Genomic DNA, 57,671 nt, shown 5'->3' on the forward strand with positions numbered 1-57,671 from the left:
TAGGTTTATTTGGTATGCCCATTTTTAAAGATACCAAATATTTCGAGAGTTTTTTGGTTATATGAACGAAAGTTCATTGTGTTTCCATTCTTAAGTGGATAGGCATGGGGTGACTCCATTCTTTGAAGTAAAATTTCTTCAGCTTGTTTTATTTTATTTAAATCCTTTTTGGATAATTGGCTCCTTTTATTTGCATCACGATCATTCAGTAATACTTTCCCAAAGTATATAGAAAGCAATTCGAGCGCTTTACTTTCTATTTCGAGTTGATTAATACGATCCTTTTGGGGATTCTCTAACATTCTCTTAATAATATTAGATGTTAGGGCATCAATGGGGGTTTGAAACTTTTTAAAAGATTGATTTCCTATTATAGTATGAAAATCATGACTTTTTTCAATAGCACAATTTAGCATGAAATGATTAAACAACTGTACAGGAATTCCAATTGCTAATGAATATAGTGGAGTTTCTTTTTCATATTCAAATAGAACTTCAAAGTCATTCATAAAATATAAATAGCTATTCCCAGCCATTAATTTATTTGTAGAGTAACCAACTTGTACTTCCCCGGATCCTTGTAAACAAAAATTAAGTTCCACCATTGCTGCATCCGATGCAAATTGAATGCGATGGTTTTTATGAAACTGGTAATTTGATAGCACTATTTCCATTCCAGAAAACGAGCTCCACCTTCGCACTTCACCCATACCTATTGTTTTTGGCACATACATATATCTTTCTTCTACAACTTGTAACCCATGAAAATATTTACTAAAAATATCATGAAAACTGTTAGTCTTCATGAAATCCACACTCCTTTTATATACAAATTACAATCAATTGATAATTATTTTCAATTATAACAAATATCTTTATACAATAAATAGCTTTTACCTTTATATCTCGTTATGATAAAAGAAAAAGAAAGCGAGCCGACAATGAATAAAAAAATTGCAATTATTACTGGGGCTTCAAGTGGATTCGGCCTATTAGCAACGCTTGAACTTGCGAAAAAAGACTATTTAGTCATTGCTACAATGCGAAACCTAGAAAAACAAGGAACCTTACTATCTCAAGTTACTGAACTCAACTTACAGCAAAATATAAAAGTTCAACAATTAGATGTAACCGATCAAAATTCTATACATAACTTCCAATTATTTTTAAAAGAAATACAAAAAGTAGACCTTCTTGTTAATAACGCAGGATATGCAAATGGGGGCTTTGTAGAAGAAATTCCAGTAGAGGAATACCGCAAACAATTTGAAACGAACCTATTTGGGGCTATATCAATTACCCAGCTTGTCTTACCGTATATGAGAAAACAAAGAAGTGGAAAAATCATTAATATTAGCAGCATTAGCGGCCAAGTTGGATTCCCTGGTTTATCTCCTTATGTATCTTCAAAATATGCATTAGAAGGCTGGAGTGAATCACTTCGCTTAGAAGTAAAACCTTTCGGAATAGATGTTGCTTTAATTGAACCAGGTTCTTATAACACAAACATATGGGAGGTTGGGAAACAACTCGCTGAAAACCAATCTGATACAACATCTCCTTACAAAGAGTATATGGATAAAATACAAAAACATATTAATAGCGGCAGTGATACATTTGGTAATCCGATAGATGTTGCTAATAAAATTGTAGAAATTGCTGAATCTAAGCGTACAAATTTACGATATCCAATCGGTAAAGGTGTGAAATTTATGATCTTTGCGAAGAAGATTCTTCCTTGGAGATTGTGGGAATATCTTGTTTTGAGGAGTTTTAGGAAGTTGTAAATAAAAAGAGTAACTATCAAGATAAATAATGGTAGCTACTCTTTTTAAATATTCATCATAAAAAAACAAAACGATATTAATATGTAGAAAGAGGATCAAAATAAAGTAACATTGAAACCATAAAAACAAATGCAAAGAATCCAATTATAGAAAGAATATATTCCTTTGTTTCTCTGTTATACTTCCATTCCATCCATACGCGTAATAAGGAAATTGCTCCAAAATAAGTAAGTACAGCAATTCCTATATTAGCATTTTCTACTTTGAACAGATAAATAAAACTTACTATAAGATATATGATAAAAAGACCTATTTCTAATTTTACATGTAAACCATTTATATGTTTATATATCCAAACATTCCCCTTTGGCATATTTAATTTTTTCCTTAAAAACTTTTCTAAAAAATATCCTCCAATTATCATACTAATAACTATAATCCAAATAATAGAGTTGCCCATTGCATTCCCTCCTATTAAATTAATTATGTTTTCGTAACAAAGTGGACTATATAATTTTTTAATGTTTCGATAATATCTTCATTTTCTTTATGCTTACTTCTTTAGTAGTAGTTTTATCAAGACATGTTTTATGTATTGTACAACAACAATCTATTTCCCATCCTTTTCTTCGGGATGTATAACTTTTTTCTTGCTATTTTTTCAAAATGAATGCAGATAGTACTCATAAAATTAATAGAGTTATTTTTCTAATTGACAAAAAAACTATCCTTTTATTTTCTTACTTTCATTTTCTCCGGCTGATCACTCGGATACGTAGCATTCTCTTTATTTTCAACGTCCCAACTAATTATAGTCGCACTATCACGTCCCAACTGATGATGCACGTGTTCTAAAACATTGTGAATATTTTCTTTAAGTGTTTTATCATTTCTGTTCATAGCATTATACAAATTTACAGGTATTTCATATCGGCGTTCCCCGCATTCTAATACTCCATCTGTCACCATTACAATTCGGTTCTTTCCAGTACGTAATTCACGAATACCTGATGAATAGCAAGGAACAGGTAAATCAAATGTGTTTACATTTCCAATCCATTCGTAAAAATGACGTTGATTTAATGCATATTGTCCTAACTTATGTAACTCTTCATGAAATACATACACTAAACAATCACCGATAGAAAGCCACCATATATAATTTTCTTTCCTTACACATAGTAAGCAAGCTGTTTCACCTTTAATTTTTTTGCACTTTTCCTTAAATGAAGATGCCTGAAAAATTGTCAGTATATGATTTTCAACAGATTGAAACACTGTATTAATTGGTTCATTCAAAATTACTTTTATATTTTCATATTCTTTTTCGATTGTATTTACTACTAAATCAACACTTTCTGCACTATTATGTCCATCTAATATAGCTGCAAATTCCCATTCACCATTTGACCAAACTAATGCACCATCTTCATTCTTTTTCGCTCCAGCACTTTTATTCCCGCCATATTTACCAAGTACAATATCACCATATTGTTTAACTGAAATTTCTCCTAAACACATTTCTATATTTCCAACCCATGAATATTGTGTATTATTTGTTGTATGCATACTCATTTACCATATACTTTCGTATTCTTTCACATAGTTTTTTTATTTTCTCTTCGTCACCATATGGTGCGCCAGTCCATTTCGCTATCTCGGTTGGTGACCAAAACTCTTTTGGTGTATTCGGATAACGCGGAATAATGTGCATATGCAAATGTGGTACACCATTTCCTGAAACAAAAGTGTAAATATGCTCTGCACCTTCGCTTTCTTTTAGCGCTTTACTTACTCTACTTGTTATAAGTCCGAACGCTTTCGCTTCTTCATCTGTTAGTTCAGCAAGGCCAGGTACATGTCTTTTTATATCTATCATTACATAACCCAGGTATGTTTCTTCACTATCCCAGTGGACATGTCCAACGTAAACGAGTTCATCTTCGTAAATAGCTCCACCTGGAACTATAATATTTCCTATATGTTTTTTGCAAATGAAACAGTTTTGTTCTATTTGATTGTTTGTTGACATATCCATCACCTTCCTTTTCATATATAATATCACAAAAAAAGGAAAAACAGGTTTCGTATTCCGAATTTTCATTCTTTTGATACAACAATTTTTGAAATGAATTTACATCTCATTATTTCTTCAAAAACGCAATCCCAATTATAATCCCAATCACAATTCCGATTACTAAATTATTTGTAAAGTGCCCTTGAAATACACCAATTACAACTCCTATACCGACACCTATTGCCAAAGCATCATTTCTTTTTTTATTTTTAGCCAAAATTACATCTCCTCCCATCATTTCTCCCTAAATAACATACATTTACTTGAATGTATTAATATAAGGACTATCTCGCTTAAATATTTCCAAAAAATGTACTGTAACTTTACATATAATATTTTCCATTTTCTGTACATACTCCTTTTATATTGGAAAATTTTCAAGTAACTATTAATTATACATAGGCATTTACTATAAGAAAGCTTCGTAATTTATTGAAGGAGGAACGATTCAAATGTATCCTCATTGGAATCCAAATATAAATCAACAGTATGTTTATTCCCCTCATCCCGCAAGGAATACATTGCATCATGATTCACAATATATGATGCAGCGTATTGCAAGTCTTGAAAATCAATTAACTAAATTAATCTCATTAATCGAGGAAAATAATCAATTAATTAAATCAATGGAACAACAAAAAAACCAAGTTTGTGCGCCAGCTGGAGGTTCTGTTATCGTTCGTATGTGATCTGGATGCAATAAAAAACACACTTTGTATTATAAAAGTGTGTTTTTTATTCATTATTTTCTTTTCGTATGGAACCCTTGTGTAATTCGATCTAATATAATTGCGATTACTACGATAGCTAATCCAGCTTCAAATCCCATTCCGATATTAACTTGTGTTACAGAGCGATATACATCAACTCCAAGTCCTGGAGCTCCTACAAGTGATGCTGTTACAACCATCGATAACGAAAGCATAATGCTTTGGTTCACACCAGCCATAATCGTTCCGGTTGCAAGTGGTAATTGTACTTTAAATAGTTTTTGTGATGCTGTGGATCCAAATGCATTCGCTGCTTCAATTAAATCTTCTGGAACTTGTCTAATTCCTAAGTCAGTAAAACGAATTGTCGGTGGCATTGCAAAGATTACTGATGCAATAATTCCAGGTACTACACCTACTCCGAAAAATGTAATCGCTGGAATAAGGTATACGAATGCAGGCATTGTTTGCATAAAATCTAATGTTGGTTTTAAAAATTTTGAGAAACGTTCATTTTGAGATGCTAATATACCAATTGGAATTCCGACAATAATTGAAATAATAACAGACGTAAGTACGAGTGCTAATGTTTGCATTGTTTGTGCCCAGTAGTTAATATTCAAAATAAATAATAATCCAATAAGCGTAAAAATGACTAAAGATAATTTCCTCGTTGTGTACCAAATGAGGAAACATAAGATAATAATCATCAATATGGCGGGTATTATTGTTAAAAAATTAGTGAGTAAATCAACAAATCCGCCAATAATATAAGAGAATCCTCGGAATAAGCCTTCAAAGTGCTCATATAAACTTGCAACAAATGAGTCGACCCATTCCCCTAATGGAATCCGCGGTATACTATTCATCGTCTTTCACCTCTTCCTCAATGTTTCCTGCAAGAGCTTGAATGACACTTTCACGTTTAATAATTCCTCTTAGCCTTTTCTTCTCATCGATTACTGGTAACGGATATTTCATCTCTGCCATTTTTGCATATGTCTCTTCCAGTAAAGTATCCAAATACACATGCGGAATATCATTAAGTAATAAATCAGCAATCGGCCACTGTTTTTGTACTGCTTTACTCGCATCATCCGCAGTTAATATACCTAAAAACTCATACTTTTTGTTTACAACATATACAGTTGAAACACCTGCATTCCTCATAATTTGAAGGGCTACACGAGGTCCACGATCAATTAATAAAGTTTCTGGTCGTTTTAAAATAGACTCCGCCGTAATTACTTTTCCTAAATTCACATCCGCAACAAACTTTTCTACAAATTCATTAGCGGGGCTCATCATAATTTCTTCTGGTGTTCCAATTTGGACGATTTCTCCATCTTTCATTAATGCGATACGATCTCCAATTCGAAGCGCTTCATCTAAATCATGCGTAATAAATATAATCGTTTTTTCCATTTTATCTTGTAACTCTAACAATTCATCTTGCATTTCTTTTCGAATAAGTGGATCTAATGCACTGAATGACTCGTCCATTAGTAATACATCTGGATTATTCGTTAGTGCCCTTGCGATTCCAACGCGCTGTTGCATACCACCACTAAGTTGACTTGGGTAATTATCTTTATGATGATCGAGTCCTACTAACTGTAGCGATTCTAACGCTTTTTTCTCTCGCTCTTCAACCGGAACTCCTTGTATTTCTAAACCATATGCAACATTTTGTATAACTGTACGATGCGGAAATAGAGCGAATTTCTGAAATACCATACTCATTTTCGTTCTTCTTACTCTCCGTAACTCTTCTTTTCCCATCGTTGCGATGTCTTCACCATCTATGTATATATGACCTGCAGTTGGTTTAATCAATTGATTTAACATACGAACTAGCGTAGATTTCCCGCTACCAGACAAACCCATAATAACGAAAATCTCTCCAGAGTAAACTTCAAACGTTGCTTTTTTCACCCCAACGTTCATTCCTGTCTCTTTTAAAATTTCCGATTTACTTTTTCCTTCTTTTAATAAGGAAAGGGCCCTTTGCGGATGTTTCCCGAATACTTTTGTTACGTTTTCAACACGCACCTTTGTATTATCCATGTCACTACTCCTTTTCTACCCATCTATTCACATAGTGTTGCGATTTTACAAAGAAATATTACATAAAAATGACATTCATAAGATTTCTTTAAAATTCTCGTTTCCGTTCATAATAAGAATGCTTACTTATACATTTATTTTATAAGGCAAACGTTACTTAGGAGGTTTTCGATGCGAAAGAAAATTTGGTTTATATGCCTTGCATTATTTATTACTATGATTTTCACTTCATGTAATGCAACAAATGCAAATTCGAAAGGAAAAATTAAACTTGGTGTAACAAGTTGGAAAGAAAATATTGCAACCGCAAACATGTGGAAAGTTTTATTAGAAGAAAAAGGCTACAAAGTTGAGCTCATGTATTTAGAAAAAGCCGCAATTTGGACTGGTGTCGCTCGTGGTGATGTTGATGCGAATTTAGAAGTATGGCTACCAGTTACAGATAAACCGCTAAACGATCGTTATAAAGATGATATTGTCTTAAAATCAAAATGGTACGAAGGTACTGGACTAGGTTTAGTCGTCCCTTCTTATATGAAAAACATAAACAGTATCGAAGATTTAAATGCTCATAAAGATGAACTAGAGAATAAAATTGTCGGTATCGAACCCGGTAGTAGTCTTATGAATTTAACGAATAAAGCAATGAAAGAATATGATATAAAACTAAAACTTGTCCAATCCTCTGAAGCTGCGATGATGAGTGAACTAAAGAAAGCATATACGAAAAAGAAACCAATCGCTGTTACGCTTTGGAATCCGCATTGGGGCTTTTCAGAATTTGACTTAAAATATTTAAAAGACCCTAAGAAAGTATATGGTGAAAAAGATGACATTTATTACTCTGTTCGTAAAGGTTTCGAAAAAGACCATCCGGATATCATAAAATACTTTGACAAATGGAAGATGAACGATGAACAGCTTGGTACATTAATGGTCGAGTTAAATAAAACGAAAGATCCCGAAGAAGCGGCGCGAAAATGGATTAAGAAGAATCAAGCGCTAGTTGATGAATGGATAAAAGATTAATAAAAATAGGCTAGAGGGTTAGCATATCCTCTAGCCTGTTTTTAACTTATTTTTTCGTAACAACGTTATCTACAATCCCATATGCCTTCGCTTCTTCTGCAGTCATAAAATAATCTCTTTCTGTATCATGTGCTACTCTTTCAATCGGTTGCCCCGTTTTTTCTGCAATCATTTTATTAATATCATGCTTTAACTTTAATATTCTTTTCGCAGTTATTTCAATTTCTGTTGCTTGCCCTTGTGCACCACCAAGCGGCTGATGAATCATAATTTCACTGTTAGGGAGAGCAAACCGTTTTCCTTTTGCTCCTGATAATAATAACAATGCACCGAATGATGCCGCAAAGCCCATGCATAGCGTTTGCACATCTGGTTTAATTAAATTCATCGTATCTAATATTGCAAAACCTGCTGTCGTTGAACCGCCAGGGCTATTGATGTATAAGAATATATCTTTTTCTGCATCTTCTGCTTCTAAAAATAATAATTGCGCTACGACACTACTCGCTACTTGATCATTAATTTCTGAGCCGATAATAATAATGCGGTCTTTTAATAACCTTGAATATATATCATAGGAACGTTCTCCTAATTTTGTTTGTTCTACTACATATGGAATTGCATTCATTTTAAATCCCTCCAATACTTGTTATGCTGCGTAAAGCATATAACTGTAGGAAGAAGGGTTTTTCACATTAAATAATAAGACTGGCTGTTTAGATGGTAATTTAGTAAAATCTATTGTCGGAAGAAGCTTCGTTAATAATTCTGGTCTTTCCTCACGAATAGATGTTACAACAACTTCAATATCCTCTGTGAATTCGACTATCTCAATCCCTTCTTCACTTACAGTTTTCAGCCTATTTCTACTCCGAAATAAAGAAGCTTTCACTGCACCTTCTGATACAGAACACACTTTAGCAATATCAGCGATACTATATTGAAAAACATCTTTTAATAATAAAATTGCGGATTGCTGTACATTTAATGAAGACAATACTTTCCCTACCATTTCATGCAAATCTGCAATGTTCTCATGTGGTTCTTCAAAAGTGATTTGTCCTCTTATTTTTTCATGAATAGACTTAGACTTCATCTGATCTAACCAACGATTTCTTGCTATTTTATAGACGAGTGTCATACAAATATCTTTATTTCTATATTTTCGAAGCACTTTACACACTGTTTCTTGGGCGAGATCTTCCCCATCCCATTTGTTTTTCGTTAAAAAAGTACAGTATCTTTTTAACTCTCCATATTGTTCAATTAAAAAGTTTATATTTGAATGATTCATATCGATATGATTCTTTAAAACATGAGTTACTTTTGTGCACAAAATAACCACTCCTTTTCAGCGCTTACTTAATAAACGATTCAACATTAAAAAAAGTTACGGGGATATAAAAAAATAATGTTTATGTTCAATAATTCGCGGTCATAAATATGTTATGTACAATTTTACGTGAGGAGGAACAAATTTGCCAAAATTAACAATTGAAGGTGCGGGAACTTTTGATGTGAAAGAAGGAACAAAGTTAGTATTAGCAATTGAAGATAGCGGTGTCAACATTCTTCATCGTTGCGGCGGGAATGCACGTTGTACAACTTGTAGAGTAGAAATACTAGCAGGTGATTTCTGTGAAGCGAGTGCGAATGAGAAACATGCAATGACGGAAAAAGGAATTGAAGATCATTTACGATTATCTTGTCAAATGCGTGTACATAAAGATATAGTCGTTCGTCCGGTACTTACAGTTGAAAATTCAGGTCTTGATGCTGGGCCACGCCCGGCGGAGTAAAGTGATGAATTTAAAACAGCTCGCTGGCGAATATGCTGCTAACTTTGTAAATGATGGCATGAAAATTGGGCTTGGTACAGGTTCTACTGTATATTGGACAATACAAAAATTAGGTGAACGTGTAAAAGAAGGATTATCATTTCAAGCTGTACCAACATCAAAGGAAACTGAAGCATTAGCACAGCAACTAAATATCCCCCTAATTTCGTTAAACGACGTACAAAGCCTTGATCTTACAATTGATGGAGCGGATGAAATTGATTCAAATTTACAACTTATAAAAGGCGGTGGTGGTGCATTACTTCGTGAAAAAATCGTTGCCTCTTCCTCTAAAGAACTAATTATCATTGCTGATGAATCGAAATTTGTAACACATTTAGGTAATTTTCCATTACCTGTTGAAATCATCCCTTTTTCATGGAAACAAACCGAAAATAAAATTCAGTCTTTAGGGTGTCAAACAACGTTACGTTTGAAAAATGATGAAACTTATATAACCGATAACAATAACCTGATTATCGATTGTATATTCCCTAATCATATTTCTAATCCTGCCCATTTACACACCCAATTAAAAATGATTACTGGTGTAGTTGAAACAGGGTTGTTTATAAGTATGACGAGTACAGCAATTATTGGTACTAAAAATGGGATAAAGAAATTGTAATAAAAGCTAACTTTTTAAAGTTGGCTTTTTAGTATGTTCTTCTTCTCTTAATAGTGCTTTATTATGATATACTAGGAAAACGCAAACTGATTACACTAGAAAGGACTGAACATTTTGCAATCCAAACTTATAACAGAACTTGCTGATTTAGAAACTGCCTTTCATATTCGAAAAGAAGTATTTGTAAAAGAACAAGGTGTCCCTCTTGCAGATGAATTCGATACATTCGATGAAATCGGAGAGCAATGTAAACATATTTTAGTTTATTATCATGAACTTCCTGTAGGCACAGGTCGTATACGATTTGTTGATGGTGTCGGAAAATTAGAACGTATTTGTATTTTAAAAGATTATCGTACATACGGATTAGGTAAAGTCATCATTCAAACGTTAGAAGAACTTGCTCGTAACGAACAAGTTACGAAAGTGAAACTACACGGTCAAACACAAGCTGAAGGATTTTATAAAAAATTAGACTATGAAACTTCTTCTGATATATTTATGGAAGATGGCATTCCGCACATACTTATGACGAAAATGTTATCATAATAAAAAGGGTAGTATATGAATCTTATGTATTCATACACTACCCTTTTTTATTAATAGAAAAGTGAATTCTCAAGATTACCTTTTGCATCAAAGCCCATCATCTCTTAGTTCATACCTAAGTAAAGCTTACACTGTTTTCCATAATGATAATGCATAAATCCAGTTTGGATCACCATTTCCTTGATAACTCTGGACTGCTTCATATACTTTTCCTTCGTGTAGAACTCTATCTCCCTTTTTATATGCTTTTTTTGCATCCCACGCTTCATATGAAGCGCTTTCGGTTTTTGTAGTAATTGTGAATATATCACTCTGTACGGATTCATTTCCAGCTACATCAACAGCTTTCACTACATATTTATAAGTAGTATTAGCGAGCAGATTTTTATCCAAATAAGAAGTTGTATTGGATGTTGCAATCTTTTTCATTGATCCTTCTGTTTCTCTATAAATATCATAATGGTCTACACCAATATTATCGTCAGATGGACTCCACATTAAATCCACACTTGACGCTGTCGTTCCCATACTATGTAATCCTTTTGGTTGTGTTGGTGCTTCTGTATCAGGAGTCTCAACTGTCGTTTTTACTGTAAGCGCTGTACTTTCTGTCGATACATTGCCAGCTGCGTCAATTGCTTTTACAGTATAAGAGTATTCTGTACTTGGTTGTAACTTCTTATCAATAAAATGAGTCCCTGGTACTGTATCAATCATCTCTCCGTTACGGAAGATTTGATATCCTTTTACCCCTACATTATCCGTAGAAGCGTTCCATGTTAGTTCTACACTATTCGCTGTTACTTTTTGCGTCTGAAGTCCATTTGGAATACTTGGTGCTTCTATGTCTGGTTTCACATCATTAATAAGATTAACATCAATTACATTATAGAATGCATTTGCTGTATCAGCTACATCCCATACTGCTAAAATCACATGATATCCACTACGATCAGTAGGTACATTGATTTTATGAGTTAAATTATTTGAAGCTGCAGAACCATCATGTTGTACAGTTCCAATTGGTTCGAAATCTGCTCTTGTTAGCGCTTTATTTGGATTCCATCCTTTTTTAGTAATATAGTAATGCCACTTACTCGTTAAGTGAGGCGCAGTATACTTCCAAGTAAATGTATTTTCCCCACCAGTGATTGTATTTTTAAACCAACGATTTTCTGTTTGTTGATCTAAAATACCACCAAATTTTCCGCCTGCTGAAGCAATTTGTCCATCTACTGGACCACCTTGTGGGAACCCTTTTGGAGCTTCTAAACTTTGTGGTTCATACATAACACTTCCACAGTTTACATTTAGCGCACCATAAGTTGGACTACATAAAGCGGATCGGCTACCGGGCTTTTCAACAAAACCGTGCGCATAAGCATTTTGAGGAATAAGTGTCGTACTAATAATTCCAGCTGTTAATGCTACAACTCCTAAACTTTTTTTGTTCATTTTCATATTTTGTAGTTGTTTTAAAAATCGATTATTCATGTTCATGTCCCCTTCTTGTTATACTTTGTAGTGGAATGTGGGCTTTGATGTAAAAGAATAACAAGAGACAAACTTGTACCGATGTATGTGTTAATTATGCATACACCGCAGTGAAAATATATTTTTTCCTTGTGAAATATTTCACTTTATGAATATATCATGACATAGAACTCGCCTAAGCATGTGCAGAAGTTGTGCAGAAACAGTGAAATTATTACTAACATATAAAACCACATCCTGAAATCATAAAGTAAAACTTTAATTAGTTGGGGTTTTACGGTCGGTTAATACGGGATAAAATAAAAGTGTGCAGCAGAAATTGTAGACTTAGTTCTCAAAATTCACATTTAGTATTTTCATTTTTTCCATTTAAACAATTCTTCTCTTCTTACAACAGAAAAGTGTCTATATCATTTAATATAGACACTTTTTTCATGTATAACTTTATATTTATTACTGACCTACAAATGTAAAGATTTCATCAACAGCTTCTTTATATCCACCCGATGTTCGGAATGATTCCTTCAAATTCAAAGCAGCCTCTTTATATGAAGGGTTATTTAAAATTAACTCCACACTTTCACGCAATTTCTCCACGGTTAATTCATTCATATGTAATTGAACTCCTGCTCCAAGACTCTCCACTTGCTTTGCAATTGCTGGCTGATCTGCACTTTGCGGTATTACAACGAGCGGAACCCCGTTATATAATCCTTCATGCGTACTGTTCATCCCGCCGTGTGTAATAAATAGTTTCGTATAAGTAAGCAGTTCGGTTTGAGGCACATAGTTTTTCACAATGAAGTTTTTAGGGATTTCGCCTAGATCACTTATTTTTGTTTTATTACCAATAGACATAACAATTGTATGCTCACTATTCTCAAAGGCCTTCATACACAGTTTATAAAAGTCAATCGCTTCATTAAAAACAGTACCTAATGAAATATAAATCGGACTTTTTTCTTCAATTGAAGTAAAATCAACGTCTCTGTTTTTCATTTGTGCAGAGATAGATGGTCCTACAAATTTATATGTTTCATCAAACGTATCACCAAAAGGCTGAAACTCCTTAATTGTATACACAATAGTAAGAGGTGCAGGATTACAGAAAACTTCATACGATGATTTTATTTCAACACCATATTTTTCAGCAATTCCCTTCGTTAAGTTTTGAAAATCATTCTGTATTTTATCATGAATTTCTACTGGGATATTTTTTGACAGATGACCTAACATTTGCTCAAAGGATTTTTCATCCTGCGCAAAAGATGTGCATGAATTTATGGCTGGAAGTTTAAGAATTTGAGCAATTAAATGGCCACAACCAAACATAGAATCATGAATCATGTAATCAAAATGTTCACCTTCAATTTGTTCTAGAACGCTAGATATTACAATATCCGCTGTATGTAGAAGGCCGTTTATTCTTTCCTGTAAATAATTTCTGCCTCCAGATAGAAACGCTTTTATAAATTTTTGATCATCAATCGTTCGTACAGTAGCACCTGTCTTCTCAATCCGATCCCTGAAAGCTTCTATTGAAAAATAAACGACCTCTTCACCACGAGAAATCAATTCTTCTACAACTTGTAAAGTTGGATTTATATGTCCTTCTGATCCAGCGTTAATAAATAAAACACGCGCCATAATAAACACTCCTTACGTTAAATCGTTTCTATGTTGGCAAGAGTACGGATTTTCTCCATACTCTTTTCTTAGTTGTTCGTAGCATGTTCCTACTAAATTGACCTAGCGAGTCTAAAACCGAGATCATCTATATGAAATGTAGGATGGCTTCGACGACGACAAGTAGCGCCGCACCCTCTCGCTGTTTCAGCCCAACTACCACCACGAAAAATGCGATATGATCCGTACACTGTTTCATCATACAAATCATAACACCATTCCCAAACGTTCCCTAGCATATCATAAAGTCCCCATGCATTCGGTTCTTTTTGGCCAACGTCATGAATCTCTCCATTTGAATTTTCATTATACCACGCTATATCATGAAGTTTCCCGTATGTATATCCGGTTGTACTTGCTTTACATGCATATTGCCACTCTGCCTCACATGGTAATCGGTAGCCATTTGAATCTAAATTACATTTCACAATTTGACCACCATCACTAATAGAATAATATTCTTTTAATCCCGCTTTTTTTGAAAGTACATTACAAAACGCAATGGCATCGTTCCATGAAATATTGACAACTGGTTTATGATTTTTATCAAAATTATTTAATGGACTATTTGTAATAGCATCATATAGTTCCATTGTTACAGCATACTTCGCAAGAAGAAATGGTTGAATTTGCACTAGCCATTCTTTTTTTATTCGATCATCTCTTAATACTACCTCTCCAGCTGGAATATTTACCATTAATGAATCGATTGTTTGAATTAAATCATTAGTCATTTTCTATTCCTCCAAACGTTCATTTTATATGAATTTATAGTCATATACTCATTACAAAATACAATTTTCAAAAAGCGTTAAATTTTTCATAATAAAAAACGATTAGTTTAATTAAACTAATCGGTAAGATCCAAAAAGAATTGTTGTGTCACATTGTATTATTATATGTGCTCTAAAAATTTCCGAACCTCATTTGGAGATTTTAAAACAATAACCTTTTTCTCTTCGGACAATTGCTCTAACCCTTTTAAAATTGTAGGTCGTTTAGCATTAAGATATTTCCATATCCATTTAAAAAATTGCAAATCAAATCTTTCTTCACATCCCGCGCCCATATCTGGTCTTGTTTTATTCCGGTATTTTACAATTCTTTTAAACGCACGATAAATACAAATTGTTCTATGAATATCAAGGAAGATAATTGTATCAGCTGCATTCAGTCTGATATCCATCGTCCCGCCATAATTCCCATCAATAATCCACTTCTCATCTTTAATTAAGTTATTTTGAACTGCTATTTGTTCTTCTCTCGGAACACCTTCCCAATTCGGTTTCCAAAATAATGCATCAAGATGATGCACCTTAATATTTAATTTATTTCCTAACTGCCTTGCTAATGTAGATTTTCCTGAACCACCAGAACCAATTAATATTATTTTTTTCATACCTTTACGATACATTCTATAACTTCTTCAATAGCTTCCTTATTAGCAAAAATCCAGAAGAACATTTCTTCATTTAACTTTAATAAATCTGGTAACTGGACAAAATAAGCAATAAAGATAATTTGAATTGAAAGCATAACATACCAAATAGCTTTTAGTTCTTCTTTCGTTAAATCATTTTGTTTATAATAACCTTCAAAGACTTTGCTAACGATATGTAACCATTTCCCTCTTAATCTTTCATTACTAAATAGCTCGCTTAATACACTTGTACAGCAATAACATAGATCGAATATTTTACATTATTTTCTAAAATCTCAAAATCTATAAACCCTTCCAGTTTATCATCTTTAAAGATTACATTTGATAGATGCATATCACGATGAATAATTTGTCTCGGTAATGAATGGACCGTTTCCTTGAAAGCTGCGTGCATTCGCTCCATCTTTTGAATTACCTCTCGATGAACATACTCATTCTTTTCTAAAATCGGTATAGCCCATTCAAATACCATCTTATATAAATCTCTTTTTATTAACTCATGGTCACTATTCACCGCATGTAATGCTTTGTGCAGATTAGCTATTTCTTCTCCAATTGTACTTGCTAGCCTTTCCAGCTTATTCGTATCTTTTATTTCTAAAACACTTCCGGCAACATACTCATATAAGCAATAATATTTTTCTTTATATAATACATATTGTTCATCATTTTCTGTCTTTACTACTCTCTGTACTTTAATTCCCTTTTCATACAGTTGCTTCAAAACATCGAATTCAACTAGAAGTTGCTTTATCGATCCCGTTCTCTTTAAAATGTACTCTTTATTCTTGCATAAAACCTTCGCTACTTTTGGTTGCATTACAGTAGCTGTGACATGTTCATTTCGAAACCAAAGCTTTGCAATTTCCAGTGCTTGTTCCATTTACAAATACCCCTTTTACAATTCTTATTTCTTCCGAAAAATAACCTCACACAGTATTCCCACTCCAACACCAATTGTATAAGCCACTACATCACTCCACAAAAAACCGTATCCCAACACGAGTCCCCCCAAAGTCGTTGCACGAATGCTATCTATCCATTCCGCATGATACAATTGGCTCGCTTCAATCCCGTAGCAAAACATTAAACTAATAAAAGCCAACTTCTTCGTCTCTGTTTTAGGAAACAAAAATCCAAAGCCAGTGAAAATCATTAATGCCCATAATGCATCACCTAAATAATCATTTAATAGATGTGGTAGTGCAAAAGCAAACTTTCTTGAGCTAAGACCTAAAATAATAACAACTATAGTAAATAGTGCATATACTACTCTATTTCGTTTCATATTCATTTTAAAGTCTCCTAATATGTAATGTAAAACTGTAAATAGCTAGTAAAACAAAGTTATTTTACTAGCTATTTATTGATTGCTTTTATGATAAGAAAATGTGGATTCATATTTAAATAATGATATGATTTTTCGCTTACTTCTTTCATTTTTTCAATTGCCTTCGGTTCCACTATCTCTTCTAATACAAAATAATTTGTAGATTCATTTAGTATGTCTTGTAATGATCTTCTAAAAAACTTGACTTCAATAGTAATATTCGGTTTAACCCAAGTATCTATTAATAACTGTTTTTCAAAATAATTTTCACATGGAAACTTTGTGAAATCCATAAAAGGATGATGAATAGAATAAATAAGTTCTCCACCTGGCTTCAATACACGACGAAATTCTTGAAATACTTGATTCCAATTTTCTATATAATGAAGAGTTAATGAACTTACAATCACATCATACGTATTATCTTCAAATGGCAATGTTTCTTGCAGATCATGACAAAGGAACGTCGCTTCTTCTCCTATATTTTCTTTTGCTGCTTTTACCATTTCAGGACTTACATCAATTGCTGTAACATTTGCTCCTCTTCCTATGAATTGAGAAGTATACCATCCAGCTGCACATCCAGCATCTAATATCTTTTTTCCTTCTAGTTCCTTTGGAATAAGCTCCATCATCGCCGGTCTTTCATAATAACTGTTATATGGATTTGCGAAATCTAGATTTTCTTTATATGTACTCGCTAATTTATCATACGTATCTTTAATCGAATCTTTCATTACACACACTCCTAATACATATTAACCCATTAACTCCTGCTGCTTTTTCTTTGAAAATGATTGTAGTACTAAATCATACGACCAATCAATCATTTTATTAATTTGCTCCTGCTCTATACCCTTATGAATATAAACGGTATTCCAATGTTTTTTATTCATATGATACCCTGGAATAATTGTTTCTGGATAATCTTCTCTTATTCTTAATGCGACTTCTGGATCACACTTCAATGTAATCGCAGCCTTTTCACCTTCTTCATGATTTACTATCGCAAATATTTTATTATTAAGCCTCATACATGTTGCACTCCAGCCATCTGGAGAATCTTCTGTCGCTTTTCTTTTTGATAAACAGTACGCTCTTGTTGCATTCATTTTAATTGGCACCTCTTATTCTTTCCCTGTTTGATTACGATGCATCACAATTTGCTTCGTTGCTTGAAATTGCTGCTCACCGTAAAACTTTATTAGCTTCTCTCCGCAAAATAGACTAACAATATCAATATGAGATATTTCTCGAAGTAACATTGTAAGCATTTTCTCTCCAATACCTTTATTTCTTACATTCTCATGTACGACAACATCTTCAATGTATGCTCGAAAAACACCATCAGAAACGACTCTAGCAAATCCAACTAATTCATTTTCTTCCCATACTCCAATGGCTATACTATTCTTTAACATTTTTTCAATATCGACTTCTTTTCTTTCTGGCCACCAACCGACAGAATCATAAAGCTTCTTAATTTTTTCTGCACAGATTGGTTGTTCTTGTTGCAATTTATACGTGTACATATGCTTTCTCCCATCAATCAGTATACATAATATTATTATAATCTCTTTTCAAAAAAGTGCTGACTATGACCTTTTGGATGATCTTCAACGATACCATACTCTCGGTAACCGTGCTTTTTATAAAATTCTGGCGCTTGAAAACTAAATGAATCTAGCAATATTAATCTGCACCCTTTTTCCTTCGCAATTTCTTCAATTTTATGTAACAGTTGACTACCATAACCGTCATGACGAACTGATTTATCAACCCATAAAAAGTCGATATGAAGATGATAAAAATACATCGTACCTGTTACACCACCAAATATTTTTCCTTCTTCATTTTTTACTACGAGGCTTACTTTTTCCATCGGCTGTTTTACTTCATCTGTTAAGATGGACATATTATATTGAATGACTTTATTTTTAATGTATTCTCCTTCAATACGTGTACCGTTCTCTATATGTTTCATATACATTGCTTCCTTTCAACTTAGTAAGCTACATTTTATTTTTCCCCTTTAAAATACTAATCAAAACGAATCCACCATATGTAACAAAGCATGAAAAGCCAATTATCCCTGGTACAGAGACATAGCCTACCCTTATGTAATTTATAACTGCAAAACAAGCGATAGACAATAAAATAGATGGCCAAAATATAACAGCTATTTTTCTTCGCTCTCGTTTCGATGTACTTTCTTTCTCTTCAGAAACACGTGTGCCAAAAAGCAATACAATACAAATAAGGATCGCTGCAAAGTAAATTGTATCTAATGACAAATTGTGATCATATAGGGCGATTCCAACTTCAAGAGCAATAATCGTTAAAATTAAAATAATGATTGTTAAAGTCTTTAAGTTTCTTTTCAATCGCTCACTCCTAGCATGCTTTCACTATATTCTTTGTATATGTACTTTAAAACTACTGCAAAAGCTTCATCTACCTCTTTATTTTCACGGCGATTCGGTAAATCTTTTCCCCCAATCACATAAAGAAGTGGAAATTCGTTAAACATTCCTATTATACCAATATTTATTGTAGCTGTGAGTAATCCACCTGTCATATGAGTTATATGATAATATGGAATTTCTTCATACTCTCCTTGCTGTCTTACCATGCCGCTAATAATTGGTTCCCATAATTCTGGTTCTGATTTATAACCTTGAAAGGTTTGTATGAAAAGGGCAAGAACTTCACTTAATTCTCCAACATTTTTCTCATCTCTAGCATTCTCTTGTATATGAATTTTTGAAAAGTACGTTTGTGCGTACATTTTCACAGCATCCCATCCACCACAGTGCATTACAACTGACTGTGCAACGTAACTATCATGACAAGCAATCATTACCTCTACCGCTTGACTAAGTGTTAAAGAAGTTCTTCCTTGTAAATGCGGATATAACTGCGCACTATCTTCATGTGGATTAAATTTAATGTAATGAAGTATATCATTCCAATTATGTTTATTTTCCTTCACCATTTGCGTTACTACAAATCCAATGACTAATTTTGCTGCTGATGCTAACGGAATATTTAATTCACTATTATACGAAGCAACTATACGATTATTTTTTGTAGAATAAATTGCCATTCCCACATAATTAGATTGTACCTCTTTTATTTTATTTATAACAGTTTCCATTTCTATCCCTCTTTTTATATCGTTATATTAACTTCTAATATTTCAACATTGAATGTAAAAAACCTTTTCATTAGCTATTAAAATAAGAAAAAGGTAGCATGAATTTTTTCTTGCTACCGAAAAATATTTATTCTTCTATAGGATTTTCAGGACCGTTAAGTTCCAGTTGATAAAAAGCTAAATCTAGCCATTTATTAAACTTATAACCAGCTTTTTTTATTGTTCCTGCATGAACAAATCCATAGTTTTGATGCAAGGCAATACTTTTCTCATTCTCTGCATCAATTCCAGCAATTAAGGTCATATACTCTCTTTCCTTTGCAATTTTGATTAATTCTTTCATTAATGAAGACCCAATGCCATTTTTTCTATATGCCTTATCTACATACACAGAATGTTCAACTGAATATTTATAAGCAGGCCACGCTCTAAATGGGCCGAATGTCGCAAATCCTACTACTTTATTATCTAATTCATATACGATAATTGGATACTCTTCAGCCTTTTTTTGTTCATACCAATCTATTCTATTTTCAAGGGTTACAGGTTTATACGCATATACAGCTGTTGTATAAAGTATCGCATCGTTATAAATATCTAAAATGTATGCTAAATCTTTTTTCGTTGCTTCCCTTATCATTATTTTCTTCCTTTCATCATGTTCACCTTATTTTACTATCTTTTTAATAGTTTTATTTTATCGAAATTTCCGATTTTTATCTACATACGAATACTAGCTTTTCGGAAACCATCAAATATATTTATTGCAGCAGATAACATGTAGAAGAAAATTCCTCCCCCAATGAGCCACGTTTTAAACTCCTCTGAGGAAATAGTAAATGCATTTGCCAAATACGTAATAAACCCTGCGTTAAATACATGTGGATTTACTACAATTACAATGAATACTATCGTCCCAGCTATTTGAAGAATAGCATTCCCAATCGCCAATCTTTGCGTCCATTGTCCCTGCACTAATTTATAAAGGGATATACATATTTCAAAAACGATCATAATTACAACGATTGGCCAGTACTGCAATAAAACATCTTGATTAAAAGTTGGCGAGACAAACTTCAGTCCATTTGCCGTACCGTTATATACGCCAACAAGATAATTCGCATAAAAGTAAAGTGTAGCCCAAACTGCTGTCCACATTAAACCTCCAAAAACTTCAAACTTCGAGATTGCTTTTTTCTTTGGGATATACGAGATGTTTTTCAAATCATCTGGTGTCCATTTTTTTAAACTTGTCGTCAACGGCTCGATACCTTTGTCTTTATCTGTTCTTTCTAAAATAACAAACACAACTGTCAACCAGAAAAATACATGGAGGCTCACTTCAAAAATTTCCCCAATGCCTTTACCTATCAATTGTAAAATAACATTTAATACCGCTTGATCACCACTATAGCCTATAAAATTTTCTGCAACCATTGATATGAGTGCAATGACAGCTGCGATTGGTATAATCATTTTTAACAACGTTGTATATACATCAAAATAACGTGGTCCAATTAAATGCATCGGTCTATCCAAATAACCATTAGCCAATGAAACCGGACTCCCCAATTTTTCGAGAACGCTCTTTACATCTTTCTCATTATAATCTTCAGGTAACATATCATCTATAGTTGACCTTAGTTCAAGTGTAATATCTTCACGATTTTTTTCAGGTAATCTCTTCGCAACCTCTTGGATATAGAGATCAATTAAATTCATTCTCTTCCTCCTCCTTTAATAAGTTATAAAGTTCTTTCGAATCCTTTATCCATTCTTTTTTCAACTGCAAAAATATTTCTAATCCATAATCACTTAAAACATAATACTTACGAGGTCTACTCTCCGTTTTATCCCAACTACTCGTCACTAATTCCTGCTTTTCTAATCGGCGAAGTAGTGGATATAAAGTACTTTGATCAATTGTAACCCCTGATTGCTCTAATAACTGGACAAGTGAATATCCGTACTGCGGCGTTCTTAATTGACTTAAAACAGCTAACGTTAATGTCCCTCTTCTTAACTCAGTAATTAACGAATTTAATAAAGTATCCATTCACTCACCTCATTTCCATTACTATATGTCATACAGTATGTGTTTTATACTATGTATCGTACAGTATTAATGTGACAAAAACTATAATTTTTTACCAAAAAACAGATAATGAACAGCTCAAATTATATGATTTGTGCTTTTTTAGCTAAGTTATATATAACACTCTATAAGGTAACAACCTTAACTACTAATTTTGAAGTTCCAGTAATGCTATATTAAGTTACAAATATCGTATACATATGATGTGAACATAACATCTCACTATAGGAAGCTATAAAAACGGTGAATTACCATGCTTGAATAATTCCCGTTTTCAGCACCTAATCAACGTTATTTCCTTCATAAACTTCATCTTGTTCAAAATCTTTATTTTTGTTTGGTTTATTAGAGAAAAATAAAAAAACAATTAAATTAGGTTAATTGTTTTTCAAATACAAAATCTTTATTTTTTTAAATAACCTATGATATTCGAAAAGACAAATTCTCCAAATGCAAGTGGTATATAAATAAACCATAACTTTAATATTGCCTTTGTTTCTTTGTGATCAGAATCCCCCATTAAAACCAGCCCTATCCTTTTTCTTCTAATATTTTCATTTTAATTCCAATAACAAGGAAATTATACCATTTATTAATGTTTTAGTCTATTTTTTCTGAAAATTAAATAAATAAAATTCTTGTATTCCCTCAATATTCAGATAAACATAATAACTTTTTTACGTTTCATCTTCAAAGTCAATAATGACTCCTGTTAGAACCGCTACATTACCAATCGATTGGATCCCGTGACCAATAAAATCCACCTTAAATTCTTCCCACTTTAATTTATGTAATGATATAATAACACTAAATTTTCAACACGTGCTTAATAGATTGGGGACTTATAATGGATAAACCTCTCACTGCATTACAAACTATTATTATACATATGAATACAACTGAGCATTGGCATGATTTTATTTGTTACTGTCAGCATCGCGAAGCGGGACTTCGAAAATTAGCTTTTAAACATTTAGAGACATTTATTACAAATGCAAAGAAATGGGAATCAAAAGATCAAGAAGAGTTTGCCATTTCGCTGTTTACTATTTTAGATGTATTAAACGAAAAAGATGAGGTCTTAACTTTCTCACTAAATAGTTTTCTAATTGACATTCTATATAGATGGACAGAAAACAACCCATTTGATTCAAGACCTTTTAGATGGATAGGAATTTATATGGACTCTAGCAATAAAGAAGACGATTTAGAAAAATCCCTTCGAAAAGCGATTGAATTAGGTGGTGATACCGAACAAGAAGCCATGATATACCTAGTTTCTAATTACATCAATACTTTAGAATTTGGTACACATGAATTCCCTTCAGGTTATTGCGGAGATTTAAGTGAATGTATAGAAAAACTTCCCTATATGCTTCAATTAATTGATAGAATTCAGAATAAGAACATAAAGGAGCAAAACATTGGGCAAATACAAGAACAACTACACCTTATTCTAGATTGGTTAAAACATACACAAATTCCAGTAGATGCCGTTCGTGTACGGGAAAAAGAACAAACTAAGGAATTAGAAAAGGTCATTGTATATTATTTACACAACAGCTCAAGTCGTTAATTCATCGTGTACAGAGATAATAAAGTTGTTTAAAAAACGCCAGTCATGTTATTCAACAATCGGGCTATATAACGGAATAAATCCTTGTAAAAATTAAAAATATTTGAAATAATCGTCATTAAGTTGAAGTAGAGCGATTGCAGAAAAAGGTGATACGACTTTTTCTTACTTAATAATTGCATGATAGTTAAAAAATTCAACTAATTATATTCCGAAAGGGTGTGTGTAGTATCTTATCAACTAATGTTTTTACTTATAAATCTAAGGATGGAAAAACAATAATAATTAGAGAAGCTAAAGAACGGGATGCAGAAAGAATACTAGATTCTGCTTCAAAAGCTTTAATAAACGCTCCATACATGCTAAGTACGGTTGAGGATGTAAAAAAGGTGCGTATCGATGCTATTCAAAAAACGTTAAAAGCTTATCATGAAAATCCAAATTATGTACAGTTTATTGCTGAAGTTGATGGTAAGTTAGTCGGTGCAATAGATTTTAAGAACGGAAACAAAGAAAAAATTAGTCATCAAGGGGCTTTTGCGATGACCATACTACCCGAATATCGAAATTATGGTATTGGAAGAGCTCTTCTAGAAACGTTAATCAATTGGGCTAAAAATAACAGTAAGATTGAAAAAGTTTGTCTTGAGGTAATGGAAGATAATCTAGGTGCAATCCAATTATATAAGAATCTAGGCTTCTTTGAAGAGGGTAGAAAAGCAAAGGGTGTAAAATTGGATGGTAGCTATCAAGATTTAATATTAATGGCTTTATTCGTTTAAAATTGAACATTAATTTCAATATAAAAAGAGGGTCTTCATAGTCATCTCCCTGTTAAGTAGACAGTAATAGAAACCCTCTTTTTATATTTATCTCACATTAGCTTGCAGTAAAACTCCCCACTGATTATAGTTTCACTTTATTTTAATCCTTTAATTAAAGGTGACGCTTCCCCACTATGGAAAATCCATAGGTCATGAAGTGATCTCGTACATCCAACATATAGTAACTTTGCATCATGTTTTGTGTCTTTGTAATGTTCTTCATCCACATCAATTAAAAGCACCGCATCAAATTCTAAACCTTTCGCTAAATAGACAGGTACTACTGATATACCACCTTCATATTTACTTTGGTTTGCTTCAATTACGTTTACCGTTAATCCTGCATTTGTTAATTCCACATATATATCACGGCATTCATCTTCTGTTCTTCCGATTACCGCAATTGTTTTCACATCTGCATTTTGCAAATGTTTTACCGTCTTCACAATTTCAGTAAATTGATTTTCCGCATGAATTACTTTCACATCTTCTCCACTGCGGAAGACTGGTGTTGCGAGTCCTACTGGGATTTCTGCATTTTTAATTATTTCATTTGCAAATTCAATAATTTCTTTTGTAGAACGATAACTTCTTGTCAATTCATAATAACCGGTTTCTTGGAATACTTCCTTAAAAGCATTCCAATCTTCAATTCCTTGGTAATCATAAATCGCTTGCGATAAATCACCTAATATAGTGAAAGAATTACCTAATGTAATTTCTTTTAATACATAAACTTGGAAAGGCGAAAAATCTTGCGCTTCATCAATAACAACGTGATGAAACTTCTGCCCGATTTCAATCCCTGTTATACGATGATGTATGTATATTAAAGCTGGTAAATCTTCTACATACACTTCTTTTTTACGACAACTCTTTTCTGTTTCTTTAACAAGTTCTTCAGGTAATACCTCGAGTATTTCTTTACTTTTTACTATTGAACTATACAGTAAAAGAGCACTCATTTTCGGCCAAAACTTCATATATGCGTTCAGTCTCTTAGTCGCTTCTTTTTTAAGTAATTTTTTCTCGTTTGTTTCCCCGAATTTTTTAAGTTCAATTTCAATCCAGCGCTTCATTCGTCCTACTAATCGTTCTCTTCTTTTCTGTAAAGGATAATGTTTATATTCAACTTGCATCCATTTTTTAATATCTTCTACTGGAATAATCGCTCTATCCCACGCCTCAAAATCTTTTGTCGGAACTAACTCATTTTCAAATTGGATCATTCTCTCTTCAATAAACGTCTTAAATTCCAACGTACCCTTTAATTTACCTAGCATTATCTTCTTTTCATCACGATTAATTGAAAATGCTTCTTTCAATTTTTCTTCTGTCTGCTTTAGTTTCACTGAATCATCTAACGTACGTAATGCCCAATCCAGAAACGTTGTTTGACTAATATTCCCTACACCTAATTCAGGAAGTACACTCGAAATGTAGTCTAAAAACAGACTATTCGGCGCAAATACGATCATTCTTTCTGCTTCTAGTTGTTCACGATATTCATAAATTAAAAAAGCAAGGCGATGTAAAGCAATTGTTGTCTTTCCGCTCCCTGCAACCCCTTGAATAAGTAATGGTAAATTTCTTTCCGCTCGAATAATATCATTTTGTTCCGATTGAATCGTTGAAACAATATCCTTTAGCTTATTATCTTTATTCTCACCTAATCGATATAGAAGAAAATCATCGGCATGCGATACATCTTCATTTCCTTTTACATATGTATCAACAACACGTTCAAGTTCTCTTTTTCGAATGGAAATGTTTCGTTTTAAATACACATCACCTTCTACTAACCCATCTGGTGATTGATAAAATGCTAATTCTTCTCCACCGGTAAATGAATAAAACATACTGGCGACAGGCGCCCGCCAATCAATAATGATTGGCTTCATCGTGTCCATATCCGAAACCCCTACTTTTCCGATATAAATCGGCATAACTTCTTCTTTTCCATCTTCCTGAAAATCTAACCTTCCAAAGTACGGCTCTTGCACACCAATACGTAAGTTTTGTCTATTAGACTCCCTCATACTTTCAAGAATTTGCTCTTTAAAATCTTCTCCATAATAAACCGGGGTTTTTTCAAGCTTATCCAATTGCTCATCCATCGTATGTAAAGTATCCTTCATTTTTTGTAACTCATCTTCAAATATGTTGCTCATTTCGACGATTCCCTCCTGTCCGTTCTAATTTTTCAGTCGAAGTATCATTGTATTAAAAACCCAATCATAAAGTCAATAGTTTCCGTTTAAATTTTCCGAAAAAACTTACTTTTTATCTTTCTAATTTAAAAAGAATATGCAACATCAAAATCACACAAATACACATATAGTATAGTGATGCATACAAAAGATACTACTTTCTATTTGTCTCCTATTTAATTTATCCATTAACAAATATTGTAAAAATTAAAGACTTTAATCAATGGGCGTTTTACTGCCCACAAATAATAGGATAAATAAAAGTAAAGGAGGCTCTTCAAATGAATATTTTGAATCTATCTCAAGATTAAATATGCTTCTATCTGGCTGTATCCTTATGCTTTGTTGGTCAATTATGTATGTTGAAATATATAGACTTACAAAATCAGTCTGGCCATGTGTTATCATGCATGCAATCGAGGATGCTGTTCCTACTGTTTTAGTTACAATAACAGGGATTATTACTCTTACAAACAGTAGTGATTTTTGGTTAAATCCTACTAGCGGGGTCGCTGCTACTGTTTTATTTCTCGGAATTGGAATCGTACTAAGAACTATAAGAATAAAAAGAGAACGACAATTATTCACACAATAAAAAGCAGATAATGAATTCGTCATTATCTGCTTTCCAATTTTTAAAACTACCTTATTATATTTTTTGATACATAAGCCAGTCACCAGAGTCTATCACTTTCTTTAACATCTTTTTATTCTGAGCGATATACACATATGCCTCAATTCCCCTATCAGCAACATATACTGTTTGCGTGATTCGATCATATAAATCAGTCTCCGCATTACCTGTATATTCTTCTAGTTCATCTAACTTACACAATATCTTATCATTTACTACATAAACTTCTCCATACACCTGTTCTTCAATCGAATAAGTCATGGCCGGATATCCTTCATTCGTATCAAATAATTTTCCATATGTCCAAGCTCTGTCTGCGATGCATGTTGCACCTTGCATATAATGAGCATTCGTTTGTCCTCTTCTTAATGTGCCATAAACGAACACATGATACATAAATTCTTATCCCCTTTATATGTCTCTACTTTCTTATTTGTAAATAAGCACGAATCATAAAGTAACTCACTTCATTCGGAAGCTGTTCTTTAATAGATTTCAGCCCACCCTCTGCATTTTGAACGGCAGTTTCAATAAGAGATTCATACTCTGCTGGAACAAAGCTTTGCCAATCTACTTCCATTCCATCCTCATAGCAGCGAATTAAATGGTTTTCAATTGTTTGTCTTGATAAGTTACGTTCTTTTGCAATCTCATTCAAATCAATACCTTGTTTATACATTTCATATGTTTCTAAATGAGAATTTGCGGACGCTTTTCCTGACTTTTTACGCTCTGAAACTACTTCTGTCTTAATCGTTTCAGCATAATTTGGATTTTCCTCAATAAAATGCTGAACTGCTTGTAAGAAGTGCGAGCCATATTTCACAAGTTTGTGTTCTCCGATACCTTTTACCGTCAACAATTCAGAATCATTTTGCGGCATTTTCACACACATATCTTTTAATGTTTGGTCAGAGAAAATAACGAACGGAGGTACACCTTCTCCTTGTGCAATTTCTTTACGTACTTCACGAAGCACTTCAAATAAAGGATGGTCTTGAACAATTTGTCTTGTCTCTACTCGTTCTTTTCGTAAAACATTCTCTTTGCCAAGTAATACTTCTTTCCCTTTTTCAGTTACTTTTAACGTCGGATAAGTGCCATGTTCAACTGCAATTAACTCGTCTGAAATTAAAAACTCAATAAACTCACTGACCTCTTTTACACTACGGTTCGATAAAAGCCCATACGTTGGTAAAGTATGAAAATTAAATTCAATAACTTTCTTATTCTTCGACCCAGTTAATACTTGCGCTATCATTTGCTTTCCAAAGCGTTGGTTCGTTCTAATCATGCATGATAAAACCATTTGTGATTCTCTTGTCACATCGATGCTCTCGCGATTGTCTGTACAATTACCACAGCGTCCACAATCTTCTTTCGGTTCTTCTCCAAAGTATTGCAAAATGAATGATTGTAAACATTGTTCTGTATGACAGTAATCGGTCATATTTTGCAATTTTTCAAGTTCATTTGAAAAACGTGATTCTCCAGTTGATTGATCAATTAAAAAACGCTGTACTTGTACATCTTGAGAAGAATATAACAATATACATGTACTATCTAATCCGTCACGACCAGCACGTCCTGCTTCTTGATAGTAACTTTCCATATTTTTTGGAAGCTGATAATGAATTACGTAACGAATATTCGATTTATCAATACCCATCCCGAATGCAGATGTTGCTACCATTACACTTACTTCATCTCGTAAAAAGAGTTCTTGTTGCTCATTTCGATCACTATCACTCATACCAGCATGATATTTTGATACAGAAACACCTGCCTTCATCAAATCTTCATATAACTGATCGACTACTTTTCTAGTAGCTGCATATATAATCCCGGATTCCTTTTGATTTTGACGAATATAATCCGCCAAATATGCATTTCGATCTTGCCCTTTAATGACAGAAAACGATAAGTTCTCACGCTCAAACGTTGTCATAATTGTATTTTCTTGATTAATTTCAAGTGTGTTACAAATATCATCACGTACTTGCGGTGTTGCTGTTGCTGTTAATGCTAATACGAGCGGCTTTTCTGGAAGATAATCTAATATGCGATGTATATGTAAATAACTTGGACGGAAATCATGTCCCCACTGTGAAATACAGTGTGCTTCATCAATCGCAATCATAGGGATTTTCATATCAATAAGTTGATCAACAAACTCCATCGAATCAAGACGCTCAGGCGCCACATAAAGTAACTTGTAATGTCCTTGTTTCGCTAATTGAATTCGCTGATTTGCTTCTGCAATAGATATAGAACTATTAATATATGTAGCTGAAATGCCATTCTGTACCAATGTATCTACTTGATCCTTCATAAGTGATATTAGAGGCGATATAACCAACGTCGTTCCTTCAAATACTAATGCCGGAATTTGATAACAAATCGACTTACCGCCACCCGTTGGCATAATACAAACCGTATCTTTCCCATCTAGTACATTTTTAATTGTTTCATCTTGTCCTCTTCGAAACGAAGAATAACCAAAGTAGGACGCTAAAAGTTCTTGTGCTTTAGTAAACAAAAAAGAGTCACCCGCTTTTCTTTATCTTTCATCTACTTCTATTATATCAATCACTTATGCGACTTGAAAGGGATGATTAGATGCTTATTGTTTTTTCATTATTCTATGTTTCTTCACTTATTTAATATGAATTAGCATCATTATTTTATATGTTTTACAACATTTATAACGTAAATCCAGTACACAAGAAGAAAGAGTTTCAATTTAAATGTTCATTTTATTTCCCTTTCTTGAATACTACTAATCGTATACATATAAATTCAGGAGGTTACTATATGAAACATCGTAATATGAGTTCCATCAAGGCAAAAACGAAAACACAAAAACTCCAATTCTCTAATAATGATGCGTGGAAATATGAATCATACTATAAGTACCAGCCATTATTCTCTTATAAAAAGCTTTTTAATTTTCTTTCTCAACTTTTTAGACGTTAATATATGTGCAAAAAATATATCATTCACAGAATTTTTCTCAATATTAAATGTATAGACTTACTACAATTCAGTTGTTACCATATATAATAATCTGTTGGATAAACCCCTTAAGTTGACCTGCTTATATTAGCAGGTCTTTTTCATGATTACATACTTCTGTGTACCTCGATCTCACTTCCAAGTCTTTTCTCCATTTTATAACCATATTTAGATCCCAACAATTAATGATAATCATAAATTGTTGGGATTTAAATTGTTCACATATAATTATGCAATTCTTCTTTCTCAATACACAAAACACATTTTACTTGTTACTATAAAAGTACTCCAGATGAGTTTTTTGCTCATCGACATTATCTAGTTATTGGGGCCTGCCGCGGGAAGCAGGTCCCTTTGACTGTATGAAGGTCCCAATTTCATTTGGACACATTTACCAGGTTTTTTCAAAAGAATTTTATGATAACATTACGTAGTCGAGTCCGACATCTCGGCAATACCCTTTTGAGGGTCTGCAACTTCCCTTACAGACCCTCTTTTACTTTATATTCAATTTATTCATATATACCACAACACCATTCATTGAATTTCTCCATTTCAAATTCCCTAAAAATAATCTAGGACACGTAACTAAAAATAAATCTTCATCATACTTTGAGTTATACATGTTCAAAGGAGTGTTACTATTTATGTATTCTTATTGGCAATCGTATTACTCCCCCTACCATAACCCTTATGTAAACTATGATTTATCCGCACGGAACTACCGAATTAGTAAAAATGAGAATTTTTTAAAAGGGTATATGCGTTCTTTATGGGAACAACACGTCGCTTGGACGAGATTGGCTATTATAAGTATAGTATTTAATTTACCAGATGTTAATGTTACTGTTGGACGACTTCTACAAAACGCAACACATATGGGACTATCACTTGAACCATTTTACGGTGAGGATGCAGTGAAAAAATATAGTGCATTAATTAAAGATCACTTAGTAATTGCAGCGGATCTTGTTAAAGCCGCAAAAGCTGGTAATCAAAATGCAGCGGCCGCTATAGAGAAAAAATGGTACGCTAATGGTGACGCAATTATTGAATTCCTTAACAGGATCAACCCATATATAGATAAAGAAGAATTTAGAAAAATGTTTTATGAACATTTAGCACTAACGAAAGCAGAAGCACTTGCCTTCCTAAATAAAGATTATGAAGCAGGAGTAAAACTTTACGATAAAATTGAAAAAGAAGCATTAGAAATGGCTGACATGATAACAAACGCAATCGTAAAACAATTCCCGCAAGTCTTTCAATAAAGTGAAACTTTAATCAGTGAGGGGGTTGTTCATCCCCCACTGATTATCAGCTCTCACCAATCGGCTTATTTAGTTTTCTCTCCATGATATTTCACCTCTCCTCTTTACATTTAGCTTATATCGATATATTTTATTAATATCCGTTTTTTATAGGAGGAAATAGTTTGATTAACGCGATTGGTCTCGTTTTTATACTTACAAATAAACACGAGAAAAAAAAGAAAGTTTACTTAAATGAAAAATTTGCACTAATAGATATTATTGATTCTAAAGAAGTATTTGATGATGAAGGGAATCCTTTAGTAGAACTAACATGTAAATACAGTATATATTTAGATGAAAAATATTACTGTAAATCTCTCGATGATTATACCGGACAAGTCTTTCCTTTCTTAAGTGCAAAAATAGGAAATGGTCTTCTAAGAAACTTAAACTATTACTTTTCTTACGTTGATGCCTATGATAAGAAACCACCAGTTAAAGAAATAAGACCACTTATGAAACAAGTAACTAACAGATAGCCAAAAATACCAAAAAAAGAAAGCATCTAACCCTGGATGTTTTCTTTTTTATTAAAAACTCATTAACTTTCATCCTCTTCTAAAAGTATGTATCCAAGCATATTTTAAATTAAAAACATTGGAGGATTAGAGTGAATGAAATACTCAGAAACAATTATAAGCAAACGACTTCGAATACTTAAAATGACGGGTATGTTTTTCATGCTAGTGTTAATAGCATGGATTGGCTATACAAAATTACTTTATGAAAACGGCTTTCTTCAAGAAAAAAAGAATTCAGTAGAAGTAATGAACACTAGCATTACAGGAGAAATAGAGCAGCTTTTTCATATAAACTTGCAAGGTTATCGAAAAACAAGCCTTGATGCTGTTATAGAAGCCAGTAAAACCGATCCAAGTGAACTATCCTTAATTGAACTAGTCAACAAATCCTGCTCGCGAGATTGCATAGGTGAACCAGTTACATATGTAAACTCAAACAATGGATATATCTTTTATAAGGAATCTAATGGAACTAATGTAGCTATAACGGTTAAAAAGAAAGACACATGGGTAATTGTAAAGAAATCTGTTCAAGATGGAATATAATCACCCAAAAAAAGAGTACGCATCGTACTCTTTTTTATTATTAATACCCTTCCTCTTCATGCCTACAATGGCATTTCGCTTTTGTTTTACAATGACATTTTTCACACTCACACTTCGGTTTCTCTTTGCAACAACACTCGTGAAAATCATTGCGCTTACATCTACATCTCCCAAACATTAAATCATCCCAAAATTTATTACAATCTTGAAAATGTCCACAATGACAAGTATTTCTCATAAATATGCTTCCTCCTTGATAGAATTCATCATATTCTATGTTTGAAAGTATACAAAGGCTTGTTTATTAGTCTATTTTCTCCATATTATAAGTAGAGTTAAAAGATTAAATAAAAATAAAAACCGTCACATGACGGCTCTTATTTTTGCAAACTACTCTTTTGTATAAAAATATTTAATTCCTTTCATATCTAACCAAGCAGTTGCTTTGTCCAGTTCGTTCCCTTGACGATAATCTGTTTCGAAATACACAAGCCCTTGGTTATCTCCACGAGATATTATTTTAGAAGTATATCCAAGCTTATCCATCATTTGAATCATGTCAGAAATTAAATTTACACCAAATTCATAAGTAACTACTTTGCTATATTTATTCACTATAATTCCAACCCCTTCTTGTTTTTTTATCGGCTCAACAATTTGATTTGTAAACCAAGCTAACGGCTTATTTCCAATCAGCTTATTTAAATCACACTTGCCGATACCAGCCACATTTCCTGTCTCTGTGTATTGCCAAATATCACATGGATACGCCGGTTTGTTACCACCATAACGAGGAATCCATACAAAATCACAATTGACATTTTCCATTCCAAATGGAGCATACATATGATGAGCAATATATAAACCGACTTTCTTAGCTCCTAATCTGCGTAATTCATCAATAAAAGCTTGTGCACCCGCTCTCATATCGTTCATTGTTCTTACTTCTACGTCAGCTACCCAAACTGTTGCATTTTTATCACCACGGTTCCAAAAGTCTCTTGCTTCTATCCGTGCATCCTCTACTGAAACGAAACGACAGAACGCATAATTACCAAACGGAATATTCCTTGCTTTCATTGCTTGTACATAATTTTTATATAAAGGATCTACATAGTTTGAACCATCTTGCACACGTGCAATTACGAAATCTAATTGTGGTGCTGCGATATCCCAGTTAATGTCGCCATTCCATTTCGAAATATCTACAATATAACCCATTATTTAACATCTCCTTTTTCATTATTATATTCAAAGCTTGTTTTTTTGTTATTATCAACTAATAAATAGTATGAGAGGTATTATATTATTGGGTAATAATTTAAAATTCGGCTTATGTATTGAGAAAACAAAATATTATTACGGGTTTAATAAGTAAAGATTTACAAAACTCTAAACTATATAAAGTGAAACGATAATTAGTAGGAGGCTACGAGCAGTGTAATTCCCACCTAATTTCTTAGCTTCATCCGAATTTTGAGGTGAGAATTTTACTTCCCGCAAATAGCTTGATAAATAAAACCACCTTTCTGACAGGTGGTTTTGTGTACTAATTTACATATAAATTGTCCATATTTTTATAGTTACTTAATATACTTGTTAACTAAAAATAAGACAATTTTTAGTTTTTAATCAAACCAATTTTCGTTTTATCTCACGTACTCATAGTACCATTTACGTGCATCTAACCAAGCTGTAAATTTATCGATATTCCCGGACGGATAGCCATTCGTTATAGCATAACCAATGCCATCTTTTTGAACGACAATTTGTCCATCAATACCCGCATCAACCATAGCTTGAGCCAAATCTTGTAAATTACTAAATGCTACACCACCAGTTTTTACTTTGAGCAAATTCGCTGCACCTCCTCCAGTTTGTCCTGTAAGAGCAAATACAATAGAATTAGCGATTTTATCAACATTCCATTTTGCCATGTCGGATTCATTATCAATAAACCCTAATTCAATAAGAATAGCCGGTGCCTTCGTTCCATTTAATACTGCTAAATCTGTACGTTGTTTCGCACCTCGATCACGCCATCCAATATCTTTTGCTAGTTGAGCTGAGATTTTAGCCGCCAAATCTTTCTGATCATAATATAAAACCTCAACACCCTGTCCATTTCCATCACTTGCATTAAGATGAAAAGAAATAACTAAATCCACAGCATGGGAATTGCTATTCCGAATGATATTATTTAAATTTTGTGATTGAGTTGCCCCTACCTCGTCCGTATCGTCATAAACCGTGTGTCCTAGGGCTCTTAACTTAGCCGCCACGGCATCTTTAACTTGCCTATCTAGAACGTGTTCTTTCCGATTCCCGAAATTAGCACCTTGAACAATACTATTGTGTCCTCCGTGCAAACTATATCTAGCCATTATTCATCAACATCTCCTTTCTTAATATCTTATTCAAAACTTGTCTTATTGCTATTCCCACTTACAATCTTAACTGTGCCCATACGTCCTATATTTTCTAAAAGTTATGCAATTTGTTTTCGATATAAAAAAGCTATCGCTTCATAAATCGAATGATTTATTCTCTAAATTACTTTTACATGAATGACGACACGAACAAAAAAGCATCACCCTTTCGGCGATGCCTAAAAACTCTATTTTACTTTTCAGCTCCCTAAATAAATAGAGTTTAAAATCACTGAAACTACACCTATATTTCCTCCCCTTCCTTCACAGCTTCTTTCAACCTCTGCAACATATACCCAATTCCTTTACACCCCTCTAGCGGATATGTAATCATTTCTTCTGGATATAACTTTGTCACTACTTTTTTATGCTTCTTCCCTGCTAGTAAGACGATTTCGTCAAACTGTAGTAAACTTTTATCTACCATCTGTTTTTGTAATTGCTCTATACTTATTACCTCATCGCTTTTTGAATCAAATGCAAGATCATAGTTTTCTAATACAATATCACTTGGTCTTAAAAATCCATGTTTCGCTGATAATATAACCCAGTTTTCGAAAAACATAGTTGCGTACGCCTGACATGCTTTTCCGAACGGACTAATATATACATCTTTTGCTTCCATCGGTCCGTAGTCTGAATGTTTATCCCAAATTTTCTTTTTTCCGCATGGAATTATACATAGCCTTTTCATATATATTTCTACTCCCTTTACTTTGGTAAATAAAATTCGTTATTTTGTACATTTTTTTCTCGAGATACTATATAATAATTCTGAAAGTTAAAATTACACATTTTACCATATGCGTACTATAGATTACTCTCATTGCAAATATTATAATACCATAAAAAATTTTTCATTTTTTCTTCAAAATAATGAAACTAAATTATAATGCAAGTATGTATTAATAAAACAATAAAGGAGGTTCATAAAAATGAAAAATATTATTCCTGCACTATTAGTCTATTTTATCGTTTGCGTTATTTCCGTTATCATCCCAGCATCTGAAGGCTATAATTATGTCGGCTGGAAGTTATTTGTTGGGCAAGTGTATGCGATACCTATTTTCTTCATTACTACGATAATCACATTTTATATAAACAAGAAAAAATCTTACGAATAAACGATTATAAGGATAGCTAACGCTATCCTTATTTTAATTCGTTAATCAAAACTTTATATCCTTTCTTCTAAAAAGTTAAACGCAACATCTGTATTTCAGCGTTTAAACGCAGTTCCTCCGAAATCCAGCTCTCTAATTTTGAAACAGATGCAATATTTTTTCAAAAAGCCCCTGTAATTTACTTTTCAATACTTCCATATCATTAAGCATACACAATGCGACTGTTTAAAAGTTAAAAATTTCTGCTTATTATAAATAAAAAAGGACAAATAGCCAATCTGACTACTTGTCCTTACTGTTCATCTGTACGCAATACGATTAAGCTTGGAATGCTTCTGTTAATACTGGTACGATTTGTTTTTTACGAGATACAACACCTTTTAAAGTAGCTGTATTGTTTTCTAGTGATACGTTGTATGCTTTCTCAACAACGTTTGCTGCTTTACCGATCGCAAGACCGACAGAATCGTTAGTTAAGATATCAGTTACAACGAATAAGAATAGGTCTAAACCTTTTTCTTCTACTACTGCAGAAATTACTTTTTCAAGTTCCGCTTGGTGTACAAGAACGTCGTTTGTATCAACAGCGTTTACTTGTGCGATTTCAACTTTCGCATTACCCATTTGGAATTCTTTAGCATCAAGAGAGATTAATTGCTCCATTGTTTTTCCGCTTAAGTCAGCACCAGCTTTTAACATTTCTAAGCCGTAGTTATCTGCATCTACACCAGCGATTTCCGCTAATTCACGAGCAGCTGCTACATCTTGTTCTGTGCAAGTTGGAGATTTGAATAGTAAAGAATCTGAAATGATTGCAGATAACATTAAACCTGCAACTTCTTTACGAATTGTTACGCCATTTTCTTTGTACATTTTGTTTAAGATTGTAGCTGTACAGCCAACTGGCTCACAACGATAGTATATAGGATCGCTTGTTTCAAAGTTAGCAATACGGTGATGGTCAATAACTTCTAACACACGAACTGATTCGATATCGTTAGCACTTTGTTGACGCTCGTTATGGTCAACTAAAATAACGTTGTCCACTTCGCTTGCTACTGTCTCAACAAAACGCGGTCCTTCTACTTTAAAATAGTCTAACGCAAATTGAGTTTCACCGCTGATTTCGCCTAAACGTACAGGCTCAGCATTCATTCCTAATTCTTTTTTCAATTCTGCATAAGCAATTGCAGAACAAATTGCATCTGTATCTGGGTTTTTATGCCCGAAAACTAGTACTTTTTCCATGTTTTCCACCTCTTCATGAAAAGGATATCTTAAAGAAGCAAATATGACAATATTTAAAGCATATTTTTTTATAAATAATTGCACTTTCTTCTATATTTTTCATCATTTTCATAAAAAAAATCATCTAAAATGAATTAGATGATCGAAATGTATGTTTCAATTAAAATAGTGTAGGAGCTTGCACTACATTGTTAAAAGCAAAATTTGAGGATAAGCCATTATTCAAAAGGTTTACATCTATAACTTGATAAAACGCATTTCCAGTGTCTGCAATTTCCCAAACAGCTAAAATAAGATGGTATCCACTACGGTCAGTTGGTACATTTGCTTCGTGCGTTACTGTTGTCCCTGGTCTAGCTCCACCGTCATTTTTTACATAGAATGGCACTAAATCTAAATCTGATCGCGTCAAAGGTTTATTTGGATTCCAACCTTTTTTCGTAATATAATATTTCCACTCTTTCGTACTATGAGGAGCCGTTAGTTTCCACTTGAATGTATTCGTCCCGCCATTTAACGTAACTTTCTTCCACCTATCTACAGTTTGAACATCTAAAGCGGGAAAATGACCAGCCCCTGCAATTTGTCCATCAGAAGGTCCTAGTTGTGGAAATCCACCTATCCCTTCTACACTTTGTGGTTCATATTGAATTGGTCCACAATTTACATTTACACCTTGCTTACATAAATAAGATCGGCTCGCTGGTGATTCTACATATCCATGAGCTGAAGCCTTTTCTGAAAACCCAAATGTTAATAATCCCGTAAGTAATACGCCACCACTTAAAATAACTTTCTTCATCTTTTGTAAACTATTCTTTTTCATTCTTTCATCCCCTTCCCATAATAAAGCGAAAATAACTATAGTCGGCTAGTCATCTTCTCTACATTTATTATAAGACGAGAATCATTACTAAAAGAACCCTCTAAAAACTTTCTCAAATTCATTTAGTGCGTTAATTAGATTATAATTAACTATTTTAACACCGCCAGAAAAATATAGACGGTGTTAAAAATAGTCGTTTATTATTCACTTACTAATAATTAAGCACTCTCCCCGTTTGATTATAACTTAAATGTTTTTATAATAAAGAACCGTAGCATCTAACTTTCCATTCGGAGAAATTGCATACCCTGGTATTGTTCCAACTTCTTGGTAGTCTAGTGATTTGTACAATTTATTGGAAGGATCTCCTTCTCTAGTATCTAATACTAAAAGAGACCTGTTTTCTTGCTTTGCTCGTTCCTCTGCTTTTTGCATAAGCGATCGTCCAATACCGTTTCGTCTAAAGTTTGGATGAGTCATTAATTTGCAAATCTCAGCTCTATGAATTCCGTTAGGCTTAGTAACTAATTGTAATTGAATACTCCCTGCTACTTCGTTGTTTATTTTAGCCACATACAATATCACTTCTGGCGCTAATACTGTTTGCCAATACTTTGTTGCATCTTTTTGTTCCAGTGGAGGCAAAAAACCAATTGATGCCCCATCATTTACAACCATTTTCAAAAGTTTCGAAAGTTCTTCTATATCATTTTCTAGTTTCTTAATTTCTTCAATTACTAAATTTCGCATTACTTTTCCCCCTTTTGTTTCATTGTAACAATTTTTAAAGAAGGAATAATGAAATAATAAGAGGAATTTATAGTTAAGATATGATTTTTTGTGAAAGGATAACGATATGAAATATATATTAGATAGAATGTACGCAAAAGAATTACTCGAATGGGCATATGAACAAAACCCGGGCCCTTGGTTTGAACATTCACTACATGTTGCTCATGCAACTGAAAACATAATTATAGAACTTATAAAAAAAGGGTACAAGCTAGATGCTGACATAGCATATAACGCTGCCCTTTTGCATGATATCGGAAGATACAAAGGTTTTACCAAATCGGTCATTCATTCCTATGATGGTTATATGTATATGAATGATTTAGGGTATACAGGAAACGCTGTTATTTGTGTGACACACTCATTCCCATGCAAAAATGAACATATAGATATCGCAGCAGAATGGAGTCTCGTTCCTGACCATATGAGAAGCCGATTAGTTGAAATATTAAATGAACATTGTAACTACGACTTATACAATAAAGTAATTACTCTTTGTGACGCTCTTGCTGATGCGGATGGCTTTACTACGCTGGAAAGAAGATTAATTTCTGTTGGTTTGCGTCATGGTACAACATCTCATACATCTTTACATTGGAAAGGGTTTTATGCGATTAAGAAAGAATTAGAAGCTTTAATCGGTAAGAGTATATACACAGTTCTTCCTGATGTAGAAAAATCTATTTATGAAGATATAGAATATTAAAGTGAATACAAATTGAAAACGATAAAATTTGTATGTATGTTTCTAAAAGACTCTTTCAAAAGTGGAGGGATTTCTTATTAGTAAAATAGGATTTGACTTGATAAACCTTGAGAGGAATTTTGATTTTGGCTATGAAGATATAAAAGAGATTTCTATGAGATGTAAATTTTCTAACTGTTCACATACAAATGAACCAAACTGCGCGGTTAAAAGAGCTATATCTGACGGTGCTCTTTCTGAAGAAGTAGTTAACAGTTACTATAGAGATTTTAATGAGGCACATTATGTTTCTAAACAGAAAAACAAAACAAAAGCTATTGATTATATGAAACAATTGAAGCTTTTTACAAAACCTTAAAACTAAATAAATAGTTTTTATTTCTCATTCCTACTAAATTTAAAATTCTCCATTATTGTATAACCATAAATTGAACCCATCCTAGATAATTTTTATACTTAAATTTAATTTCACATAAAAAACGTTTTAAACATAAAATTTAAAACGTTTTTTTATTCAATGCTTTTGATTTTTCAATTCTGTTAAACACTCTTGCACTAAAGTTACCGCTTGACTCATCGCAGCTCCGCCAGCAAATGCTGCTGAAACACCACATGCTTCCAGAATCTCTTTATCCGAACATCCTTGATCAAGACAACCTTTTGTATGATAAATTGTACAATACTCATCTTGCGTTGCTAAACTAATTCCTAATGCAATAAGTTGTTTTTCTCTTTTTGTTAAAGAACCCTCTTGAAAACAAGCTTGCGTGAACGCATTATATGTCTCAGCGATTTCAGGAATTTGATTTGTAAAACTACCTATACCTTCTTTATAATGATGTAGAATATCATTTATCGAACTATGTTGCTCATGTTCCATCTTATTCCCTCCAGTCATATTATCCATACTTATTGTAGTATGTGATGAAATGGAGGCAATATACCTTCTTTTAAATTAAGAATTTTCAATTAATTTGAGTTATAATTTTAAATTATCATCGACAATAACTTTTTCTCTAGAACTTTTTCTTTCAACCTCTTTACTTCTTTCTTCCCAAAATGTTAATCCTTCAATCCCCACATTTTTAGGATTAAATACTGGATCTTTCCCTTCTTTTTTCTGCGTTTCATAATCTTTTAACACTTTTAATGCGGTTTTACTTAAAAGTAAGATTGCGATTAAGTTTAACCATGCCATACTACCGATTCCTAAATCTCCAAGATTCCATAAAAGCGACGCTGATTCAACGCTACCGATGTAAACCATAATTAAAAATCCAAATTTCAAAACTGGTTTTAACCAGCCATACTTCAGTTGACGATCTAAATAAGTAAGTGTCGTTTCAGCGATATAGTAATAAGCGAGTAACGTTGTAAATGCAAAAAAGAAAATCGCAATTGAAATAAATATTGGACCAAACCCTGTTATCACAGTTTCAACTGCTTGTTGTGTATAAATTGGACCAGCTTCCACATTTCCTATGTTTTGTACAATGGCGGTTTTCCCTTCAGGTATAACATTATACATACCTGTTATTAAAATCATAAGAGCTGTCGCTGTACATACGACAATTGTATCGATATATACGGAAAACGCTTGAACTAATCCTTGTTTTGCGGGATGCGATACTTCAGCAGCCGCCGAACTATACGTCGCTTCTCCGACACCAGCAACGTTTGAAAATACAGCGCGTTTTACGCCCCATGCAATAGCTGCACCAACAATTCCACCAAACATTTCATTTACACCAAATGCGCTAGAGAAAATTAAAGCAAACATACTTGGAATCTCCGTTACATTCGCAATTAATATGATACATGTAACAATTACATAACCAATTGCCATAAATGGAACAAGCATTTGAGAAACGCCAGCAATTCTCTTTACACCACCAAAAATAATTGCTGCTAGTAACACGACTAAAAATATACCAGTTATATATTTGCTAATACCATTAGAGTTTTCAAATCCAACTGCGATACTACTAGATTGAATACCTGGTAATAACACGCCATATGAAAGTGTTACAACTACTGCTACAATGACTGCAAACCATTTCATTTTCAAACCTTTCTCAATGAAATATGGAGTACCGCCGCGATATTCATTCCCTACTTTACTTTTGTATACTTGAGATAATGTTGATTCTACAAACGCGCTCGCTGCCCCTAACAAAGCCATTACCCACATCCAAAATACAGCTCCAGGACCGCCGAAAGCAATTGCTGTCGCTACCCCTGCAATATTACCAATTCCAACTCTTCCTGATAAGGCTAAACAAAATGCCTGAAAAGATGATATTCCCGTCTCTGAACTCTTTCCTTCAAATAATAGTTTAATCATCTCTTTAAAATAACGGATTTGCAAAAAGCGTGTTGCAATCGTGAAATATACGCCTGCCCCTAATGCAAAAACAACTAAACCGATACTCCACACTTGCCCTACTAACCATTCTACTAAATTCTCCATCCAAATCCCCCTTATCATTCTTTGGAAAAGCAATTTTGTATATAAAAAAAACGGACAACTATTATCAAACTTTCTAGTTGTCCGCATCTTTCATTATTTCATCCCTCAATTTTTATCAGTAAAACGCCCTATTACTTTATATTTACCCAAACACTTTTCACTTCTGTATAATTATCAAGCGCATATGAACCTAATTCGCGGCCAATACCAGATTGTTTATATCCACCAAATGGTGTAGCTGCATTTTCTAAGTTATAATCATTAATCCACACTGTTCCTGCTTTTAATTTATTTGCTACTTGATGACCCGTTTTGATATTTTGCGTCCATACACCCGCAGCAAGGCCATAGGATGAGTTGTTCGCTCGTTCAATTACTTCTTCTGTCGAATCAAATGGAAGTACGACAACAACTGGTCCAAATATTTCTTCCTTAACGATTGTCATATCGTCTGTAACATCTGTGAATATAGTTGGCTTAACGAAATAACCTTTTTCAAGCGCACGTTCGCCACCAGCCGCAACTGTAGCACCTTCTTTCTTCCCTTGCTCAATGTAATTTAACACACGCTCTTGTTGTTTCTTAGATACGAGTGGACCCATTTCCGTTCCTTTCTCCATACCTGCTCCAAGTTTTACGTTGTTCGCCATTTTCACAAGTGCATCTACTACAGTTTCATAATGTTTACGATGAACAAATACACGTGATCCTGCGCTACAATTTTGACCGTGATTATACATAATACCTTGGAATGCACCATTTATCGCTTCTTCCAAGTCCGCATCTTCTAAAATGATATTTGGTGATTTTCCGCCAAGCTCTAACGTTACATGCTTAATCATTTCTGCAGATTGACGCATAATATACTTTCCTGTAACAGTAGATCCTGTAAAAGCAACTTTATCAATGTCATGATGATTTACAATTGCAGCCCCTGCTTCAGGACCAAAGCCTGATACAAAGTTTACAACGCCGTTTGGAAATCCAGCCTCTTTAAAGAGTTTCGCTGTATATAGTAAAGATAAAGGCGTTTGCTCTGCTGGCTTTAATACAATCGTACAACCTGTCGCCAGTGCAGCTCCCATTTTCCAAGAAGACATAACAAGCGGAAAATTCCACGGAATAATTTGTCCTACAACACCAACAGGTTCATGTCTCGTATAATTCAAGTAATCTTTTGAAATCGGGATTGTTTGCCCAATAATTTTTGTAGCCCATCCTGCGTAATAACGATAATTTTCTACAGTCGCTGAAATATCATCATCAAGTGCTACTTGATATGGCTTTCCATTATCTAAAGCTTCTAGTTGCGCTAATTCTTCTCTATGTTCTTCAATTAAATCTGCTAATTTATAAATAAGATGCGCTCTTTCAGCAGTAGCCATTTCTGCCCACGGGCCAGATTCAAATGCAGATCTTGCCGCTTTTACTGCAGCATCAATATCCTCTTCTTGCGCTTCACATACGACTGCTAGAACCTCTTCTGTTGCTGGATTGTACGTTTCAAACGTCTTTCCGCCAATAGCAGAAACAAATTCGCCATTAATAAACATTTTAATTTCTTCATTTAAAAACGCTTCCACTTTTGGTTTCAGCTCAATATTTGTCTTTAACATTATGTTCTCCTCCTTATTTAAACAGCTGCATGAGCTGCAATATTTGATAAAACCGTTTGAAGCTTTTGATCTTCTTCTACAGTTAACCCTAGTCTTGGATAGCGAGAAGGTCCTCCCGCTTGCCCATGTAATTCCATAGAACGTTTAACGATTTGAACATATTTCCCTGATCCTTCAAGAAACTCACAAAGTGGTAAAATAGCATCGTTTATTTCCCACGCCTTTTCTAATTCACCATTTTGAAAATGCTCATACATTTTTGTAACGAGACCGGGAACGATATTTCCTGCTACTGAAACCCATCCCGAGGCACCAACTAAATATGATTCCATAACTAAATCTTCAGAACCACAGAAGACTTGGAAAGCCCCTTCACTTTGTCTTACTAAATCTCTCGCTTTTCGAATATCTCCGCTAGATTCTTTAATATGTGTAACATTTTCACACTCTTTTCCAATACGGAGCATTAGCTCTGTACTCATATCAACACCAGAAGTAAATGGATTATTGTATAACATAATTGGTATATTTACAGAGTTTGAGATTTCTTTAAAATGAAAATAAATCTCCTCTTCCTTCGGTTTACAATAGTAAGAGTTTATAATTAATGCACAATCCGCTCCGTGCGCTTCTGCATGTTTCGTATATTCAATTGTTTCTTTCGTCGTCTCTGCTGCAGTTCCAACAATAACTGGAATACGGCCATCAATTTCTTTCAACACGGTTGCTACCATTTTAAATCGTTCTTCTTTTGATAAACTTACAAATTCTCCTGTACTTCCATTAATGATGATACCTGCAACGTTTTGTTCGATAAAGTAATTTACATTTTGCTTTACCCCATCCCAATTAATTTCCTGAAATTCATCCATCGGTGTTATTAATACTGGAAATGCCCCTTTAATTTTTTGCATATTTATCTCTCCTTATCACATTTTATTTTAATAAGAAACCTGCCGGAAACGGATCCGTAGGGTCTAATAGAAACGTCTGCATCCCTGTAATAAACCCTCTACTTTCAAAACGGAAAATGTATCCTAGTTCCTCCTTCTTCACTTTCTCCACAGTTATAAAACTATTAAATATACTTTCATTTTTAAAAGGTTTATCCGCCATATAATCATTTTTAAATAACGCATGAACATAGGAAACAATAGTAGAAACAAAACCTGGCGAATGTACGATAAAGTTATCTTCATGAAATGTAATCGATTTTATATGGTTCTTTTCTTTTTGCGAAGGATCTACTAAAATAAGCCTTTTTATTAGCGACTGTTTTTGTATAGTCTGTAGTGTAGCTTCTCCCCATCTTTTCAATTCAGAAATGTTTTCCATGCGAATTTCTGGCGAATACGCACCTTTCTCTACAACTGCATATACTTTATCTGCTTGTATGAGAGAATAACTTACATTACCAACCTGTAAATTTTCCTCAATCATATAGCATAGTTTGCTTTCAAACGAAACCGATATAACTTCATCATTCTCTACATACGCATGAACTAAAAATATTCCAGATAACGTTTCAATTTTGTATTGATTGGACTCTCTCTTTTTTAAATACCCACTTTCGAGTAACATCGTTATTACTGCAACAATGCCTCCATAATGAAGCGGAACCGAACCTTCATGATTAAAAAATAATACAGCTGCATCCACTTCGTTATAGATAGATGGAACGACAATACACCCATTCAAACCGATAAAACCACGTGGTTCATTTAATAAAAGCTTCATCTCTTCTGCTAATTCACCTGAAAATTGTTCATTTAATTGCTCCAAACTGTAGTAGTATTTGCATGGTACGTCTTTCATTACACGAAATGCCTCGCCATTTACATGTACGTCTACTGCTGTATACATTTTTTGAATGTTCATTTTATATCCTCCGTTTCATGTTCCATCGGCGGAATTAGCAAAAATCCTTCTTTAAGTGGATCCATTTCATTGTAAAAAAATCTATGCATACCCATAAGCCAAGCTGATCCCGTAATTTTCGTTATGACAGCTTCAATATTTTCAACATGTGTCGTATTCATGACATATCCTTTAAATAAAGAACCAACGATACTCTCATGAATGAACTCTTCACCAATTTCGATTTCTTTCTGAGCGTATAATACAGCTAGCTTCGCAGATGTTCCTGTACCGCATGGAGATCGATCTATTCCGCCTGGTGGTACAACAACTGTATTTTTCACATGCGCACATTCATGAGTAGGATCTGTATAAAATTCAACATGTGTTAATCCTCTTATAAACGAATACTCTGGATGAGTGATTTCAAACTTCTCATTAATTGTGTTTCTTATATGAATCGCCTTATCGATGATTGTAGATGCATTTTCTGGTACTAATTCTAGATCTACTGATTTCGCATCAATAATGGCATAAAAATTCCCTCCATACGCAATATCAGCCTCTATAGTCCCAATGTCTTTCACTTGTACAGTAATATTTTTCAATAAAAAAGCTGGTATGTTACAGAAAGATACTTCTTTTGCTTTTCCATCTTGAACAGCAATATCTACTTCAACTAAGCCAGCCGGTGTATCTAGTTTTAAAGAAGTAATCGGTTCAACTACCGGAATTAAACCTGATTCAACTAACGCTGTACATACACCGATTGTATCGTGACCACACATCGGTAAATATCCACCTGTCTCTATGTATATAACACCTATATCAGCCTCAGGATGACATGGGTCTGTTAATAATGCTCCTGACATTACATCATGACCACGCGGTTCATTCATTAACAATTTTCGAATCCAATCATACTCCTTTTTCATATGTAACATCTTCTCTGCCATCGTCTCTCCAATCAACTTTGGAAGTCCACTAATTAATGTCCTCGTTGGATTCCCACCTGTGTGTGTATCAATCGTCGTAAAGACTCTTTGTGACCTCATCCGTTTAACACCCTTTCTGTAAAACGACTCAAACGAAGTGGTTCAATAGGAATAATTGTCTCTTTTTCATTTAATAACTCTTCAATTACTTTTCCAGTAACTGCTGCAAGACTAATCCCATCACCTTCATGTCCAGCGGCAATGAAATAATTCGGAATATGTTCCACTCGTGAAATAATCGGTAAATGATCTTCTGTCCACGGACGTAAACCAGCGTAAGAACGAATTACCATCATATCTGCCATTTTCGGATAAAAGCGAATTGCTCTATTTGCGATACATTTAATGACTTCATTATTTATCCTCGTATGAAATCCTACAAATTCACGACTACTACCAATTAAGAAATTTTGACTTTCAGTAGGCTCAAATACGAGCGCAACCCCGTATTTTTCAGTTAAAGCATCCACTTTTCGTTTTCCGCCAAATTTAGAAATTAAATAACCGAATTCCATTACTTTACGGCATCCTACGTGTTGTTGCCTTGAAGCTACAATAATATGCCCTTTTCTCGGTTCAATTGGTATATTTATATTTAACATCTGACCAATCTTAGGAGCCCACACACCGGCTGCATTTACAACTTGTTTTGCTGTAAAAGTTCCATTCGTAGTTTCTACAACAAATGAACCATCCGTCTCTATTTCCATACTCTTTACTTCCGTCTGCTTAAAAGCTTTTGCGCCAAACTTTTGTGCCTCTGACAGAAGCGAGAAAGCAAGGAGATATGGATTCACAGTTGAATCCGTCGCACATTCTAAACCGCCTAATAAATCATCAGCAAAAAAAGGCGACTCTTCCCTTATATCTTGCCTATCAAGCATTCGAAACGGTAATCCAGCTTCTTGTTGCCGATTTACCCATTGCTGCGCAGCTTCCATCTCTTCGTCTGACTCACATACGAGAATACTTCCTGGTGCCCTATATTCAAATGAATGCTCTAATTCTTCACTTAAATCAGTTACTAATTTTTGACTTACTAAAGACATTTGACTATCAAATCCCGGGTCTTTATCAATGGCCAAAATATTCCCATCACACCGTGAAGACGTCCCGCTGACAAATTCCCCTTTTTCAATGATTGTTACGTCTCTTCCGTATTTTGAAGTGTAATAAGCGATAGAACACCCTATTATTCCACCACCTATAATTAAAACGTCGCAGTGCCTCACAATATACTCCTCCTTTCCTAGCCCTCTCACTTTCTTTTTATGCAATTGACGTGCCAATTCTGTACATATACAATTTTTATAAAAAATATTTTTATTTGTAATAATATTTTAAATTCATAGTAAATAGGTGTATTATTTTTTTATCACTGTCAAAATTTTTATACATAACAGGAGGACATTATGGAATTCTCATTTCCGACTATACAAGAATTTTTGGAAAGCGTTTTAATCAATCATACATGTAGCCTTGATCGCATTAAGAAAATAAACGAAAGGTTTTATTACCTCCCTTCTACTACAGAAGAATATAATTGCGCAATTATTTATGTAGATGACTCATTCACTGCATTAATTGACGCTTTTTCTTATGAATTAGCTGTTATCATCCTTAACGAAAACGATGAGCCGATATGCTGTATAACTTCTCAGCAAATGATTCCATTTCTTTATAAGTCCTACAATGAACTACAGTCATTTTATGACACTGTAATACAAACAACTGACTCTTCTGTTACAGTAATTGATAGTAAAGAATGCGTTCGAACTTGGACAGATGGTGCTGAAAAAATATTTTCAGTCAACCATAATGAGATTATTGGGCAACCGATTACTCGTTTTTTTGATTATAAAGACTTGGAAATTTTACAATCTTTACATGATGGAAAAAGCATAGTCGCTCAGTTCCATCAGCCTCGCCCCGATTTATTCGTATTAATTAATTCAAATCCAGTTTATTGTAATGATGAAATTATAGGAGCAGTCGTTTCAGAAACAGATGTTACAAATCAAGTCGCTTTAAATGAAAAACTATTTAATATGTCACATGAAATGCACCGTTTAGAACAAGAAGTGGCAAAGTATAAAGATGAATCCGATCCATTCCTTGCGATGAATGGAAAAAGTCCTGTTATACAAAGAACGATACAATTAGCTAGAAAAGTTTGTTCGGTGAAATCAACTGTTTTAATACTTGGGGAAAGCGGAGTTGGAAAAGAAGTATTTGCGAAAGCAATTCATGAAGCAAGTGAAGCAGCGAAGGCGCCTTTCATTTCGATTAACTGCGGGGCAATTCCAGAAGCATTATTTGAAAGTGAATTATTCGGTTACGAGCGTGGGGCGTTTTCTGGAGCAAATAGTAAAGGAAAAAAAGGTAAAATTGAACTCGCGCAAGGCGGTACTTTATTTCTTGATGAAATAGGTGAAATGCCACTTGATATGCAAGTAAAACTGTTACGTGTACTGCAAGAGCGAAAGTATTACCGAGTTGGTGGTGAAAAAGAAATTAATATTGATTTCCGTATTATCGCTGCTACAAATCGTGATTTACAAGAAGAAATGAGAAAAGGAACTTTCCGAGAAGATTTATATTACCGCTTAAATGTAGTTAGCTTGCAGATTCCACCGCTGCGCGAAAGACGCGAGGATATTATTGAATTAACCTATTCTTTCTTAAACGATTTTTCAATCAACTATAACAGACCAATTCGTGACTTACCTTCAAGCATTATGCATGAACTGCTTCATTACAATTGGCCAGGTAATATTCGCGAACTTCGAAACGTTGTTGAACGGCTTGTGGTATTCGCAACAGACGGAATTATAAAACAAGAATATTTACCATTTCATACGACTGAAACTTTAGACAACCATACAGCCCATTTCCTATTACTCAGCAACAATAATACAATCCTTTCTTTACAAGAAGAGATGGATGAGCATGAGAAAAAAGTTATTGAAAGGGCTTTACGAATTTTAAATGGGAATAAATTAGAATGCGCAAAACAACTTGGTGTAACAAGGGCTACTTTATATAACCGTTTAAAGAAACTTGGACTTCAATAAAGAAGCAGTATGCACCGATCAGGCATTTACAGATAGCCCTCTCCTCCTCTATATTGGCATGATTTTTGCATATATAATTTGTGAAAACCGAACTAGAGGAGGAATACACATGACAAATAAAAACAACTTAATCGTTTGTCGTTGTGAAGAGGTTACATATGGGCAACTTCAATCGACAATTGCTGAATATAACTGCTCGGCAAGAGAATTAAAACTAAGAACACGTGCTGGCATGGGATTTTGCGGTGGTCGCACATGCAGAATAATGATAGATCGAATGATTGAAAATGCGAATCCTGACGTAACTCTTAATGAACTACCGTTAAAATATCAACCACCAATACGTGCAGTTACTTTTGGATCGGTAGGTGAAAGTAAATGAGTAGAATTACACATCACCCTATTTTAGGCACTTTACAAAGTAGTAAGCGTATTACCTTTCAATTTAACGGTCATCAATACGAAGCATATGAACATGAAACGATAGCTGCTGCCCTGTTAGCAAATGGAATTAGGACAGTAAGAGTTCATGAAGATAGCGGAACACCGCGAGGTATTTATTGTAATATCGGGCACTGTTCCGAATGCCGCATGACAGTAAATAATCAAACAAATGTACGCGCATGCTTAACTGTTGTAGAAGAAAACATGGTTGTTGAAAGCGGGAAACAGCATCCGAATATCGTGAGAGAGATGGTGAAAAAACGATGAGTGATGTAATTATTATTGGTGCAGGGCCAGCGGGATTATCTGCTTCTATTTCTTGTGCTCGTTTCGGACTAAAAGTGCTCGTTATTGATGAATTTATGAAGCCGGGCGGGAGATTGTTAGGACAGTTGCATCAAGAGCCTACTGGAGAATGGTGGAACGGAATAAAAGAATCGAAGCGACTTCATGAAGAAGCAGCATCACTTTCAGTACATATCAGGTGCGGTGTTTCGGTCTATAATTTAGATAGAGATGAAAACAATTGGTTTGTACATACTAATATCGGTACGTTAGAAGCACCTTTCGTACTACTTGCTACTGGAGCTGCGGAATATTCTATCCCCCTTCCTGGCTGGACACTTCCAGGAGTGATGTCAATTGGAGCAGCTCAAGTTATGACAAATGTTCATCGCGTGCAAGTTGGAAAAAAAGGAATTATTATTGGTGCTAACATTTTGTCTTTCGCCATTTTAAGTGAATTGCAATTAGCGGGAATTACAGTGGATCATATTGTACTCCCTGAGAAAAGCGAGTTAAGTCAAAAAGCTGGTGAACCTGAAGAAGTTTTAAACTCTCTTTTAAATGCAGCACATCTCGCTCCTTCTGCTATTTTGCGAATAGGTAGCCACTTTATGAAATATGATTGGGTTCGAAAAGCTGGATTAACATTCTATCCAAACAGCGGAATGAAAATAAACGGAACGCCACTTCACCTTCGGAAAGCAGCTCTTGAAATTATCGGAACAGATCAAGTTGAAGGTGTACGTGTTGCTAATATTGACTCTAAAGGAAATGTTATTAATGGATCAGAGAAAATATATGAAGCAGATTTTGTTTGTATTGCCGGGGGATTATACCCACTTGCCGAACTTGCAGCTGTAGCTGGTTGTCCCTTCCATTACATTTCAGAATTAGGTGGACACGTTCCTCTCCATTCCGAAACAATGGAAACTCCTCTTCCTGGTTTATTTGTAGCTGGCAATATTACAGGCATTGAAAGCGGAAAAATTGCGATGGCGCAAGGAACAGTTGCAGGTCTATCTATTGCTAAATATGCAAGCAAAAAACGTGATATAGTCGACCAACAATTATCTCACGCCATTCAAAACGTTCACTTTGTTCGTCAGAAATCTGCAATTCAGTTTAATCCGATGGTAGATATCGGTAGACGAAAGATGAATGAAATTTGGCGTGATTACTCATCTACATATGCACATACTAAAAAGAGCTGCTGAGATTATTCTCAACAGCTCTCTTCTCTACTCATCTGAGTTATTAAATTTCGCTAATGCGTAAATGCCTTCTTCATCATCTAATTCAAGTTGTAATCTCGCTGCGAATGGATTGACATTATATTCTCTGTCAAGCAATAAGCGTAAAGCTTCGATTAAGTTTGCTTGAATTAAAATTTGCTGGCGACCATTTACCTCTACTTCCGCAGAGAAACCGTAGTCGTCATCATACATGAGTTCAACTAATACTTCTTCTGGACCCACTTGTCTTTTTTCAGCGATATATATACAAAGCGCATTTATAAGCTCTTGTTCAGAAATTTTTATTGTTTCCATGCTACTTCATCTGCCTTCTTCTTACGTTGGTCTTTGAAGTATTTAAATGCACGAACTGCTAACATTACGATACCAGCCATTACTAACATATTTACCATAAATGCTAATACAGAACCAAGAGCTCCCATATTTGCAAATAAGCTACCCATTAGTAAACCACCAAGACCACCTAGTAATAAACCTTTCATAAAGCTTCCTTTATTACTTTTTGGTGCCGTGTTTGTTGCTTTCGTTTTTGAATCTGGAGTCGTTTTTTGAGAATTTACATTTGAGTCTTTTTTGTTTAAATCAACTTTTGACTTTTGACCTGAACTTGGTGTAAATGATTTTTTACCAGATTTGTAACTTTTCGCTGCTGCATGATCTACGAACATAAAGCTGCTAGCCCCAAAGATAACCATGAATGCTGTCATTACTGCTACAAGTTTTTTCAACATATTATATCCATTCTCCTTTTATATAGATATATGTGAAATCTATCTTTCTAGTAAATTCAGAATGATAGATTTGTTTTTAAGAACATTTTAAAGGTTCTTATGAACTTATTATATGAACTTTTGTCGAAATATGCAAGTATTATTTACTTTCAACAGTTTGGTCACAAAGGAAAAATTAAGCAAAACAGAATTGACTTTAAATGAAACAAAACATATTATAAGTTCATAAGAACTTTTTATTATTTTGGAGGTGAAAAGATGGAAACATTTCATCTCACACGAAACGAAATGGCTACCCTTCTTCTATCACTAAGAGGATGGAATACGAAAAAGCCTCTCGGTATTTTACAAGAAGCTTGGGCAAAGTCACATAAAAAAGATATTGAAAGCGGACAAAGCGTTACAGCTTTTATTACTACCGCACTTTCACCTATTTTTGAAAAGCTGATTAAAATTGACGATACTGATGTCGGTTTTTCTTTAAATGAAATAGTTGCGCTTGGCAATCAGATTGAAAACACAAGTTTCTCTGTAACTGCTATGCAAAACTGGGTGAAACGAGATATAAAAGAAATGATTGGCTCTCCTCAAAAAGGGAAAAAATATTCAATTGAACAAGCAGCCTTACTATTTATTGTCGAAGATTTAAAAACAGCACTTGATTTTGAATCCATTCGTAAGCTATTACGCCTTATTGTAAATGACCCAGCCGATCGAAGTGATGATTTAATCAATCCTGTTCATTTATATGTAGCATACTCTTCTTTATTTGAAGAACTCAATCAAGGGAATTGCTTACAATTAAATGCAACAGATACCGTTCATACAATTGAAAACATCGTAAAAGAAAAAGCTGATAAAATCGCAAGTAAGTTCGATCAAATTAATAACGAACAACGCGAAGCAATTCGTAACGCTATTATTATTGCGACCCTTTCTGTACATACCGCTTATGTACAAATGTTAGCAAAGCGTTACGTAACAGCAACTTTATTTTTACAGAACTTAGATGTCAAGCCTTAAAAAATAGGAGCAGAAATGCTTCTATTTTTTATGAGAAATTTTTAATAATCTTTTCATTAACCCTTCATGAAAACGTGGCTTATATACTTTACTATAATACTTATGAGAGACATAAAAGAATTGAAATAGCAATCCCCTATGCAAATAAGGTATAATCTACATATGGTGAACCTTTTATGCGATTAAATAAAAGGTTCTTATAATCAAAAATTCATAAACTAGAAGGTGCAACAATGTTAAGTAGTTTTATTCATTCAGTATTAACGTTTTTTGAAGGATTAGGTTATTGGGGCATTATGCTTGGACTTATGATTGAGATTATCCCAAGTGAAATTGTCCTTGCTTATGCAGGATACTTAGTATTCAATGGAAGTATCTCATTTATAGGCGCAGTTGTATTCGGTACAATTGGCGGTGTTATTGCCCAAATCTTTATTTATTGGCTTGGACGATATGGTGGACGCCCTATATTAGAACGTTATGGAAAATATATTTTCATACATAAAAAGCAAATAGACGCTGCAGAAGATTGGTTTAATCGTTACGGAACTGGTGTCATTTTTACAGCACGCTTCATTCCAGTAGTGCGTCATGCGATTTCAATTCCTGCTGGTATTACAAAAATGCCTTTACTACGTTTCACTACACTAACAGCACTTGCGATTATCCCTTGGTCTATTATTTTCATTTATTTAGGTGAAAAACTAGGTGAAAATTGGGAAAATATTAACGATATTGCTGGTCCGTATGTGAAATCATTCGCAATTGGTGGCGTCGTACTTATACTTTTATACTTCGTTATAAAAAAATGGACAAAAAAGCGTAAAAATCTTGCTTAAGAATATAAAAAAGCCGCTATAAATTCAGAATTATAGCGGTTTTTTATTTATATTAATCTTCAGGAATTATATAACACCTTTCCATCTACATTTATATGGATAAGCAACCATTCAATCATTTCTTTCGTATATTATCTCAAAAAGGAGTGATTCCCCTATGCATTGGCAGCAAAAAATACAATACTTAATCGGACGTCCTAACGGCATTTCTTTCATGAACGGGCAAGGAACTTCTGGTGTATTATGTTCAGCGCATGATGATCAATTATATGTGTATGAATACCTTATCAAGCCCAGTTCGCAATGAAACATTATGATTATAGACAGATTCAAGATATACATGCATTCCCAAATTGTCCTCACCAAAATCCTCTATACTAAAAAAATCGGAACGGCTCATAGCCATTCCGATTTCTATACTTTATTTCTCAGAATTAAATTTTTGCACTGCTTCATCAAAATAAATCCAACCTTTCCAGCCTAAATGAATCGTATCTTTTAAGAAATACTTATCATATTCATGACCAGAGAAATCAACTACTGGATATCCTGCTTTCTCAACCTGCTCTCGAACTTTTTTATAATACACTTCACGGCGTTCTTTCGGGAAGCCAGTATAATCATACCAAGGCCCATTTACAGGTACAGAAATAAAGAGTGGTTTGACATTTTTCTCTTTAAATAAATCTAAAATAATTTGTAAATCATCGTATTCTGGTGATTCATCATATGTTTCATTTGCTCTAAAGTTTTTTAAACCTTTTAGTTTTTTCTTCAGATTATTTTTATGATAATACGGATTTTCAATTCCGAATGTATTTGTAGTAGACTCTGCTTTCCCTTCTTGTTCTGCGTGTTTACGTGCGTCTTCCCAAGAAATTGAACGAAGTCCGATATTTGTTTTCTCTTTCATCGGTTCGATTTTAAATAAAGAGTTAAATAAATCTCTATGATCTAAAATATTTCGATGCATATAAGCAAGTGGTTTAACTAAACCTGCTTTTATGTTATGTTTCGTATCATTATATACAATACCTTCTAATGAATTTTTTAATATATCATCTTCTTGAACAACTTTATAATCTAATAGCCGTTTCGCGATTTGCTTCTTCATTCCTGGATTTATCTCATCATTAAAAATAAAATGATATGCTTGTTGTTTGGAGAAATTATTAGTGAAATCCCCTTGTGATACACCAGTCTTTGTAAACCATTGTGGTGAAAGAACAAACACTACTTTTTTACCTTCTAATTCATCCATAGTAGATGTCATATTTAAAATATGAGCTAAACTTTGTGTACCACCAGTTCCAATTAAAAACGGTGTAAAACCAGCTGGATTTACTTTGAAATAATTAGACGGATGATATGCATCCATTCGTAAAAATTCTGATGAACCGTACATCGGTAAATACTGTGAATTCTCTAACATTTTTTGCTGTAAGAAAACACTTTGTAATTTCTCTTTTTGTAAAGAAGTTGCCGCATCTTCTACCTTCTTATCACTAATAAGCGATACTAAACTTTTCGATGGGATTAGAATGATAATGAAAAAAAGCACACACGCTAAAATTATAGGACCAAAAGCATGCTTCATTTTCATCTTCTGTCCCTCTTTCTATCGTTATTAAATTGTAACCCTTGTTTTTGACACGTCATCTTTTCTCTCCTTTGTCTCTATACATGTTCCATTCTATTTATCTATTATATACATGTATGTATTTCCTTCCTTGTTCTATTAAGCCCTATATAAATAGCGCAAGAAAATGTTTCCATAGAAACATGTTAATTATACAAGATTCTACATAAATTTCACACTGGAATTTTAGTAATAATTTTATTTTTTAACAATGAAAAAATATATGAAATGTCTAGAATTCTTTGGATGATGTATGGAGTTCAAAATATGATAATAAGCGCCCGCTATGATCAACTTCATGAGTATATATAAACCCGAGCTTTCGTAAAAGTTTTTTCGAGCTCTCATTTGCTACTTTAACTCTAGCAATTATTCTTGTTACATTCAAAGTCTCTATTGCATATTTAATGGAAGCCTCTGCTGCTTCTAATGCATACCCATTCCTCCAATGTTCTGGGTCAAGAAGATACATAATTTCTATTTCACCTGTTTCATCTACCTTTCTTAAACCACAATGTCCTAAAAGCTTTCCTGTTTCACTATTAAATAACAACCATACCCCGAAGTCATACTGTTCCCAATGTAAGATAAGTTGCCCAATATAATCATTTGTTTCTTCCTTCGACATTCCTCTTGATTTAGCCAGCCATTTGCCAACAGTATCTTTTTTTAATATGTTATAAAACTGATCAATATCTTCTACAATTGGTTTCCTCATAAATAATCTTTTTGTATAAATTACTTTCTCTTCTTCAAACATAGACATCATTTTCCCTCCAAATACTGTTTACAGACTAATAAATTATACCATGAACTATTTTTCTAACTTTAAATAAGAAAAAACAGACTATCACATACGTGAAGTCTGTTTCCCCATTCTTTTATTTTTGTAAATCTGCCCATTTTAAACTTGTAGCTGGACCAAATTGATGTACATATAAATCTTTCACATATGGTTTTTGTAAGTAAGATAATCCACGCTGGAATACCGGTGCAATTACTGCATCATCAAGTAGCATTTTTTCAGCATCTTGCATTGCTTTCCAGCGAGCCTTTTCATCATTACCTAATTCTGTTTTAATCTTCTTAATTAATGCATCATATTCTGGATTTGCATATTCTGTATTATTAACACTGCTTCCAGAAAGGAATACTTCTAAGTAAGTCATTGGATCTGGATAATCTGGTAACCAGCGTGATAACGACATTTCATATTCTTTCTTCTTCTCAAGTGCTAATTTTTGCGTATGCGGCTGTAATTTCACATTCACTTTTAATCCTGGTAAGTTTTTCTCAAGCTGCTCTTTAATGTACTCTCCAACTTTTTTAAAGTTTTCTAAGTCATAATTTAATAATTCTAAAGTCACTTCATTTGTACCTGTCTCTTGTTTTGCTTTCTCCCAATATTCCTTCGCCTGTTTTACATTTGTCTTATTAAACTCACCAGACGTACTTCTAAAATCTTTCTTATCTGGGCCCTTTAAAAATCCTTTTGGTACGTAATAGTTCGCTGCAACCGATCCATCATTTAAAAATGAATCTGCGAGTCCCTTCTTATCAAAAACTGTACTTAGCGCAAGACGTGCATTTTTATTTTTAAGAATCGGTACATTTTCATTAAATCGGAAGAAGTACATAACTGGATCTGTATATTGTTTTAGCTCTTTATTATTTTTATATTTATCTACGAATTCTGTAGAAATAACAGCTCTATCAACTTTATCTGTTTCATATAAATTTACCGCAGTTGAAATTTCTTTTACAATTTGATAGTTTACTTCATCTAACTTCAC

General features: G+C 33.7%; 65 protein-coding genes and 4 pseudogenes (1 of these 69 running past the window's edge). 23 read left to right on the forward strand and 46 right to left on the reverse strand.

Annotated features, from left to right (window positions below; genetic code table 11):
• Positions 1-100: 100 nt before the first annotated feature.
• Positions 101-806 (reverse strand): annotated as a pseudogene (locus tag ACS2CR_RS17655) (AraC family transcriptional regulator); the annotation flags it as partial.
• A 135-nt stretch (positions 807-941) separates the two neighbouring features.
• On the opposite strand from ACS2CR_RS17655, the gene ACS2CR_RS17660 reads away from it, so the two are divergent.
• Positions 942-1,787 carry an oxidoreductase gene (locus tag ACS2CR_RS17660; RefSeq protein WP_016110126.1) on the forward strand — a complete coding sequence of 282 codons (846 nt, stop codon included), beginning with the start codon at positions 942-944 and terminating at the stop codon, positions 1,785-1,787.
• A 76-nt stretch (positions 1,788-1,863) separates the two neighbouring features.
• Here ACS2CR_RS17660 and ACS2CR_RS17665 read toward each other — a convergent pair whose 3' ends face one another.
• The 4 genes from ACS2CR_RS17665 to ACS2CR_RS17680 form a co-directional block, all read right to left on the reverse strand.
• Entirely contained in the window at positions 1,864-2,247 is a 384-nt protein-coding gene (locus ACS2CR_RS17665) for a DUF4181 domain-containing protein (RefSeq protein ID WP_153602583.1), read from the reverse strand.
• Positions 2,248-2,519: 272 nt separating this feature from the next.
• Positions 2,520-3,356, reverse strand: a complete 837-nt coding sequence (locus ACS2CR_RS17670) for a PP2C family serine/threonine-protein phosphatase (RefSeq protein ID WP_000557602.1) — start codon at positions 3,354-3,356, stop codon at positions 2,520-2,522.
• Positions 3,340-3,840, reverse strand: coding sequence for an HIT family protein (locus tag ACS2CR_RS17675; protein WP_170924158.1), 501 nt, complete (start codon positions 3,838-3,840; stop codon positions 3,340-3,342). Before ACS2CR_RS17675 ends, ACS2CR_RS17670 begins: the two co-directional genes overlap by 17 nt.
• A 91-nt stretch (positions 3,841-3,931) precedes the next feature.
• The gene (locus ACS2CR_RS17680) at positions 3,932-4,099 is read right to left on the reverse strand and encodes a hypothetical protein (RefSeq protein WP_000508470.1); all 168 of its coding nucleotides are present in this window, start codon (positions 4,097-4,099) and stop codon (positions 3,932-3,934) included.
• A 217-nt stretch (positions 4,100-4,316) separates the two neighbouring features.
• On the opposite strand from ACS2CR_RS17680, the gene ACS2CR_RS17685 reads away from it, so the two are divergent.
• Positions 4,317-4,553, forward strand: a complete 237-nt coding sequence (locus tag ACS2CR_RS17685; RefSeq protein ID WP_000283222.1) for a hypothetical protein — start codon at positions 4,317-4,319, stop codon at positions 4,551-4,553.
• A 53-nt stretch (positions 4,554-4,606) separates the two neighbouring features.
• Here ACS2CR_RS17685 and ACS2CR_RS17690 read toward each other — a convergent pair whose 3' ends face one another.
• Positions 4,607-5,443 (reverse strand): ABC transporter permease, encoded by an 837-nt coding sequence (locus ACS2CR_RS17690; protein ID WP_001084760.1) that lies wholly within the window; start codon positions 5,441-5,443, stop codon positions 4,607-4,609.
• Complete coding sequence (locus ACS2CR_RS17695; RefSeq protein ID WP_000370606.1) at positions 5,436-6,641, reverse strand: quaternary amine ABC transporter ATP-binding protein; 1,206 nt, start codon at positions 6,639-6,641, stop codon at positions 5,436-5,438. Before ACS2CR_RS17695 ends, ACS2CR_RS17690 begins: the two co-directional genes overlap by 8 nt.
• Positions 6,642-6,812: 171 nt before the next feature.
• Here ACS2CR_RS17695 and ACS2CR_RS17700 point away from each other — a divergent pair, with 171 nt between their 5' ends.
• Positions 6,813-7,670: a glycine betaine ABC transporter substrate-binding protein gene (locus tag ACS2CR_RS17700; RefSeq protein ID WP_001227619.1), complete on the forward strand. Its 858-nt coding sequence runs from the start codon at positions 6,813-6,815 to the stop codon at positions 7,668-7,670.
• Between the two features lie 46 nt (positions 7,671-7,716).
• On the opposite strand, the gene clpP is transcribed toward ACS2CR_RS17700, so the two are convergent.
• A complete protein-coding gene (clpP, locus tag ACS2CR_RS17705; protein WP_000991611.1) occupies positions 7,717-8,298 on the reverse strand; it encodes an ATP-dependent Clp endopeptidase proteolytic subunit ClpP in 582 nt (193 codons plus the stop codon).
• A 21-nt stretch (positions 8,299-8,319) separates the two neighbouring features.
• Positions 8,320-9,006, reverse strand: coding sequence for an RNA polymerase subunit sigma-70 (locus ACS2CR_RS17710; protein WP_053512410.1), 687 nt, complete (start codon positions 9,004-9,006; stop codon positions 8,320-8,322).
• A 142-nt stretch (positions 9,007-9,148) separates the two neighbouring features.
• Here ACS2CR_RS17710 and ACS2CR_RS17715 point away from each other — a divergent pair, with 142 nt between their 5' ends.
• The 3 genes from ACS2CR_RS17715 (at position 9,149) to ACS2CR_RS17725 (ending at position 10,685) form a co-directional block, all read left to right on the forward strand.
• Complete coding sequence (locus ACS2CR_RS17715) at positions 9,149-9,469, forward strand: 2Fe-2S iron-sulfur cluster-binding protein (protein WP_001125388.1); 321 nt, start codon at positions 9,149-9,151, stop codon at positions 9,467-9,469.
• A 4-nt stretch (positions 9,470-9,473) separates the two neighbouring features.
• On the forward strand, positions 9,474-10,136 hold the full coding sequence (gene rpiA / locus ACS2CR_RS17720; RefSeq protein ID WP_001049986.1) for a ribose 5-phosphate isomerase A: 663 nt from the start codon (positions 9,474-9,476) through the stop codon (positions 10,134-10,136).
• Between the two features lie 114 nt (positions 10,137-10,250).
• Positions 10,251-10,685, forward strand: a complete 435-nt coding sequence (locus tag ACS2CR_RS17725; protein ID WP_001190864.1) for a GNAT family N-acetyltransferase — start codon at positions 10,251-10,253, stop codon at positions 10,683-10,685.
• Positions 10,686-10,811: 126 nt separating this feature from the next.
• On the opposite strand, the gene ACS2CR_RS17730 is transcribed toward ACS2CR_RS17725, so the two are convergent.
• From ACS2CR_RS17730 to ACS2CR_RS17800, 15 genes and pseudogenes are all read right to left on the reverse strand, one after another.
• Positions 10,812-12,179: a lytic polysaccharide monooxygenase gene (locus tag ACS2CR_RS17730; protein ID WP_001065165.1), complete on the reverse strand. Its 1,368-nt coding sequence runs from the start codon at positions 12,177-12,179 to the stop codon at positions 10,812-10,814.
• Positions 12,180-12,632: 453 nt separating this feature from the next.
• Positions 12,633-13,826: a macrolide family glycosyltransferase gene (locus ACS2CR_RS17735; RefSeq protein ID WP_000124885.1), complete on the reverse strand. Its 1,194-nt coding sequence runs from the start codon at positions 13,824-13,826 to the stop codon at positions 12,633-12,635.
• A 92-nt stretch (positions 13,827-13,918) separates the two neighbouring features.
• Entirely contained in the window at positions 13,919-14,599 is a 681-nt protein-coding gene (locus ACS2CR_RS17740) for a formylglycine-generating enzyme family protein (RefSeq protein ID WP_000180359.1), read from the reverse strand.
• Positions 14,600-14,760: 161 nt separating this feature from the next.
• Positions 14,761-15,264, reverse strand: coding sequence for a DNA topology modulation protein (locus tag ACS2CR_RS17745; protein WP_053512420.1), 504 nt, complete (start codon positions 15,262-15,264; stop codon positions 14,761-14,763).
• Positions 15,261-16,189, reverse strand: a pseudogene (locus tag ACS2CR_RS17750) (phosphotransferase enzyme family protein). Before ACS2CR_RS17750 ends, ACS2CR_RS17745 begins: the two are co-directional and overlap by 4 nt.
• Positions 16,190-16,213: 24 nt before the next feature.
• Positions 16,214-16,600 carry a DUF2809 domain-containing protein gene (locus ACS2CR_RS17755; RefSeq protein WP_001056436.1) on the reverse strand — a complete coding sequence of 129 codons (387 nt, stop codon included), beginning with the start codon at positions 16,598-16,600 and terminating at the stop codon, positions 16,214-16,216.
• 65 nt (positions 16,601-16,665) lie between these two features.
• A complete protein-coding gene (locus ACS2CR_RS17760; protein WP_053512412.1) occupies positions 16,666-17,373 on the reverse strand; it encodes a class I SAM-dependent methyltransferase in 708 nt (235 codons plus the stop codon).
• A gap of 21 nt (positions 17,374-17,394) precedes the next feature.
• Complete coding sequence (locus ACS2CR_RS17765) at positions 17,395-17,748, reverse strand: MmcQ/YjbR family DNA-binding protein (protein WP_000994623.1); 354 nt, start codon at positions 17,746-17,748, stop codon at positions 17,395-17,397.
• Positions 17,749-17,763: 15 nt separating this feature from the next.
• Positions 17,764-18,168, reverse strand: coding sequence for a GNAT family N-acetyltransferase (locus tag ACS2CR_RS17770; RefSeq protein ID WP_000288971.1), 405 nt, complete (start codon positions 18,166-18,168; stop codon positions 17,764-17,766).
• 35 nt (positions 18,169-18,203) lie between these two features.
• Positions 18,204-18,620 carry a GNAT family N-acetyltransferase gene (locus ACS2CR_RS17775; RefSeq protein WP_000680418.1) on the reverse strand — a complete coding sequence of 139 codons (417 nt, stop codon included), beginning with the start codon at positions 18,618-18,620 and terminating at the stop codon, positions 18,204-18,206.
• Positions 18,621-18,648: 28 nt separating this feature from the next.
• Positions 18,649-19,020 (reverse strand): hypothetical protein, encoded by a 372-nt coding sequence (locus ACS2CR_RS17780; protein ID WP_000827980.1) that lies wholly within the window; start codon positions 19,018-19,020, stop codon positions 18,649-18,651.
• On the reverse strand, positions 19,017-19,793 hold the full coding sequence (locus ACS2CR_RS17785) for a serine hydrolase (RefSeq protein ID WP_000450752.1): 777 nt from the start codon (positions 19,791-19,793) through the stop codon (positions 19,017-19,019). Before ACS2CR_RS17785 ends, ACS2CR_RS17780 begins: the two co-directional genes overlap by 4 nt.
• A gap of 127 nt (positions 19,794-19,920) precedes the next feature.
• On the reverse strand, positions 19,921-20,433 hold the full coding sequence (locus tag ACS2CR_RS17790; protein ID WP_000617511.1) for a GNAT family N-acetyltransferase: 513 nt from the start codon (positions 20,431-20,433) through the stop codon (positions 19,921-19,923).
• 80 nt (positions 20,434-20,513) lie between these two features.
• A complete protein-coding gene (locus ACS2CR_RS17795; protein WP_001048878.1) occupies positions 20,514-21,515 on the reverse strand; it encodes an HAAS signaling domain-containing protein in 1,002 nt (333 codons plus the stop codon).
• Positions 21,502-21,849 carry a PadR family transcriptional regulator gene (locus ACS2CR_RS17800; protein ID WP_000380301.1) on the reverse strand — a complete coding sequence of 116 codons (348 nt, stop codon included), beginning with the start codon at positions 21,847-21,849 and terminating at the stop codon, positions 21,502-21,504. Before ACS2CR_RS17800 ends, ACS2CR_RS17795 begins: the two co-directional genes overlap by 14 nt.
• Positions 21,850-22,735: 886 nt before the next feature.
• On the opposite strand from ACS2CR_RS17800, the gene ACS2CR_RS17805 reads away from it, so the two are divergent.
• Together ACS2CR_RS17805 and ACS2CR_RS17810 are read left to right on the forward strand one after the other, a co-directional pair.
• Positions 22,736-23,464 carry a hypothetical protein gene (locus ACS2CR_RS17805; RefSeq protein WP_000360495.1) on the forward strand — a complete coding sequence of 243 codons (729 nt, stop codon included), beginning with the start codon at positions 22,736-22,738 and terminating at the stop codon, positions 23,462-23,464.
• Between the two features lie 221 nt (positions 23,465-23,685).
• Positions 23,686-24,246 carry a GNAT family N-acetyltransferase gene (locus ACS2CR_RS17810; protein ID WP_000337114.1) on the forward strand — a complete coding sequence of 187 codons (561 nt, stop codon included), beginning with the start codon at positions 23,686-23,688 and terminating at the stop codon, positions 24,244-24,246.
• 137 nt (positions 24,247-24,383) lie between these two features.
• Here ACS2CR_RS17810 and ACS2CR_RS17815 read toward each other — a convergent pair whose 3' ends face one another.
• Positions 24,384-26,459 (reverse strand): HelD family protein, encoded by a 2,076-nt coding sequence (locus ACS2CR_RS17815; protein ID WP_153602582.1) that lies wholly within the window; start codon positions 26,457-26,459, stop codon positions 24,384-24,386.
• Between the two features lie 319 nt (positions 26,460-26,778).
• On the opposite strand from ACS2CR_RS17815, the pseudogene ACS2CR_RS17820 reads away from it, so the two are divergent.
• Positions 26,779-27,093: pseudogene (locus tag ACS2CR_RS17820) on the forward strand (CPBP family intramembrane glutamate endopeptidase); the annotation flags it as partial.
• Between the two features lie 54 nt (positions 27,094-27,147).
• On the opposite strand, the gene ACS2CR_RS17825 reads toward ACS2CR_RS17820, so the two are convergent.
• Positions 27,148-27,528 (reverse strand): gamma-glutamylcyclotransferase family protein, encoded by a 381-nt coding sequence (locus tag ACS2CR_RS17825; protein ID WP_053512414.1) that lies wholly within the window; start codon positions 27,526-27,528, stop codon positions 27,148-27,150.
• A 25-nt stretch (positions 27,529-27,553) separates the two neighbouring features.
• Positions 27,554-29,671 (reverse strand): DNA helicase RecQ, encoded by a 2,118-nt coding sequence (recQ, locus tag ACS2CR_RS17830; protein ID WP_000494270.1) that lies wholly within the window; start codon positions 29,669-29,671, stop codon positions 27,554-27,556.
• Between the two features lie 275 nt (positions 29,672-29,946).
• On the opposite strand from recQ, the gene ACS2CR_RS17835 reads away from it, so the two are divergent.
• The 4 genes from ACS2CR_RS17835 to ACS2CR_RS17850 all read left to right on the forward strand — a co-directional run bounded on the left by ACS2CR_RS17835 (position 29,947) and on the right by ACS2CR_RS17850 (position 32,527).
• A complete protein-coding gene (locus ACS2CR_RS17835; protein WP_000682739.1) occupies positions 29,947-30,108 on the forward strand; it encodes a hypothetical protein in 162 nt (53 codons plus the stop codon).
• Positions 30,109-30,794: 686 nt separating this feature from the next.
• Positions 30,795-31,418, forward strand: a complete 624-nt coding sequence (locus tag ACS2CR_RS17840) for a hypothetical protein (protein ID WP_053512415.1) — start codon at positions 30,795-30,797, stop codon at positions 31,416-31,418.
• 164 nt (positions 31,419-31,582) lie between these two features.
• Positions 31,583-31,939 (forward strand): hypothetical protein, encoded by a 357-nt coding sequence (locus ACS2CR_RS17845; protein WP_053512416.1) that lies wholly within the window; start codon positions 31,583-31,585, stop codon positions 31,937-31,939.
• A 135-nt stretch (positions 31,940-32,074) separates the two neighbouring features.
• A complete protein-coding gene (locus ACS2CR_RS17850; protein WP_000877572.1) occupies positions 32,075-32,527 on the forward strand; it encodes a hypothetical protein in 453 nt (150 codons plus the stop codon).
• On the opposite strand, the gene ACS2CR_RS17855 is transcribed toward ACS2CR_RS17850, so the two are convergent.
• The 4 genes from ACS2CR_RS17855 to ACS2CR_RS17870 form a co-directional block, all read right to left on the reverse strand.
• Positions 32,528-32,701: a hypothetical protein gene (locus ACS2CR_RS17855; RefSeq protein WP_000503011.1), complete on the reverse strand. Its 174-nt coding sequence runs from the start codon at positions 32,699-32,701 to the stop codon at positions 32,528-32,530. It abuts the gene before it with no gap.
• Between the two features lie 216 nt (positions 32,702-32,917).
• Positions 32,918-33,748, reverse strand: a complete 831-nt coding sequence (locus ACS2CR_RS17860) for a GH25 family lysozyme (protein ID WP_000540614.1) — start codon at positions 33,746-33,748, stop codon at positions 32,918-32,920.
• 428 nt (positions 33,749-34,176) lie between these two features.
• Complete coding sequence (locus tag ACS2CR_RS17865) at positions 34,177-34,911, reverse strand: N-acetylmuramoyl-L-alanine amidase (RefSeq protein WP_000135280.1); 735 nt, start codon at positions 34,909-34,911, stop codon at positions 34,177-34,179.
• Between the two features lie 289 nt (positions 34,912-35,200).
• Positions 35,201-35,650 carry a DUF6884 domain-containing protein gene (locus ACS2CR_RS17870; protein WP_000824872.1) on the reverse strand — a complete coding sequence of 150 codons (450 nt, stop codon included), beginning with the start codon at positions 35,648-35,650 and terminating at the stop codon, positions 35,201-35,203.
• Between the two features lie 241 nt (positions 35,651-35,891).
• On the opposite strand from ACS2CR_RS17870, the gene ACS2CR_RS17875 reads away from it, so the two are divergent.
• On the forward strand, positions 35,892-36,080 hold the full coding sequence (locus tag ACS2CR_RS17875; RefSeq protein ID WP_000789486.1) for a DUF4017 family protein: 189 nt from the start codon (positions 35,892-35,894) through the stop codon (positions 36,078-36,080).
• A 318-nt stretch (positions 36,081-36,398) separates the two neighbouring features.
• Here the strand turns inward: ACS2CR_RS17875 and ppaC are convergent, their stop codons facing one another.
• From ppaC to ACS2CR_RS17890, 3 genes are all read right to left on the reverse strand, one after another.
• On the reverse strand, positions 36,399-37,328 hold the full coding sequence (ppaC, locus tag ACS2CR_RS17880; RefSeq protein ID WP_000416865.1) for a manganese-dependent inorganic pyrophosphatase: 930 nt from the start codon (positions 37,326-37,328) through the stop codon (positions 36,399-36,401).
• A gap of 160 nt (positions 37,329-37,488) precedes the next feature.
• The gene (locus tag ACS2CR_RS17885; protein WP_000742279.1) at positions 37,489-38,154 is read right to left on the reverse strand and encodes a lytic polysaccharide monooxygenase; all 666 of its coding nucleotides are present in this window, start codon (positions 38,152-38,154) and stop codon (positions 37,489-37,491) included.
• A gap of 246 nt (positions 38,155-38,400) precedes the next feature.
• Positions 38,401-38,904, reverse strand: coding sequence for a GNAT family N-acetyltransferase (locus ACS2CR_RS17890; RefSeq protein ID WP_001245250.1), 504 nt, complete (start codon positions 38,902-38,904; stop codon positions 38,401-38,403).
• A 106-nt stretch (positions 38,905-39,010) separates the two neighbouring features.
• Here ACS2CR_RS17890 and ACS2CR_RS17895 point away from each other — a divergent pair, with 106 nt between their 5' ends.
• Positions 39,011-39,652 carry an HD domain-containing protein gene (locus ACS2CR_RS17895; RefSeq protein WP_000874102.1) on the forward strand — a complete coding sequence of 214 codons (642 nt, stop codon included), beginning with the start codon at positions 39,011-39,013 and terminating at the stop codon, positions 39,650-39,652.
• Between the two features lie 61 nt (positions 39,653-39,713).
• Entirely contained in the window at positions 39,714-40,010 is a 297-nt protein-coding gene (locus tag ACS2CR_RS17900) for a hypothetical protein (RefSeq protein ID WP_000398282.1), read from the forward strand.
• A 156-nt stretch (positions 40,011-40,166) separates the two neighbouring features.
• On the opposite strand, the gene ACS2CR_RS17905 is transcribed toward ACS2CR_RS17900, so the two are convergent.
• The 7 genes from ACS2CR_RS17905 to ACS2CR_RS17935 form a co-directional block, all read right to left on the reverse strand.
• On the reverse strand, positions 40,167-40,559 hold the full coding sequence (locus ACS2CR_RS17905; RefSeq protein WP_002005224.1) for a carboxymuconolactone decarboxylase family protein: 393 nt from the start codon (positions 40,557-40,559) through the stop codon (positions 40,167-40,169).
• A 72-nt stretch (positions 40,560-40,631) separates the two neighbouring features.
• A complete protein-coding gene (locus ACS2CR_RS17910) occupies positions 40,632-42,122 on the reverse strand; it encodes an alanine/glycine:cation symporter family protein (RefSeq protein WP_016110139.1) in 1,491 nt (496 codons plus the stop codon).
• A 131-nt stretch (positions 42,123-42,253) separates the two neighbouring features.
• Complete coding sequence (locus ACS2CR_RS17915; RefSeq protein ID WP_000920982.1) at positions 42,254-43,738, reverse strand: aldehyde dehydrogenase family protein; 1,485 nt, start codon at positions 43,736-43,738, stop codon at positions 42,254-42,256.
• A gap of 17 nt (positions 43,739-43,755) precedes the next feature.
• Positions 43,756-44,652, reverse strand: coding sequence for a 4-hydroxy-tetrahydrodipicolinate synthase (dapA, locus tag ACS2CR_RS17920; RefSeq protein WP_153602581.1), 897 nt, complete (start codon positions 44,650-44,652; stop codon positions 43,756-43,758).
• 22 nt (positions 44,653-44,674) lie between these two features.
• Positions 44,675-45,616: a proline racemase family protein gene (locus tag ACS2CR_RS17925; RefSeq protein ID WP_016110140.1), complete on the reverse strand. Its 942-nt coding sequence runs from the start codon at positions 45,614-45,616 to the stop codon at positions 44,675-44,677.
• Positions 45,613-46,650, reverse strand: a complete 1,038-nt coding sequence (locus ACS2CR_RS17930) for a proline racemase family protein (RefSeq protein ID WP_001257540.1) — start codon at positions 46,648-46,650, stop codon at positions 45,613-45,615. Before ACS2CR_RS17930 ends, ACS2CR_RS17925 begins: the two co-directional genes overlap by 4 nt.
• Positions 46,647-47,822, reverse strand: a complete 1,176-nt coding sequence (locus tag ACS2CR_RS17935) for an NAD(P)/FAD-dependent oxidoreductase (protein ID WP_001215267.1) — start codon at positions 47,820-47,822, stop codon at positions 46,647-46,649. Before ACS2CR_RS17935 ends, ACS2CR_RS17930 begins: the two co-directional genes overlap by 4 nt.
• Positions 47,823-48,002: 180 nt before the next feature.
• Between ACS2CR_RS17935 and ACS2CR_RS17940 the strand changes: the two genes are divergently transcribed.
• The 4 genes from ACS2CR_RS17940 to ACS2CR_RS17955 all read left to right on the forward strand — a co-directional run bounded on the left by ACS2CR_RS17940 (position 48,003) and on the right by ACS2CR_RS17955 (position 51,607).
• The gene (locus ACS2CR_RS17940; protein ID WP_053512417.1) at positions 48,003-49,664 is read left to right on the forward strand and encodes a sigma-54 interaction domain-containing protein; all 1,662 of its coding nucleotides are present in this window, start codon (positions 48,003-48,005) and stop codon (positions 49,662-49,664) included.
• Positions 49,665-49,773: 109 nt separating this feature from the next.
• Entirely contained in the window at positions 49,774-50,046 is a 273-nt protein-coding gene (locus ACS2CR_RS17945) for a (2Fe-2S)-binding protein (RefSeq protein WP_000182619.1), read from the forward strand.
• On the forward strand, positions 50,043-50,375 hold the full coding sequence (locus ACS2CR_RS17950) for a (2Fe-2S)-binding protein (protein ID WP_016110142.1): 333 nt from the start codon (positions 50,043-50,045) through the stop codon (positions 50,373-50,375). Before ACS2CR_RS17945 ends, ACS2CR_RS17950 begins: the two co-directional genes overlap by 4 nt.
• Positions 50,372-51,607, forward strand: a complete 1,236-nt coding sequence (locus ACS2CR_RS17955; protein WP_016110143.1) for an NAD(P)/FAD-dependent oxidoreductase — start codon at positions 50,372-50,374, stop codon at positions 51,605-51,607. The genes ACS2CR_RS17950 and ACS2CR_RS17955 overlap by 4 nt, the downstream gene beginning before the upstream one ends.
• Before the next feature lie 24 nt (positions 51,608-51,631).
• Here ACS2CR_RS17955 and ACS2CR_RS17960 read toward each other — a convergent pair whose 3' ends face one another.
• Together ACS2CR_RS17960 and ACS2CR_RS17965 are read right to left on the reverse strand one after the other, a co-directional pair.
• Entirely contained in the window at positions 51,632-51,940 is a 309-nt protein-coding gene (locus tag ACS2CR_RS17960) for a YxcD family protein (RefSeq protein WP_000447747.1), read from the reverse strand.
• A complete protein-coding gene (locus ACS2CR_RS17965) occupies positions 51,928-52,377 on the reverse strand; it encodes a hypothetical protein (protein ID WP_000914478.1) in 450 nt (149 codons plus the stop codon). The genes ACS2CR_RS17960 and ACS2CR_RS17965 overlap by 13 nt, the downstream gene beginning before the upstream one ends.
• 258 nt (positions 52,378-52,635) lie before the next feature.
• Here ACS2CR_RS17965 and ACS2CR_RS17970 point away from each other — a divergent pair, with 258 nt between their 5' ends.
• The 3 genes and pseudogenes from ACS2CR_RS17970 (at position 52,636) to ACS2CR_RS17980 (ending at position 54,620) form a co-directional block, all read left to right on the forward strand.
• Entirely contained in the window at positions 52,636-53,400 is a 765-nt protein-coding gene (locus ACS2CR_RS17970; RefSeq protein ID WP_000447231.1) for a DUF1836 domain-containing protein, read from the forward strand.
• A 233-nt stretch (positions 53,401-53,633) separates the two neighbouring features.
• Positions 53,634-54,239, forward strand: coding sequence for a DedA family protein (locus tag ACS2CR_RS17975; RefSeq protein ID WP_000952913.1), 606 nt, complete (start codon positions 53,634-53,636; stop codon positions 54,237-54,239).
• Positions 54,240-54,396: 157 nt separating this feature from the next.
• A pseudogene (locus ACS2CR_RS17980) lies at positions 54,397-54,620 on the forward strand (hypothetical protein).
• A gap of 40 nt (positions 54,621-54,660) precedes the next feature.
• Here ACS2CR_RS17980 and dltD read toward each other — a convergent pair.
• The 3 genes from dltD to ACS2CR_RS17995 all read right to left on the reverse strand — a co-directional run.
• Positions 54,661-55,842, reverse strand: coding sequence for a D-alanyl-lipoteichoic acid biosynthesis protein DltD (dltD, locus tag ACS2CR_RS17985; RefSeq protein ID WP_000782305.1), 1,182 nt, complete (start codon positions 55,840-55,842; stop codon positions 54,661-54,663).
• Between the two features lie 268 nt (positions 55,843-56,110).
• Complete coding sequence (locus ACS2CR_RS17990) at positions 56,111-56,644, reverse strand: GNAT family N-acetyltransferase (RefSeq protein ID WP_000061613.1); 534 nt, start codon at positions 56,642-56,644, stop codon at positions 56,111-56,113.
• A 115-nt stretch (positions 56,645-56,759) separates the two neighbouring features.
• Positions 56,760-57,671, reverse strand: the 3' portion of a protein-coding gene (locus ACS2CR_RS17995) for a peptide ABC transporter substrate-binding protein (protein WP_000758258.1). The gene runs 711 nt beyond the window's last position; 912 of the gene's 1,623 nt are visible here — the last part of the coding sequence; its start codon lies beyond the right edge, outside the window — the gene reads right to left on this strand; it ends in the stop codon at positions 56,760-56,762.

Source organism: Bacillus cereus group sp. BceL291 (genome assembly GCF_051776705.1).
In the GTDB taxonomy this organism is placed as follows: Bacteria; Bacillota; Bacilli; order Bacillales; family Bacillaceae_G; genus Bacillus_A; species Bacillus_A cereus.

Coding starts and splice junctions, on each gene's coding strand:
- ACS2CR_RS17660 (WP_016110126.1), top strand. CDS start 942: ATGAATAAAAAAATTGCAATTATTACTGGGGCTTCAAGTGGATTCGGC.
- ACS2CR_RS17665 (WP_153602583.1), bottom strand. CDS start 2,247: ATGGGCAACTCTATTATTTGGATTATAGTTATTAGTATGATAATTGGA.
- ACS2CR_RS17670 (WP_000557602.1), bottom strand. CDS start 3,356: ATGCATACAACAAATAATACACAATATTCATGGGTTGGAAATATAGAA.
- ACS2CR_RS17675 (WP_170924158.1), bottom strand. CDS start 3,840: ATGAAAAGGAAGGTGATGGATATGTCAACAAACAATCAAATAGAACAA.
- ACS2CR_RS17680 (WP_000508470.1), bottom strand. CDS start 4,099: ATGGGAGGAGATGTAATTTTGGCTAAAAATAAAAAAAGAAATGATGCT.
- ACS2CR_RS17685 (WP_000283222.1), top strand. CDS start 4,317: ATGTATCCTCATTGGAATCCAAATATAAATCAACAGTATGTTTATTCC.
- ACS2CR_RS17690 (WP_001084760.1), bottom strand. CDS start 5,443: ATGAATAGTATACCGCGGATTCCATTAGGGGAATGGGTCGACTCATTT.
- ACS2CR_RS17695 (WP_000370606.1), bottom strand. CDS start 6,641: ATGGATAATACAAAGGTGCGTGTTGAAAACGTAACAAAAGTATTCGGG.
- ACS2CR_RS17700 (WP_001227619.1), top strand. CDS start 6,813: ATGCGAAAGAAAATTTGGTTTATATGCCTTGCATTATTTATTACTATG.
- clpP (WP_000991611.1), bottom strand. CDS start 8,298: ATGAATGCAATTCCATATGTAGTAGAACAAACAAAATTAGGAGAACGT.
- rpiA (WP_001049986.1), top strand. CDS start 9,474: ATGAATTTAAAACAGCTCGCTGGCGAATATGCTGCTAACTTTGTAAAT.
- ACS2CR_RS17730 (WP_001065165.1), bottom strand. CDS start 12,179: ATGAATAATCGATTTTTAAAACAACTACAAAATATGAAAATGAACAAA.
- ACS2CR_RS17735 (WP_000124885.1), bottom strand. CDS start 13,826: ATGGCGCGTGTTTTATTTATTAACGCTGGATCAGAAGGACATATAAAT.
- ACS2CR_RS17740 (WP_000180359.1), bottom strand. CDS start 14,599: ATGACTAATGATTTAATTCAAACAATCGATTCATTAATGGTAAATATT.
- ACS2CR_RS17745 (WP_053512420.1), bottom strand. CDS start 15,264: ATGAAAAAAATAATATTAATTGGTTCTGGTGGTTCAGGAAAATCTACA.
- ACS2CR_RS17755 (WP_001056436.1), bottom strand. CDS start 16,600: ATGAATATGAAACGAAATAGAGTAGTATATGCACTATTTACTATAGTT.
- ACS2CR_RS17760 (WP_053512412.1), bottom strand. CDS start 17,373: ATGAAAGATTCGATTAAAGATACGTATGATAAATTAGCGAGTACATAT.
- ACS2CR_RS17765 (WP_000994623.1), bottom strand. CDS start 17,748: ATGAATGCAACAAGAGCGTACTGTTTATCAAAAAGAAAAGCGACAGAA.
- ACS2CR_RS17770 (WP_000288971.1), bottom strand. CDS start 18,168: ATGTACACGTATAAATTGCAACAAGAACAACCAATCTGTGCAGAAAAA.
- ACS2CR_RS17775 (WP_000680418.1), bottom strand. CDS start 18,620: ATGAAACATATAGAGAACGGTACACGTATTGAAGGAGAATACATTAAA.
- ACS2CR_RS17785 (WP_000450752.1), bottom strand. CDS start 19,793: ATGGAAACTGTTATAAATAAAATAAAAGAGGTACAATCTAATTATGTG.
- ACS2CR_RS17790 (WP_000617511.1), bottom strand. CDS start 20,433: ATGATAAGGGAAGCAACGAAAAAAGATTTAGCATACATTTTAGATATT.
- ACS2CR_RS17795 (WP_001048878.1), bottom strand. CDS start 21,515: ATGAATTTAATTGATCTCTATATCCAAGAGGTTGCGAAGAGATTACCT.
- ACS2CR_RS17800 (WP_000380301.1), bottom strand. CDS start 21,849: ATGGATACTTTATTAAATTCGTTAATTACTGAGTTAAGAAGAGGGACA.
- ACS2CR_RS17805 (WP_000360495.1), top strand. CDS start 22,736: ATGGATAAACCTCTCACTGCATTACAAACTATTATTATACATATGAAT.
- ACS2CR_RS17815 (WP_153602582.1), bottom strand. CDS start 26,459: ATGAGCAACATATTTGAAGATGAGTTACAAAAAATGAAGGATACTTTA.
- ACS2CR_RS17825 (WP_053512414.1), bottom strand. CDS start 27,528: ATGTATCATGTGTTCGTTTATGGCACATTAAGAAGAGGACAAACGAAT.
- ACS2CR_RS17835 (WP_000682739.1), top strand. CDS start 29,947: ATGAAACATCGTAATATGAGTTCCATCAAGGCAAAAACGAAAACACAA.
- ACS2CR_RS17840 (WP_053512415.1), top strand. CDS start 30,795: ATGTATTCTTATTGGCAATCGTATTACTCCCCCTACCATAACCCTTAT.
- ACS2CR_RS17850 (WP_000877572.1), top strand. CDS start 32,075: ATGAAATACTCAGAAACAATTATAAGCAAACGACTTCGAATACTTAAA.
- ACS2CR_RS17860 (WP_000540614.1), bottom strand. CDS start 33,748: ATGGGTTATATTGTAGATATTTCGAAATGGAATGGCGACATTAACTGG.
- ACS2CR_RS17865 (WP_000135280.1), bottom strand. CDS start 34,911: ATGGCTAGATATAGTTTGCACGGAGGACACAATAGTATTGTTCAAGGT.
- ACS2CR_RS17870 (WP_000824872.1), bottom strand. CDS start 35,650: ATGAAAAGGCTATGTATAATTCCATGCGGAAAAAAGAAAATTTGGGAT.
- ACS2CR_RS17875 (WP_000789486.1), top strand. CDS start 35,892: ATGAAAAATATTATTCCTGCACTATTAGTCTATTTTATCGTTTGCGTT.
- ppaC (WP_000416865.1), bottom strand. CDS start 37,328: ATGGAAAAAGTACTAGTTTTCGGGCATAAAAACCCAGATACAGATGCA.
- ACS2CR_RS17885 (WP_000742279.1), bottom strand. CDS start 38,154: ATGAAAAAGAATAGTTTACAAAAGATGAAGAAAGTTATTTTAAGTGGT.
- ACS2CR_RS17890 (WP_001245250.1), bottom strand. CDS start 38,904: ATGCGAAATTTAGTAATTGAAGAAATTAAGAAACTAGAAAATGATATA.
- ACS2CR_RS17895 (WP_000874102.1), top strand. CDS start 39,011: ATGAAATATATATTAGATAGAATGTACGCAAAAGAATTACTCGAATGG.
- ACS2CR_RS17905 (WP_002005224.1), bottom strand. CDS start 40,559: ATGGATAATATGACTGGAGGGAATAAGATGGAACATGAGCAACATAGT.
- ACS2CR_RS17910 (WP_016110139.1), bottom strand. CDS start 42,122: ATGGAGAATTTAGTAGAATGGTTAGTAGGGCAAGTGTGGAGTATCGGT.
- ACS2CR_RS17915 (WP_000920982.1), bottom strand. CDS start 43,738: ATGTTAAAGACAAATATTGAGCTGAAACCAAAAGTGGAAGCGTTTTTA.
- dapA (WP_153602581.1), bottom strand. CDS start 44,652: ATGCAAAAAATTAAAGGGGCATTTCCAGTATTAATAACACCGATGGAT.
- ACS2CR_RS17925 (WP_016110140.1), bottom strand. CDS start 45,616: ATGAACATTCAAAAAATGTATACAGCAGTAGACGTACATGTAAATGGC.
- ACS2CR_RS17930 (WP_001257540.1), bottom strand. CDS start 46,650: ATGAGGTCACAAAGAGTCTTTACGACGATTGATACACACACAGGTGGG.
- ACS2CR_RS17940 (WP_053512417.1), top strand. CDS start 48,003: ATGGAATTCTCATTTCCGACTATACAAGAATTTTTGGAAAGCGTTTTA.
- ACS2CR_RS17945 (WP_000182619.1), top strand. CDS start 49,774: ATGACAAATAAAAACAACTTAATCGTTTGTCGTTGTGAAGAGGTTACA.
- ACS2CR_RS17950 (WP_016110142.1), top strand. CDS start 50,043: ATGAGTAGAATTACACATCACCCTATTTTAGGCACTTTACAAAGTAGT.
- ACS2CR_RS17955 (WP_016110143.1), top strand. CDS start 50,372: ATGAGTGATGTAATTATTATTGGTGCAGGGCCAGCGGGATTATCTGCT.
- ACS2CR_RS17960 (WP_000447747.1), bottom strand. CDS start 51,940: ATGGAAACAATAAAAATTTCTGAACAAGAGCTTATAAATGCGCTTTGT.
- ACS2CR_RS17965 (WP_000914478.1), bottom strand. CDS start 52,377: ATGTTGAAAAAACTTGTAGCAGTAATGACAGCATTCATGGTTATCTTT.
- ACS2CR_RS17970 (WP_000447231.1), top strand. CDS start 52,636: ATGGAAACATTTCATCTCACACGAAACGAAATGGCTACCCTTCTTCTA.
- ACS2CR_RS17975 (WP_000952913.1), top strand. CDS start 53,634: ATGTTAAGTAGTTTTATTCATTCAGTATTAACGTTTTTTGAAGGATTA.
- dltD (WP_000782305.1), bottom strand. CDS start 55,842: ATGAAAATGAAGCATGCTTTTGGTCCTATAATTTTAGCGTGTGTGCTT.
- ACS2CR_RS17990 (WP_000061613.1), bottom strand. CDS start 56,644: ATGTCTATGTTTGAAGAAGAGAAAGTAATTTATACAAAAAGATTATTT.